The organism is Companilactobacillus zhachilii, assembly GCF_003606365.2.
Taxonomy (GTDB): Bacteria; Bacillota; Bacilli; order Lactobacillales; family Lactobacillaceae; genus Companilactobacillus; species Companilactobacillus zhachilii.
Genome location: NZ_CP031933.2, coordinates 2,478,449 through 2,536,119 on the forward strand (window position 1 = coordinate 2,478,449; position 57,671 = coordinate 2,536,119).

Sequence of the window (57,671 nt, forward strand, 5' to 3'; positions counted from 1 at the left end):
GTTAAGGGTGAAAAGGGTCGCAAGGTTAAGTCATGGTTGAATGGCTTTGAATCTGAAGTTCCTGAAAATGGCTACAAATGGCCTGCTGTTCCTAACGTAGACTACAAGAAATTCGGTTACTACGACGAAAGTGGTATTAACGGAAAGAACGTTGCTATGTCTGCTACTGAAAGTACATATGGTAACGAACGTGCTCTAGCTTTTGATCCACTTGAAAAAGATGGTATGGACGAAGATGTTATCGTTCGTATGGTTCTTCCTTACGTTGATTCAGCCAGAGGAGCTGTTGAACGTACTGGTGAATTGATCAAGAAATTTGGTTCACCTGCTGGTAACTCTGTCCTATTCAGTGACAAAGACGATGTTTGGTACATGGAAATCGTTACTGGTCACCACTGGGTAGCTCAAAGAATTCCTGACGACAGTTATGCCGTTTGTGCAAACCGTGTTTCAATCCAACAAGTTGACTTTAACAAGCCTGACGAATTCATGTGGTCAGACGGTATCCAAGAATTTGTTGAAAAGAACCACTTGAACACAGACAAGACTGGTTGGAACTTTAGACATATCTTCGGTACAGATAACTTGAAAGACCGTCACTACAACACACCACGTGTATGGTATGGTCAAAAATACTTCAACCCTGAAATCGAACAAGATCCAGAAGATGGTGAATTACCATTCATCATGAAGACAGACCACAAGATTTCTGTTGATGATATCGAATACGTTTTGGGTTCACACTACAACGAAACACCTTACGATCCATATAGCCCATATGCTTCAGATGAAGACAAACACCGTTATCGTCCAATCGGTTTGAACAGAACACAAAACTCACACGTTCTCCAAATCAGAAACGATGTTCCTGAAGAATACGCAGCTATCATGTGGTTATGTATCGGATTCCCAACATTTACACCATACATTCCTTTCTACACAAACATGAATGAAACTGACGCTTCATACAATGATGCATCATTAACATTCAACTTTAAGGATGCTTACTGGATGTATAACGCTTTGTCAGTGCTTGTTGAATCAAACTACACAGACTTTATTCAAGATGACATCGACTACTTAACAGAAGTTCGTCAAGACCTTCGTATGGCAGTTGCTGAAACTGATAAACTTGCAGCAAACTACTCTGGTGACGAATTAGTTGAATTCTTAACAGATAGAAACCAAAAAGTTGTTAAAGAAATGCAAGATAAGGCTCACAAACTATTTGGTGAACTTTATACAAAGGGTATCAACCTTTCAAAACTTACATTTAATATGGATGCAAATCTATAAAACATAACAAAGTGTATGGAACAAAACTGTTATTGTTTTTAAATATGCAACACAAACGCGGAACAAAACATAGCTTTTTCCGCTTAAAACAAATAGCGCCAGTAATCCAAAAATCGGATTACTGGCGCTATTTGCCTTAATGCTCGAAAGCTGAACATGTTTTGTTCCGCTCTCTTTTTTGCGTTAAATTAAAATTTGCGCTAAATTGAATTTATTAATTCAATGAAACCGAGGTCTTATCGCAATGGAACCTGTTTTTAATAAAATGACACCGGCTGGCTACAAAGCTATCGAACAAGAAATCGTCGAGTTGAAGAAACAACGTCCGCAAAAGATTAAAAATTTGGCTGCGGCGGCAGCTTTAGGCGATCGTTCGGAAAACGCTGAATACACAACATCAAAACAAGAACTGGGCCGTTTAAATAGTCGTCTACACTACTTATCAAAACAGTTACAGTATGCTGATGTCGTGGAGCCAGCAGATAATGACGTTTTGGATATAGGTAAATTTGTGACCATCGAATTCATGGATGATCACGATCAATTGACTTACCAAATGGTAGGCAAGCAAGAAGCTAACTTGGACCAAAAGAAAATATCATTTACATCGCCGATTGGCAAAGCATTAGACAAACATAAAGTTAATGATATCGTTACAGTTAATTCGCCGGCTGGGTCTTATCAAGTCAAAATCATTAAGATTTTTGTCTAATAATTCAATTATTAAAAAATAAATAGGCTCTATACCAAATGTAAGAAATCCGTTGTTTACATAGTGTTTTTCACATACCTTTCAAATTAAATGTCATGATATGAAAAAAATAATAGTCAAAACCAAATGACGACAGGTATAATAGTTCTATTAGTTTTTTAGGAGGATATTTTTAATGGAAGAAAGTAAGAAGTTAGCCAAAAAAACTCTTGACCGAGGCTTTTGGTTAGCATTTTGTGCTTCTGCTCTCTGGGGAATCTCTGGTACCGTTTTACAGGTTGTCGCAAAGAACCTCAATATTCCTGCCATGTGGTTTATTGCCACTAGAACAACTGTTGCAGGAATCATTTTATTAGCTGTTGGTCTAATTGTTTTACCAAAAAGTGAATTCTTCGCTGTCTTTAAAAATTGGAAAGATTTCTTAGTATTACTTAGTTTCGCAGTTTTCGGACTGCTAGCTAATATGTTCACCTTCTTTCACGCTATTAAAACAGGTAATTCATCGACTGCTACGATTTTGCAGTACCTTTCACCACTTTTCATCATGATTGGAGCAATCGTCTTTACTAAAAAGAAAACTTCACGTATCGATGTCATCTCCTTTGTACTTGCCTTAATTGGTGTTACATTGATGATCACTCGTGGAGACATCGGTCACTTATCAATTCCACTTATCTCAGTCATCTGGGGTATCGGTAGTGGTATCACAGCCGCCCTTTATGTAATTATTCCACAAACTTTGATTGCTAAATACCACGGTATTTTAATTACCGGTTGGGGTATGTTGATTGCGGGTATCATTTCCAATTTCTTCAGCCCAATTTGGGTCAATCCACCTAAGATGGATACAGCAAGTATTCTAGGTATTGGTACCGTGATTTTACTTGGTACCGTTGGGGCATTCTTACTAATGGTTTTGAGTACTAAATATACAACGGCAGCTATCATTAGTATCACTGACGCTGTTCAACCATTTACAACTTTAGTTCTAAGTATCATCTTCTTAAAATATGCTGTTAATATTCCAGAAGTTATCGGTGCTATCGTTGTTGTTCTAGCAATTTATGTTCTAAATCGCTACGACGCAAATTAACTTCTAAGACGAAATCGTAATTGGTTTCGTCTTTTTATTTGTTTTCATTCCGATAAAACCACCCCCCAAAGAGAAAAAGAGACTCCAAGCTGATTATTCAACTTGGAGTCTCTTGTCATATCCGTTAGTCCAATTATGAATTAGTTGGTAGGCGTATCACAAGGTCCAAGCCGTGTTGTAAAACAACGATCATCAAATACATAATTAGTAAAATAATAAACATTGTGACTGCCTCCCTTCAAAATTAAATTAAGATTAGATTTAAATTGTGCTAATCATATAATCATCTAGACATTTTGTCAATAAAAAACATTAATTGGTTAAAAAGTGCTATTCTGGCAACATTTTAATCAACTTTCAAATTCATTTATTTCAATGCTGCCACATCATTCTTGTCTAATTTAATTCTAATCTAAGCAAAATTGATACCTATAGTAATTGGCTGAGCTCAAAATAAATAACTTTAGACATCAGTGACATTATAATAATGCTGAAAATTGTTCAGGGATTTTATTGCTGTCTTGATAGGGTTCTGGAAAACTATGCTATTAAAATATTTATCCGTATCAGAGTAGATTCTTATCGGACTATTTTGAAGACAGACCCTAGCCGGAAAGAGCAAGAGATTTTGGAGGTGGCATATTTAACTAGTACCACTCGTATAATTTTATAAATTACTACTTTCTTTTCTACAAATTTGCGTTAAACTTAATATCAATTAATTATTAGAGAAAATTAATAATCTTATAGTTTTCTAATAATAAAGAAAGAGGGATTGTAATGAAAATTTTCCTATATGGAATTCGTGAAGACGAAAAAGGTTACTTAACAGAATGGACTGATGTTCACCCCGAGATACAAATAGCCTATACTGACAAGTTTTTGAATACTGAAACAGTTGATCTAGCTAAAGGGTATGACGGTGTCGTAACGCTCCAAATGCAAGCATATTCTCGTGACGCTTTACAGAAATTGCATGATTTCGGCATCAGTAAAATTTCTGTACGTAATGTAGGTTTGGACGGATTCGACTTCCAGGATCTTCGCGACCTAGACTTTTCATTAACTAACGTTCCCGTATACTCACCTAATGCCATTGCCGAGCACACAACCAGTTTGATTTTACGTTTACTTCGCCGAGTACCTGAATTTGATAAGAAATTTAATAATGCTGATTACAGCTGGTTCCCTACTATTGGCGAAGAAATCAATGGCAAAACTGTTGGTATCATCGGTACCGGCCATATCGGTTCCGTGGTAGCTCGTATTATGCAGGCTATGGGTGCTAAGGTTATTGCTTATGATATTAAGCGTAATCCATATTTAGAAAATCTCGGCATTTATGTTGATTCATTGGATGAGGTACTAAAACAAGCTGATATTTTGACACTTCACACTCCACTGGCTAAAAAGGACATTCATATGATTGATGCCGCTGCGATTGCTAAAATGAAAAATGGTGTCGTTATTATCAATGCTGCTCGTGGAGCTTTAATTGATACAGATGCCTTAATTGCAGGACTAGACAGTGGCAAGGTCGGTGGCGCTGGATTGGATGTTTTGGAGAGTGAAAATGACGTTTTCCAAAAGAAATTCAAGAGTATCGATGACGTTAAAGATCCACAATTCAAAGCATTAATTAATCGCGATAACGTAATTATCACACCACATACGGCTTTCTACACGACAACTGCCGTTCATAATATGGTTTTTGACTCTCTGACTGATAATCTAGCCATGTTAGAAGGAAAAGAACCTAAATATCCAGTTGATATATCTGAAGATTAATATCTTTAATAAAAACCCAAACAAGGACAGTAATTCAAAATAGGATTACTGTCCTTGTTTATTTTTCTCTAACATTGCCCTCCAAAATAAGAATCATGTTGTTTTAGTAGTTTACTTTTGAAGCGGTTTCTATTTTCTGCTTTAATAAAGTTATACAGGTTCTATTTAAGGAGGAACACAACTAATGAAAATATTTGCATACGGAATTCGTGAAGATGAACAACCCGCTCTAAAGAAATGGCAAGCAGCCCATCCAGATGTTGAAGTAGCCTTTACAGAATACACTTTAACTGCTGATTCAGCACATCTTGCTGAAGGTAGTAACGGCGTTGTAACGCTACAAACATCACCATATACACGTGAGGCTTTAGAAGTTCTTCACCAATTAGGTATTAAATATATTTCAATTCGTAATGTTGGCTTTGATAACTTTGAATTTAAAGATTTAAATGATTTAGATTTCACTCTAACAAACGTACCCGTTTATTCACCAAACGCAATCGCTGAACATGCTGTAATCTTGATGGGTCGCCTACTTCGTCGTGTTCCTGAATTTGATCAAAAGATGGACAACGGTGATTTCACATGGTCCCCAACAATCGGTAAAGAATATCGTGAACAAACAATTGGTGTCGTTGGTACTGGTCATATTGGGCGTGTTGTTATTCAAATACTTCAAGGCTTTGGAGCTAAAGTAGTTGCCTATGATGTTTACCATAATCCTGATATTGAAAAACAAGGATTGTATGTTGATAGTTTGGAAGAATTATACAAACAATCAGATATCATTACCCTACACGTACCATTATTCGACAGTAATAAGTATATGATCAACGATGAAGCCATTGCTCAAATGAAAGATGGCGTTTATATCATCAACTGTGCTCGTGGTGAATTAATTGATACTGATGCACTTATTAAAGGCCTAGATAGCGGCAAAATTGGCGGTGCTGGACTTGATGTTTTAGACGACGAAAATTCAGTCTTCGGTAAAGTTTGGAGTAGCGTAGACAATATTCCTAATGAAAAAATCCGTAATCTTGCTAAACGACTAAACGTTATCATCACACCACACAGTGCTTTCTATACCGAAACAGCCATTCACAACATGATCACAACTTCTTTTGATTCCAACTTGGCATTGATTGAAGGCAAGAAGCCACAAAACATTGTTGATACACACAAATAGTTTCCAGATAAATGAGTTCTGAAAAGAAAAAATATAATTTATTTTGTAAACGCATTTGACAAACCCAAAATCATGGTGTAAATTTATCACCAATCAAATAATTAAAACTTATTTAATCTAATTAGACGTTGAAGAGAAGAGTAAGTTGACGAGTAGTTTGAAGAGTGACCGTTAGATAGTGAAAAGGCGGAACGAAAGTTAACTGAAGATGAGCTTGGAGTCTTACCTCGGTGAAAGCCAAAGGTACGCAAGGATGCGATATCATCCCGGACATGTTAGTGTCGTTGAGGTATTTTGTGTGAGCAAAGTACAAATTAGGGTGGTACCACGGTAATCGTCCCTACATTGCAGAGAAATTCTGTACATGTAGGGGCGATTTTTTAGTTGCTCTTAGTGGCTGTGCCACCAAGAGCAACTAATGAGATTGAACGAAGTTCAAACTCTTTGCGACTGGTAAACAGCCACTTAGAGCAACTTATGGGAGCGACTAACTGTCGCTCGTATATTCCGCTTTCCTACGATTGCTCTACCTTCCTTGCCCTTCACACTCACACTAACTCTTCACTACCACCAACAAATCAAAAGATTAAATAAGCCCAAACCCTGAGGAGGATTTACACTATGACAACAACAAACACAACAACTAAAATCGGATTCCAACACGTCGGAAGTTTTCTACGACCTGAAGCACTTAAACAAGCTCGAGCAGATTTCGAAAATGGAAAAATAAATCACGAAGAACTACGAGAAGTTGAAAATAATGAAATCGAAAAACTAATTAACCAACAAAAAGACGCTGGACTTGATTACGCTACTGACGGAGAATTTCGTCGTTCATATTGGCACCTCGACTTCTTCTGGGGCTTTGAAGGTATTAAGCACACCCACATTGGCGAAGGCTATGACTTTTCCAACGGCCGTTCGCGTGATGATACCGCCGTTTTAACCGATAAGATCAGTTTCAACGCTGACACACATCCCTTCATTCAAGATTTCAAATTCACTAAATCTATTACTGACAAAATTGGTGGCATTCTTCCCAAACAAACCATCCCTGCTCCCGCTCAGCTTTACCGTGAATTGACTCGTGGCAAAAACCTCGACGCCTTAAACCGCATTTATCCAGACAAACAGGAATTCTACAATGATGTTGAAAAAGCTTATCACGATGCCATTTTGGCTTTTTACCACGAAGGTACTCGTGTCATTCAACTAGACGATTGCTCATGGGGACGATTATTAGACAAGAAATTTCTTGCATCTGATGAAGGCAAAAAGCTTGTGGCTGAAAACGTCCAAGATATTTATCTAGAGTTAAACAACGGTGCCATCGCTGACCTACCAGATGATCTAACCATTAATACACATATCTGCCGTGGTAACTTCCATTCATCATTCCTCTTCTCTGGTGGCTACGATAATGTTGCTGACAACCTCTTTGGACAAGAAAACGTTGATACATACTTCCTAGAATACGATTCTAAACGTGCTGGTAGTTTTGCACCATTAGCAAAAGTCTCCGGAGATAAAAAGGTCGTCTTAGGACTAATTACCTCTAAAGACGGAAAGCTAGAAGATCGTCAAGATATCATCGACCGCATTCACGAAGCCAGTCAATATCTACCATTAGACCGTCTCTGGTTATCAACCCAATGTGGATTTGCCTCTACTGAAGAAGGAAACATTATCACACCTGAACAACAGTGGGAAAAACTGGCATTAGTTAAATCCATCATTGACGAAGTTTTGGGATAGCCCAACATAATACATTAAAACTAGAGAGTGGGACAAAACATGCTCAGCTTTCGAGCATTAAAGCAAATAGCGCCAGTAATCCGATTTTGGATTGCTGGCGCTATTTGTTTTAAGCGGAAAAAGCTATGTTTTGTTCCACGTTTATGCTACATACTCAAAGACAATAATAGTTTTGTCCCAACCTCTTTTTGATGAATATATATGCTGAAACTAAATATACTTAGACACGCCTTGCACAATTAATTTTTTATTATCTGAGCCAATCACTAACTTGCTTATCAGCATGATCAACTTTATTTCCATCAATTACCAATGCCGGTGTAAAAGTATTATTAACCGCACCTTGTTGTCTTAGAACTTCTTTAACCACTTGAACACTATCGCCCTGTCCATAGCCACCTTCGCTCATAAAAGGCGCAATCTTCTTGCCTGACAATTGACGACCATAAGTGTTTAAAAACGAGTGCATTGGGTGTGATAATGTCATTGCCCAAATTGGATATCCTAAGTAAACCGTTTTGTATTGGTCAAGATTAGGTAATTCCATATCTAATTCTGGATAATCCATATTCTCACGTTCAAAATTTGCTCGTGCCAATGTCTTTGGATAATTACTTGGGTAAGGATTTTTTACAGTAATTTCCAAAATGTCAGCATTAATTTCCTTTTCAATCTTGCTTGCCAACAACTCAGTGCTGCCTGATCTTGAAAAGTAAATAATAATATTTTCGGCTGAATCAGTTAACTTTCTAGTCGGCCGATTACTTTTATTAGTGTCCATCCCATCAGAAGTTGTTCCTGCACCATTACGCCATTCAATGCTAGCTTTTCCTAATTGATAAGCAGTGATTTTTTGTCCATCAATTGTTGCATCTTGAAATTTATTATTCAATTTCGTATCCTCCAATTAATTAAATTATCCTTGGCCATTCATAAATGCTGGGTACAATGTCATACCGCCATCAATGAATAACGTGACACCTGTAACATAACTTGATTCATCAGATGCTAACCAAGCGGCTCCAGCAGCTACTTCTTCAGGTTTTCCAATTCTGTCCATTGGAACCATTGAAACTGTTTGGTCATATTGTTCTTTATCCGCAAACTTCTTTGCATTGATTGGCGTATTGATAGCCCCAGGTCCAATTGCATTAACACGTACGCCGTCTTTGGCATATTCCATGGCAATAGTCTTAGTGAACATCTTTACCCCACCTTTAGCAGCTGCATAGCTTGAGAATGTTGGCCATGGAATTTGTTCATGAACTGATGACATATTAATGATATTGCCCTTTTTGCCATGTTCTTTAAAGTAATTTAAAGCTGTCTTCGAACCTAAGAAAACACCCGTTTGATCAATTGAAATAACACGGTTCCAATCTTCCAATGATAATTCGTGGGTTGGTGATTTTATTTCCATGCCAGCATTGTTAACCCAGACATCCAAATCACCGAAGTTATCGACTGCTGCTTTTAGTAATGCGTTATTACCTTCTTCAGTAGCAACATTGGCTTGAACGATAACTGCCTTACCACCATTTTGTTCAACTTTATCAGCAGCCTCTTGTGCACCTTTAGCATCACTGTTGTAATTAATAACGACAGACATATGCTCTTTACCAAAACGTTCTGAAATTGCTGTTCCAATTCCTTTTGAACCACCTGTAATTACTGCCACTCTGTTTTTAAGATCTTCATACATAATAAATTCCTCCAAATTTGTTTTTTAAAAAATTGTTGTAATGATGGCTCCACTGACGATTAAAACTAAGCCAATGATAGTCAATGTTAATTCGTGACGACTCTTCTTTTCATGTAGAAAAATCATGCCACCGATTGTTGATAAAACAACTGATAACTGTGAAACGACGAAAGCTGAATTAACACCATTGTCTCTTACCGACAAAATATAAGTAATTGCTGCAATAGAAAAAATAAATCCAGCCATTAAACTTTGCCAACTTGTTTTATCTCTAAGAACTTGAGGTTGACGAGTAAAGATAATATATAAAAGAACCGCTACGACCATACCAACAGATTCTGGTAAGAATATTGCCAATCCTGACGATGTCATTGCTCTTGGAATTGAGTTATAAACCAAAAATCCAATCGTTGTCAGAACTAACATAATCAAGGTTCCGGTCTGTGTATTCTTTTGTTCACCTTTATCCTTCTTAGCAGTGAGAAAAACGCCAATTATCAAGAGTACAATACCGATAATTCCAAAGACTTTAGCATTGACTGAAGCCCATTCACCGAATATCAACACCCCGATAAAAGCAGTTCCAATCAGCTGTAAACCGGTTGAAATCGGCATAGTTTGTGAAACTCCGATCGAGCGATAAGCGTTGTATTGGCCTAACTGTCCGATTATCCAAAAGCCACCGGCCAAAGCTGCTAATACAAAACTAGCGATGGAAATTGTTGGTCTCATGACCATGAAAACTACGATACTAACAATCAAGGTTCCAACTGCCGTTCCAAAAATTTGATTAATTGGTTTCCCATTTACCCTAGCAACCGCTAATGGTAAGATTCCCCAAGCAATTGCAGGCAATAACATTAATACAATATTCATCATTTACACTTCCATGTTTTTTATATCTCTCTCAAGCGATGAACATAGTATAGAGCCGTTTCTTACATAAAAAAATTACTAGATACACATGGTAGTATACGTGAAATGTATAGCTTCAGATTCGAGAATATTTGCTCAAAATCAAGAATATAGAAAGTAAGACAAAACATGTTCTGCTTTCAAGTATTAAGTCAAACAGCCCCAGCAATCCTATTTTGGATTGCTGGGGCTGTTTGTTTTAAGCGGAAAAAGCTTTTTTGTTCCACATTTATGCTGCATATTTAAAGACAATATTAGTTTTGTACTAAAACTCGTTTTGCTTTATTTGATATATTTAATAACCTTCGCTGGTACACCGACTGCGACAGCATTATCCGGGATATCCTTTGTAACCACTGCACCGGTTCCAATTATCGAATTTTCACCAATGGTGACTCCAGGAGCAACATTTACGCGTGCACCCAACCAGGCATTCTTTTTAATGTGAATCTCTTTTGTACTAATTGTTCTAATATTTTTTGGCTCATGATTATCAGTAAATAATCCGACCCCTGGTCCCATCATTACTCCATCATCGATGGTAATTGTTCCAACGGACATCATGGTAAGATTGTGGTTTGCATATACATTTTTTCCAAGAAATACACGATTAGCACAATCAATATACATTGGTGGAGTAAAAAATGTTCCATCATTCATTTGATTATTCAGCAATTCATTTTCAAGTTTTAATATTTTTCTCTTATTACTAGGTTTTGTGGTATTAATATCGAAACAAATATCGTTACATCGATCAATTTCGCCATGTACCTCTTTTTGGTATTGCTTATCACGAATATCATATGATTGTCCATCACGTAATTTTTCAAATACACTCATAATTATTTTCCTCTTATTACTATAACAACGTAATTTTAATGTCTATTGTTTCAGGACCATTAATTAATACTTCAATCAGCGAGGAATCGACAATCCGTCCAATTTCAATAACTGAATACGGTGAAATATTTAAATCTGCAAAATTTAATGAAAAAGCGTTACTTCCCGCAAAGTAATAAATATATCCTGGTTGGACGTGACTAGTTCCATTCGCTGTAGCTTTGATACTTTTAGGCAAAGAATTATAATACTCATTTGAACCGCTTCGGTTTAACTTTAAATTTAAAGGTAACTGTTCTTGGATTTCATTTGAAACTTTTGACTCTTCTAATTCGGCTAAATATAATTTGCCTTGAACTTCAATACTTATTTTCTTCATAATATTTTATCCTCAAGATTTTTTATTATTACTAGTTCTCTCAAGCATTAAAAAATCTTAGCCACTTTAACCAAAAACAAATTACAGTTTCGTAACGTGGATTTTTCATTTTATTTCAACTCAAATTTATCATGCATAATTCTTTGATCTAATAAACTGGTCTGTTTTCACCTTGCGTGTCAGCATCAGCGATACCAACTGAATCATTCTTCAAATAATCTGGGTCAGCAACGATTTTCACGATTACATCTGCCATGCTTTGACGAGATCCAGAAACTCCAAGGTACTGTTCATTCTTATGTGTGATTGTATATTTAACTTCGTCACGATCATTCAACCATGGGAAACGCAAGGTTGTATATACTAAACCTGATTCTTCAAGTAACTTATCGGCATTAATTGCCGCATCCAAGCCCCATTTAACCTGGCTGTAATTCCAACGACCATATTCGCCAGGAACTTCGTTATATAGACCCAACAAACTTGATTCAATAACACGTTCAACATTATTTTCCTTCATAGCCTTAACAACGTTCTTAGTCATTACGTTGTTATCATCATGGTCAACAAATGAAATATAAACAATATCCTGACCTTTCATTGCATTATTAACTGCTTCAAAATTATTGACGTCACCATCAATCAAAGTAACGTTCTTGTTTGAGTCCAGTTCAGCTAAACGACTGCTATTACGTAAAAATAGTGTCAATTCAACATCTGGTTGTTCTTTTAAAATTCGATCTTCAACGATTCTTGCGATTTGTCCATTTGCACCTAGTACTAAAACTTTTTTCATTTTTATCTCTCCAATTATTTTTAATTTAAAATACAACTTCAACATTGCATACTTTTCTTCATTATTACTTTAATTGAGCCAAACTTGTTCCAAAAATTTGTTCGATTGTTACAGGATCACGATGATCAAAGAATTGACTCTCACCTTTATCAAGACTATTCATAACATTCATATCATCATCAGTTAACTTGAAATCAAAGACGTTAATATTTTCTTCCATACGATTCTTGTGAACTGACTTTGGAATTACGACAATTCCACGTTGGAGTAACCATCTTAAAATAACTTGACCATTAGATTTGTTATATTTGTCAGCAATTTCTTTAATGGTTTCGTTAGTGAAAATGTCATGTTTACCTTCAGCAAATGGTGCCCAAGCTTCGACCCGAACATCTTCACTCTGATTAAATTCAACTTCTGAATTTTGTTGATACCAAGGACTAACTTCAATTTGATTAATTACTGGCTTAATTTCATTTGATAATTCCAAATTCTTCAATTGGTCAGCATAAAAATTAGAAACGCCAATAGCACGAATCTTTCCAGCTTTGTAAGCTTCTTCTAAAGCACGCCATGCACCAGATACATCCCCATATGGTTGATGCAATAAGTATAGGTCTAGGTAGTCAACTCCAAGATTATTTAATGAAGTTTCGATACCTTTCTTTGCTCGCTCATAGTTAGCATCTGATACCCAAAGTTTTGATGTAATGAATAATTCCTTACGATCAATTCCACTACGTTTAATAGCACGGCCAACAGCGGATTCATTTTGATAAGCTGCAGCTGTATCAATCAATCGGTAACCTGAATCAATTGCATCAACAACTGCTTGTTCGCATTGTGCTAAATCGGTTACTTGGAAAACCCCAAATCCTAATTGTGGCATTTCAATTCCATTGTTTAATTTAACTGTATCCATATTTGTTTACCTCTACGTTTGATTTATGAGTTCATTATATGTGGATACTGGATACTTGAAAATTACCAGATAAACATGCTACTATACGCCTGACGTATAGCAGTATTATGAGGTGATTTTATGATTGAGAACTATTTACTTGAGGAATTAGTTACATTTAGCAAATATGGGACTCTAGCAGCTACGGCTGAGAAATTGATGGTGACACAACCAACCGTAACCCGTGGTATGCAAAAGCTTGAGGATGAATTGAATGTTAAAATATTTGATCGTCAACCAAACCACATTTACTTGACCAAAACGGGAATCTTAGCAGCTAAGGAGGCACAAAAGGTTCTGAACCAAAACCGCAGTTTTATTCAGACAATCCAGGCCTATGAAGCTAGTCACACTACTATAAAGGTTGGTTCTGTTGCTCCTGGTCCAATAATCATGCTACATTCAACAACTGACATTCCTGATAACGTTGTAGTTAACGATGGTTTACTACAACAAAGTGACATTATTGGAAACTTAGAGAACCGAAGCTTTTCTGCAATTTTGAGTGACAAAGAAATCATGACTGATTCAATTGAATCTCGTTTTATCGGTAGTGAGCAGTTGTCAGTTAACCTAGATAAATTCACTTACCTAGCCAACAAGAATTCCGTAAAATTTAAAGAATTAAAGGGAATGAGTTTTATTGTCATCAGCGATATCGGTATTTGGAAACAAATTATTCAAGATAATATTCCCGATGCTAAATTTTTATATCAGGAACAATATGATGCTTTTCAGGAAATTACACAATATTCTAACTTCCCTTATTTCAGTACCAACATTTCCAAAAGCAGTGATCATTTACCTGCCCAAGACGATGACCGTGTAAAAATACCAATCAGTGATGATGCTAGTAAAATGGACTTTTATGTTTCCTATTTAAAGAGCCAAAAATCTAAAGTTACTCCTTTGATAAAACTCATTTCAAAAACTTGGAAATAGGTTGTTATTTTCTTTAAGAATCTTGAGTATCCTGGGGGAGCTAAAAATCAAAAGACAAGCTTGGGACAAAACATAGCTTTTTCCGCTTAAAACAAATGGCGCCAGTAATCCAAAATCAGATTACTGGCGCCATTTGCCTTAATGCTCGAATGAACCTATTTTGTTCCACTCTCGTCGTTTTTTATCTTTCATCTGAATTACTGGATAACTTTTGTTATTGTTTCCAATATACTTAATCCTTATCTTCAGGAATAACTTCATTCAACAAATTCAATGCAGTTAACGTCCGTGGATATCCAATGAATGGTAATAAAACTGTAATCGTATCGATTAACTTTTGCTTGTCATTACCCACGTTTTTATTAGCAGCAATATGTCCTTTTACCTGTGGATCGGCCCCACCCATCGAAACTAACATTGCAAATGTTAATAACTCTCGAGTCTTATCGTCCAACCCGTTACGGGTATAAAAGTCACCAAAACAGTTATCAGCTAAGAAGGTTGCAAAATGCTTCTGATTTTCTGGTGCATTCGTCAGCATATTATCAACTGTCCCACCGACAATACGGCGAACTGTCTTTAAACCCTCGTCCATTCTTGAATCGGGCGTTGTAGTACTTTGGGGTTCGAGTGGCACTGAAATACCCTTTTCGGCAAACACTTCATTAGTACCATTTAAGAAATCAAAGACTTTCCCTAAGCCAACGTATGGAACGGCTTGATAAACAATCTCCTTAATTTCAACTGGTGTTACTCCAACATTAAGTGCTGCCGTCAACATTGCTTTGTATTCATTGAGACATTGCATCGCAATCAATGAGGCTAGAGTTACCTTCAAACGTAACTTTGTCTCAATTTGGATGTGTTGCAAAACCTCGTCAAACGCAAAATTGTCAAAAATATCAATAAACTCTGGATCAGTCTTCTTTAAAGTTGAGACATGATTAGGAAACATCACATCATGATTTTGTTGTGCATTTTTATTTGGCATATTAATAACTCCCTCATATTAATTGATAAATTTTATTTCAAGGTCGACATATCAATGACGTAACGATAGTGAACTTTACTATCAAGAATGTTTTGATAAGCTTCTGGTACATCAGCGATTCCAATCATTTCAATTTGAGGTTTCACATCATTTTCAGCTGCAAAGTTCAACATTTCTTGAGTCATAGCAATGCCGCCAACATTTGAAGCAGTCAAGTTAGCCTGATTACCAAAAATTGAGAATAAGTTAAAATGAATTTCATCACTAGGAATTCCCACATAACAAAATACCCCGTTGAATTTCAATAATGGCATATAATTATTCAAATCCAAATTAACCGCCACCGTATTCAAAATAAAATCAAATTGACCAACTAGAGGCTGGAAATCTTCAGGATCCTTTAGAATTTCATAACTACTTGCACCAAACTTTTCAGCTTCATCACGCTTGCTTTCTGAGTGACCAAAGACAGTGACATCAGCACCCATTTTGGCAGCAAATTGAACGGCGATGTGACCTAAACCACCTAATCCGATAACAGCAACTTTGCTACCTTTACCAATATTATATTGTTTCAAAGGGTTATATGTTGTAATACCAGCACATAATAGTGGCGCAGCATCAGCTAATGACAATTCATCAGGAATATGTAGTACAAAGTGGTCTTTAACAACGATAGCTTGTGAATATCCACCTTGTGTAATGGTTCCATCATAATCTTTTGAATCAAAGACAATCACAGTACCCTTTTCACAAAATTGTTCTTGTCCAGCCTTGCAAGCAGCACACTTACCACAAGAATTAACGAAACACCCCACACCGACACGGTCTCCAGGTTTGAAGTTTTTAACATTCTTACCAACCGCGGAGACGATTCCAGAAATTTCATGACCAGGTACCATTGGAAAATGTGCACCTTGCCACTGAACCATGCTGACATCACTATGACAAATACCACAATATTTAATATCGATGGCAACGTCATCAGGATGCAAATCACGGCGTTCAATCACAGTTTGATTAAAGGATGCAAAATCACCTTTAGTCTTTGCTTCTAATGCTTTTACTTCTTTTGACATTTAATTTTTTCCTCTTTTTAAAATCCTAATTATTTATAATACATCTGCGAATATAGTTAGAATGTATGTCCAAAAGCTATCAAATCAACCAATATATCAGATAACTGTCGAACTATATTATTGATATTGATTAGTTTTTAATCCTTACGCTCTATCTCACGTAATTCTTTTTCAGTATCCAAAACATGATCATAAAAATGGTTCAGTTTGTAATTTAGATGGTCAATCGCAGCCTGTAAATCATCACGCTTTTCTTCCATAACACTTAATTGTTCTTGTAAAAGTTCTTTTTGTTCCTTATTATTGTCTTCTTCAGCGTCAAATAATTCGATAAAATGACGCAAATTTTCAATACTCATTCCAGCCGCTCGCATTTGGGTTGCAAAACGAATTCGACGTAAGATTCGTTCATCAATATCGCGGTTACCAATTTCAGTCCGTTCAATCGGTGGAATCAAAGATTCCTTTTCATAATAACGAATGGTTGCCGCTGATACTCCTGCACGTTTACTAGCTTCTTTGATATTCATAGTTAATCCTCTTACTTTTCATCGACTGGAAAATCTGTTGAAGCAGCCAATTCAGTTTCGCTCTTATATTCAGCAACACGTGTTTCAAGACGTTCAATCGTGTTCTTCAAGGCTTCTGAACCTAAAACCATATGTAATGGGGCTGGGGTTTGGTCAGCACTTTCGATAATTCTGGAAGCCATTCTCTTAGGATCTCCAGGTGCTAATCCATTAGCTGGATCAAGCATCTTCATAAAGGCATGTGTGGGACCATCATAAGCAGGAATTGGATCAGCTACTTTGGCACTGCCATATCTAAATTCAGTTCTTGCTCCACCAGGTTCAACAATCGTCAAGCCAATATTAAATTGAGCCACCTCTTGAGCAACCGCCTCACAGAATCCTTCAATACCAAACTTTGCAGCATGATACATTGAATTACCTGGATAGGCGACTTGACCACCATATGAAGATATTTGAATAATTCGACCACTATTTTGTTGACGCATATAAGGTAATATTGAACGAATCATTTGAATCGAACCAGTTAAATCAGTTGCAATAATTTTATCTACTTGCTCATCACTTAATTCTTCAGCAGCTCCAAATAATCCATAGCCCGCATTATTAACTAGTACATCAATTTTATGCTCACTTGCCACTTTATTTACTAAAGTATGGATTGCCGGAACATCTGTTACATCCAACTTTTCACTAATGAAAGTATCCGGATATTGTTCAATCAAATCTTGAATCTTTGCAAAATTACGAACAGTTCCAATAACTGTGTCACCTTTTTCCAACAGTTGGGTCGTTAGCGCATGCCCAAATCCACTACTTACACCTGTAATTAACCATGTTTTTTTTGTCATTTTATATACTCCCATTTATTTACTTAAATCTCGATTGCAAAATCATTTTATGCCCTTGCAGTAACTTCAAGGCAAGAGTTTTTACTAACTTTTTTACACTTCATCAAGTGTCCGCCTATGGAATCTTTTGAATCCTACCAGAAGTAGGACAACCATGACAGCAATAATTAAGTAAGCGATGGTATTCATCCAGAAAATACTACGCAATTGTTTTATTTTAAATACTGACTGTAATAACAACGCTGTGTAAGGTGCCAAGGATCCAGCTAAATTGTATGACATCAAAATAAACGAAGTTGCCCAAGGGTTTCCTTTTCCACCCATATTAACGATATTCAAAGCCCAAGGAATATAGAGTCTGAAACCTAATCCAGTTAAAAAGCCACCTAGAATGGTCAATACCGTTGTATTTGACAAAGCAATCAGTGCCATTGCTATGGCCAAAGAACCGAACCCAAACACAATCACATAATTTTTTACCAAATCATATAATTTACCGAAAATTGCTCCACCAGTCATAGAACCCAAGCTCAAAGCCAAAATGACGTAACTGGCAGAAGTTGTCGTCCCATAGCCACTATTGACCATCAACGTTGGTACCTTGATACCCATAATCATGTAAAGTGACACAACTATAAATGTCAAAATCAATAGACTAATTAATCTTCCATTAAACAATGGTACTTTGGGCAAATCTTTCTCAGTTTCAACGTTATTTTTCACTGTTGGTATCTTAGGAACAAATAGCATAAAGAAAACTAGTGCGGGAATAGTAATCAAGTAAGCCCAAAACGATGCATGCCATCCTAGATTCATTAATTGACCGGCGATAAATGTTACCAAAACACCGCCCAAGCCTTCGAAAATACTTTGAAAACCAATTAATTTTGACCGCTCTTGCCCACCATAGAAGGAACTTATAATCGTTACTAATAACGAATTAAATAAACCAACACCCAAGCCAAATGCTGCTCGTGAAATCAATATTAAGCCAAAGCTATTAGTAAAAACTGGTGTCAATCCAGCAACTGCAGTAATTGTAACTCCCAACATAACGGTTTGCTTCAAACCAATTTTCTGAGCTACCCAACCACTGAACAATATAGATAGCATCAGAAAAAATGATGGAATCGTTGTTAATAACTCAACCTGTGACAATGGTATCGTAGGAAAAGCCCTAGCCAGTGCAGGAATATTGGCATTGATAGCTGGTGCCGACGCCGTAATCACCGAAACTAATAAAATAGAAAACTTTGTTAATCTGTTACTTACCTTTTGCATAATTAAATAACTCCTAGTCTAATGTACTGTAAAATTCTATTACCCATATAAATCTGAAAGAACATTTGTCCATCCCTTAATCTATGTAAAGAAGTATAGGTTCTAACTATAAAAAGAAAAATTACTACTTGAGCAAGGTAGTATACGTTGCAAGCAATGTACTTAATTACACATACTTTTACAGAAAAAATAAGGTTCACGAAGCCTATGCTTCTTGGCTTCGTGAACCTTATTTTCAAAAATGTGACAGATTTCCTAATCCATTTTTAAATTAGAGAAAGAACCGGTATTTTCTATAAAAAGTCTATCTTATGTTGTTTGAAAATTCATTTTTTCTCGATGAAATATAATTAATATTGATAAGATATACGCAGTCTTAATTGCTGACAACCTCTTTGAACAAGAAAAACGTTGATACATACTTCCTAGAATACGATTCCAAACGTACCGGTAGTTTTGCACCATTAGATCCAAAAAATCAACCATTCGGAAAATTTTCGAATGGTTGATTTTTTTATAACAATTTCTAATCGAGAAAGATTGAAATTTTATTCGAATAGTTTACAATCCGTACACTCTAACGTCTGGATTTCCATTCCATAGGGGTTTTAATCCGGGGAACACCTTAGTCGTAAACAATTCGCTATCCAAGTATGCTTTAGCATGTTCGACACTGTCAAAGCCGTGTAATACTTGAACATCTTCATCTCTAACTAATAAGTCCTTTGTTAATGCTCCGGGAATAGTATCTAAGAAAGGTTTGCGGTAGTCGTTGTACACCTTTGCGGCAGCAGAACGATTTTTATCGTCAACAACCATTGTGATTTGTAAATATGCTTGAACACTCATTAGTAACTCCTCCTTGTTTTCAAGTATAATTTTAAGAGATAGTATTTATAATATGAAGACCTTAGCAAATTTATTAGTTACTCATAAATTTATGAGTTATTGATGTATCAATACTTAAAGGAAGAGTTGAATATGTACGAACACAAAATGGAAAACGATTTTCGAAGTCCTTTAGAAAAAGGACTGGCAGCTTTTGATGGTAAATGGAAGACTAGAATCATTTGTTGTTTATCTAATAATGGTAGTTTGAGATACACTGCCTTAAAGAAAGAACTAGACGGAATAACTGATGCTGTCCTAGCTTTAACTCTAAAGGAATTAACTGATTACAAAATCATAAGTCGCACACAATTCAATGAAATACCAGTTAGAGTTGAATATGATTTAACTAGGAAGGGTATCGAAGCACTACCTATTCTAAAAAATATATGCCAATGGACACAAAAGTATAACCCTGAGTCTGAACAAGTTTGCTGTGGCTGCGGCCGCCCAAACTGTAAATTCGATTTGTAGAAAACATTAGAAAAAAGGTTCAATTATTGATAGCGCTTTCAATAAAGCTTATAATATAGATAGAAATAAAGTTCGCATTGTTGGAGGTGTTAGTCATGATGAAACTATTAGCACACTTATTCAACAGAATTGTAGACTATACACTTAACTTTGATTGGTGGTAAACAGCCGACTTACAAATCTGTAAGAATAATGTAAGTAGATCAAATGTATAAAAAACAACAAAACTCTTAATATACTTGTCAGGAGGTAATTCAAATGAGAAGTTTTTTAAGAGTTTTTTTGTTGGGTATCGCAGTTTTAGCAATCGGGTATTTTGCAGTCTGTTTCACAGTTAAGGACAGCACAAGCCAATCAGCACAGGCTTTCAACGCCTACAATGTTCTAGTAAAGCGTGAGGCAAAATACGTCAAAATTGATAATAAAGAGGCCAAAGACGAAGATGGTTATGGTAATTATACATATGATCTTAAAAGTTATGATGACAATGGTAATGAGCATCCTATAAAGTTCATGGGCATGGGTAAGTTGAAACAAGGTCACTACCTAAAACTTGATACTAAAGGCAGCTATGTTTATTCATACAAAGAAGTCTTTAAAAAAGATATGCCTAGCGATGTTTATACTAAATTAAATCTATAATCTGGGGCCGATAAGGCTCTTTTTTTATACAATTTGGAGAAAAATCATGAAAAAAATTATTAACGTTTTATTTATGGGACTAGTTGTCCTCGGATTGGGCTACTATATGGCTGGTTCCTACTTAAAAGATAAAAATACAGAATTTGCTCAATCTTTCAACCGATACAATTTGTTAGCCAAACGTGATCCTAAATTCATCCAAGTCGATTATGATGATGCGAACAAAGAAAACGACGGCAGCTACACTTTTTACGCTGATGCTTACGACCGTCAGGGTCACTGGCACGAGATTGATGTACACTCTAATGATGATTTAGACGACGGTCAATTGCTGAAACTTGATACTAAAGGTAGCTATGTCAAAGGATATCAAGTCATAAATCCGGACGACTTACCTTTCAAACTCTATCGTCTTTTCATGAATTAACCAAGGCGACGTGTTGACCATCCTAACTTTGATAACTAAACTTAATAAGTTACTACTTTTTAGTTAGGAGTACTCAGCATGTCGAAACAAATTAAAAAATCACTTTTTATTATGGTCTTTGGGACCTTTTTTGGTGTCTTATGTTCAACATTAATGAACACTGCCCTACCAACGTTTATGCGGGTTTTTAATGTCAGTTCTTCTGCCGTCCAATGGTTAACTAATGGTTATACCCTAGTCAACGCCATCATGATTCCAACTAGTGCCTATTTTATAAAGAAATTTTCTTTTAGACATTTGTTTATCATTTTCAGTTCTATTTTCTTAGTCGGGACCTTCTTAGGTGCTATAGCCAATACGTTCATCATGGTTATTATTGGTCGAATGATTCAAGCTATTGGTACCGGTATGATGATGCCATTAGTCAATGTTTTGGCAATGCAATATACCACAAAAAGCAAACAAGGGGCCGTTATGGGAATTATTGGCTTGGCCTTTAATTTCTCCCCTATTATTGGCCCAACGCTGTCAGGAGTCATCTTACAGTATTTTCCATGGCAATACTTATTCATTTTAATCTTGCCATTTATTATTGCCGTTGTTTTGCTAGCAATTTTTCAACTACCTCAAATCGCAACCCACGACAATCCTAAATTTGACGTTCCCAGCTTAATTACTATCAGTTTGGGACTATTGTTCCTACTAAGTGGTTTTTCAAATATTGGTCAAACAAACTTTTTCACATTTAAAGTTTTGGGATTCACCGTTATCGGATTAATTTTAATTGTCATTTTTTCAATTATGGAAAACAAATCGACCAAACCAATCATTAACTTTGAAATCTTTATGCACTCCCAGTTTACCTTTGCGACAACCATCAATATGTTGATTGTATTAACCATGTACGGCAATACAATTTTATTGCCACTAATGATTCAGATGATTCTTCACAAAAGTCCTTTGATCTCTGGTCTGGCGCTGCTACCTGGTGCTGTTTTAACTGGCTTTATGTCACCCGTCAGCGGTCGACTATTTGATAGATATCCTGTTAAACGAATTGTTCTAACTGGTGTTTTGATTGACTGTTTTGGTACTTTCATGCAAGCTGTGATTGATGTTAACGCCTCTGTATTGATGTTGACACTGGGACAAATGATTCGGCAATTAGGACTCGTCTTAATCCTGATTCCTATTCAAACGCATGCTTTAAGTGCCTTACCTAAAAAGTACCTTTCTGATGGAGTAGCAACGTTTAACACCCTCCGTCAAATAGCGGCATCATTTGGAACAGCCATCATCATTGCTGTTATTACAATGGCAGACAAAATTATTACCGGTAGCACCACTAATCAAGCCGTTGGTATTCAAGCAGGATTTCTAGCTTGTTTGGCATTTTTACTAATTGCTCTATCATTAACCTTCAAATTACATCGACCTGATATAGATTAACGAAAAGTCCCAGAAAAATGGGACTTTTTGTTTACTTCCCTATTAATTTTTTAATGTTTTACAATTATACTAGTCATAGGAAAAATAACTTAAACGATTGGGGGATAAGTTTGTTAACTAGTTATGTTATCGGCAAAGCTTCATTGATTACAAGTCTCTTTTTCATCATGGGTGTTTTCATTGTCTTTCAAGTAGCTTTTGCCGGTCTAAAAAAAGTATTAACAATCAAAGATGTAAATTTTGACGAATACACCCTCCGGGCTATTTTAGGAATTATTTATATTTTAGTAAATTTATTCATTTTACAAAGTTCTGTTCGTGGTCGAGCTCCGTCATGGACTTTTATTAACTTTCAGTTAGTGGCCGTTATTTTTTATACTGTTATTTTAAACGTTCCTTTTAAATTTCATTTGTTTGCACCAATCGTGCTATCTTTTATGATTTTCAATTCGGCTATTAAGAGCTGGGAATCATGGTGCTTGGGACTTATTTTGATTGGATTTTTCTACACACTTAATCGGATCAAAGTTAACACTGATAAAAAATTTCCATATTTACAGTACATCTTTGCAAGTTTGTTCTTCGGGGCAGCTTATTGGTTTTTTGCTAAAATAAAATTCAATCTTAGTTACCTCGTTTTTGGTAAAGAAATTTTATCCTTAGCTGTTCTGGAAATATTTACTTTCGGTTATATTGCAATGTTATTTACCGATATAGAATCAAGAACTGCACTCTTCCGGGATGCTACCCACGATAAATTAACCTCCGCATATAATTACGATGCTTTTGATATTGATTTACGCGACATTTTCAGACAAGTTAAAACTTCTGATATTCAATTTACTATGCTGATGTTTGATATCGACCATTTCAAAAGTATTAATGATACTTACGGACATTTAGCAGGTGATGCCGTACTCCAAAATGTCGTGAAAATTGTCCAAACTGTGATCGATAACAACGATCGTAAAATCAAACTCTACCGAACCGGTGGCGAAGAATTCAATATCATTTTTCCTAACTATGAGCTAGGTGCCACCCAAAACATTGTTGAAGAAATCTTTTCAGCCATTAATCATTCGCAGACAACATTCGATGGTAAGAAAATCAATTTAACAGTTTCAATGGGAGTTTCACAAATGAAGAAGGATGAAATTTCAATCAATGACTTCTATTCCCGCGTTGATGAGGCTCTGTATCATTCCAAACGTAACGGGAGAAAAGAAATCACCGTTAATTAGATTGTCTTTGACATAACTTTTTTTACCTTAAACATGCAGCATAAACGTACAACAAAACATAGTTTTTTTCGCTTAAGGCAAACAAGACCCGCAATCCAAAATCGGATTACGGGTCTTGTTTGCCTTAATGCTCGAATGAACCTCTTTCGTCACACTCTCAAAAAAGAGCTAACAGAAATTAATCTGCTAGCTCCTTTATTTAGTCTAAATTATTTAGATTCTTTAGCGTCGCGACTCTTTAAAAAGTCAAGAACAGCTTGTGTGTTAGCGCGTTTTTCTGCACCATTTTTTTGGTTTACAGGACGGCGGTGGCCAGTCATACCTTTATGTGTATTTTGTGACATCTAAAAAACCCTCCTTCCCGTTATACATTTAACATATTTTATTAACCCTATTATTATAAGAGAATTCACCTTACATTTCAACAGTAAATTCATATTCATGTTAGATAGATTAAAAATATCCGTCGCATATATAACAAACTTTGTCTATAACGTATATGTTATATGGCTGTGAACCCGTAATAGCTTACTACTATACATTATTTAATTTACTTTTTAAACCTATTAAAAAAACATCGAATCCTAAAAATAGTCGGAGGTCGTGCCGAACGAAGCCAGCCGTGAAGGTAGTTTAAGAACGGTGCTTTTCCGTTCTTAAACTACGGGACGACTTTTGAAATTCGTGCACCTTGCGAAGTTCAAAATCGAGGTCTCAGACCTTGGCTGAGACCGGTCCCCACAGCAGGCTTCGTTCGGCACGACCTCCGACGGCCCCAACCAATAAAAAAAGCCAATCAATTACCATCTTGATCAGCTCTTTTTTGTATCAATTGTTTTCTTTAACCGTCCAAACTCAGCGACTAGTTTAAATCGGCTACGGTACTTTCGTCTTTGTCAGACAAAGACTTAGATTCTTTGGAACTGACTGTCTCTACACTCTTGTTGTGCACGCGGAATGCCAAGATGAATCCAAAGACAGCTAATATTAATGTAAACATAAATCCGTAATGAGCGCCATTAGTAAATGCTAATTTTGATGAATTTCCACCGGCAGCAAAGTAATTTGCTTGACCAGTACTCAACAAGATTGTAGCAATACCAGTTGCGACAGCACCGATAACTTGTTGGAAAGTATTGATAATGGCTGATCCATCAGCGGATTGATAAGCGTCTAATGAGTTCAAGCCATAACTTTGTGCTGGTGACATAGCTAATGGAACACCAATCATCAAGACAATATGTGCGGCAATGATATAACCCAATGAACTGTGTGAGTTACTGAATAAGAACATTGCAGCACCAATAGCTGAAATCAAGAAACCTAAACGTGTCATCAATTTAGCACCAATTTTATCATAAGTACGACCGGCACCAAATGAGACAGCGGCATTGATTACACCACCTGGCAACATAACGATACCAGTTAATGCTACGGCAACACCTAAACCATTTTGTAAATACATTGGTAACAAGTACATAGCTGACAATGTAATACCAAAGTTAATCATAACTAGAACTGATCCAGTCACAAATTCGGGCTTCTTCAACACGGCAAAATCCAATGTTGGTGTTTCGGCATGTAATTGTTGTCTAATATAAACAACCAAGACGATCAAACCGGCTACCAAGGCAATCAATGCCAAAGTCATGCTCTTACTTAAATAACTAATTCCGAAGACAATTAGACCAAAACTAATTGTTGATAAAGCAATGGCTAACCAGTCAACTTTTGGCTTAGTTACTTCGAAGACGTTAGTCAAATTCTTTTCCATGATTGCTAATCCGATAGCTAGGAAAATAATGAATGACCAGAAAATAAATCTCCATGATAAAATACCCAAGATAATACCGGAAATTGTAGGTCCGATAGCTGGGGCAAACATAATAACAAGTGCAGCCATACCAAGAGCGGCACCTAGTTTATTAGGTGGGAAGATCCGCATCGCAATTGAGAACATCAATGGCAAAATAATACCAGTGGCGATACCTTGAATCATACGACCAACTAATAACATTGGGAAATTGATTGCTACAGCAGCAATCACTGAACCGACGATAAAGTCGATTAAACCAAATCTAACTAATCCCCTAGTTGAGAAATGTTTTGTCAATAAACTGGAAAGTGGCAACACAATCGCAATTACTAGCATATAACCAGTAACTAGCCATTGAGCTGTTCCTGTTTCAATATTAAAAGCTTTCATAATAGATGGAAGAGCAATATTCAATGATGTTTCACTGAACATGCCGACGAATCCACCAATCAGAACACCCATTAGTGACAATAATGGATGAAGAGGTTTTGTATTAATTTTTTGAGTTTTACTCATAGTTACCTCCAAATTGTTGCAACAGTGGATTAATATACCAGAAAAAAAGCTTCTTCGTAAGTTTTTTCTGAAATTATTTTTATATTTTCACAATTTGGACGATTTATTTTTTGACTTCCTATTTTATGTAAGGGTTCACTGCCGCCTCCAGGAGCAAGAAAAATTAGGTCGCTGTGGGGACCGATTCGAGCCAAAGTACGGTCTCGAATCTCGACTTTGAACCTCGCAAAAACCGCGAGTTTCAAAGCTCGTCCCGTGGTGTAATGGCTAAAGCCATAACGCCACCTTCACAGCGACCTAATTTTCTTGCTCCTTCCGGCTAGTTTATTCGTTTCTTTACAGACCAATATTTAGCTTGGAATATATGGTATCTTTATACTCTTAAAAACTAGAGCAATATTACTTAAAGCTTTTTTGAGACCATTCAAAAAGAATTTTATATCTTAGTGATGTCAATACATAAAAAAACACCAATATACTCTACAAAAGTTATCGGTGTCATACTAAAAATTTTATCGTTATAATAACCGTATCAAAACATTTGAATAAACCTTTAATACCAATAATCATTATCCATAACGCCTATCCGTAAATTAACGATTGATTGACCGTGCCATTCTAGCAATTGCGTGGCGTTCTCCGCGGATGGCTTTACTCAATGCATAGATGTTTTCGAATGGTGATTGAATGCCCCAAGCTGCATCCCCAATATGTTGAATGTCTACTCCAGCAACTTTATTGCGAATGGCAATATTTTGGATAAAACTACTACCTGACCCTTCTTGACTTGTTCCAATCGTACTCATAACTAAGGCGTTACGACTGTGGGCTAACTTAACGATTTCTTTTAATTCTGCATCATCAAATCCCGGAACCGTTCCTACTGCTGGCACTAGTATTACATCGGCGCCTGCATCTAAAAATGTCTCAACTGCTTTTGGACTGACCACTGGTTCGTCAACTCCGGCACCATGCATTTTCCCTGCAATTACTAAGCCAGAAAAGACATTTTTTGCTACTTTAATATTGGCCGCAATTTGTTTATTTGTTACACCTGTCCCAGGATTACCGGTTAAAACAACAAAATTAAAGCCTAATTTTTCAACTTCACGTAAAGTTTTCTCACTGGCCATTCGACCTTCAGGAATAACTAACCTATCTTCAGCCATTTTGGCATCTGGATCAACTGGTTCCAAATTAACTCCGACGGGTCTTCCAACTAATTTTTGGAGGTCATGAATCGTTTTGCCATCGTGATGTGCCTTAGCAGTAGCCATCGTTTCTTCACCGTTATACAGTCCTAAAATCAATGGATTCAACACATCCAAGGCATTTAACAAAATTAAATCTGCTCCAGTTGTGATTCCGTCCAAAGGTTCATGAACCACCACATTTTCGCTCAAAACGACCCGACCTTCACTCGCCTTGATACTCTGTTTTAATTCGGCACCATTCATTGCTAACATTTCACTTGTATTTGCACTAATTAAACGTTTAACCATTATGTTCTCCTTCTAATTGCAATCGATTACAAAAACACCATAGCATTTTTAGTAATTTTCGACCACAAAAAAAGAGTAGAACAAAACATGTTAAGTTTTCGAGCATTAAAGCAAATGATGCCAGTAATCCGATTTTGGATTGCTGGCGTCATTTGCTTTAAGCGGAATATTTTGTTCCACGTTTATGTTGCATGTTTAAAGACAATAGTAATTTTGTCCTAAATTCCTTTAATATCAATAAAAGAGCTAATCCCTAGCTGGAAGGAGCAAGAATTTAGGGCGCTGTGAAGGTGGCGTTAGCACTTTAGTGCTTACACCACGGAACGACTTCTGAAACTCGCGTATTTTGCGAGGTTCAAAAGCGAGATTTAAGACCGTTCTTTCGCTCGAATCGTTTCCCATAGTGGCCTAAACTTCTTGCTTCTGGAAGCGGCGTGTTTTAATACCAAGCTGGTTTGTCGCCATCAGTATTAGGCTTATTAACACCAATTGATTCACGTTTATACTTGTCAGGATCTTGTGAAATATCCACAACAACTTGCGCAATTGATCTTCTTGAAACTTCAGTACCCTTAAATGGTTCACCTTTTTGGGTTACTTCATAATCAACTTCTGGCTTGTCAGTTAACCAAGCTGGACGAATGATTGTGTAATCAAGGTCGGAATCTTCAATAACTTTGGCTGCAGCTGCATAGTTAGTAATATAGCTACCCAAAGTCTTGTTGTTCCATTCACCAAACTTACCAGGTACTTCATCATAAATACCCAAGGTTGAAATCCATACTAGACGAGTTTTCTTTTCAGCATGCATTGCTTCAACAACAGCCTTAGCTTCATCCTCAATATTGCCACCAGCTAAGTTAGCATAAACCATGTCGACATCTTTCATAGCTTCGATCAAAGTTTGAACGTTTGTGGCGTCACCTTCAACTGTTTCGACAAGTGTATGTGAATCAGCGAAGTCCTTTAAACGTCCTGAATTTCTCAAATATAATCTCAAATCTGTATCAGTTGTATCAATAAAAATATGTTCTGCCAATCGAGCAATCTTACCATTAGCACCCAAAATTAAAACTTTAGACATTTATCTTTCCCCCTGTATTTAGTTTCCATAGTCCAATATAGGTGAGTTTCAAAATTAATACAAAGAATGTTTCTCGAAGAACTTAACATGACTAGAAATTAACAAAAAACTAAATTTTATAAAAATAATATTATTTAGAAATGATAATTTACTAATTTTGTGAATCATATTACAAACCGATAAGGATAGAGTAAAACTAAGATGTTATAATTATTTCGTATGACAATGTGCTAAAAACATTCTCCAAAAATTAAAAAAGTGAGGTAAGGATTTAATGACAAAAGTAATTATGGATTGTGATCCTGGTATTGATGATGCGATTGCTTTAACAGTTTTACTTGCACATCCCGAAAAAGCTGATTTGATGGGTGTTACTACTGTTGGTGGTAACGTCAAACTTGAATATGTTACCAAAAACGCTAAGAAGCTTCTAACATTTTTAGGCTCAAAGGCAGAACTTGCATCTGGTCAAGCATCCCCACTAGTTAAAGAAATTGAAACAGCTGGTGAAATCCACGGTAAAACTGGTATGGACGGTTACGACTTCCCTGAGAACAGTCTTGACTATCCATTAACAAGCGACAACGCCGTAACTTACATGTACGACCGCATTTCTAACAGTGACGAAAAAGTTAACTTGGTCGCTACTGCCCCATTAACAAACGTTGCTCTACTGTTGAAGACTTTCCCAGAAGTTAAGAAAAATATTGAACACATCTACATTATGGGTGGTTCAACGCTACAAGGAAATATCACTTTAGCTTCCGAATTTAACGCTTATGTTGATCCAGAAGCCATGGAAATCGTCTTCAATTCAGGATTGCCAATTACTTTATCCGGATTAAACTTGACTGAAAATAAAGCTTATCTAACAATGGATGAAATCAACAAAATCAAAGATTTAGGACATGTCGGTGTAATGGCTAGTTCAATCTTAGACTTCTATGCCTCAGCTGAATTAGCTAAAGGTATGACCAAGATTCCAATCCATGACGCTTGTGCCGTAATTAGCTTGATTGCTCCAGAATTGTTCACAAAGAGCACTAACTATTCAATGGACGTCTGCCTAACAAACGACCAATATCGTGGTATGACATACCCAGACCGCCGTACAGACGCTCCACAAAAGAACAACATCAAAGTTCTTGAAGATGTTAACCGTGAAGCATTTGTTCAATTCATTTTTGATTCAATTGCTAGTTACGATAAAAAATAATATCTTTTTCAGATTTGCGCCAAAAAGAGATTAAAATCCGTTGATGGAATTTAATCTCTTTTTTTATCCGTAAATCACCAATAAAAAAATACATCCCATTTCGAGATGTATTTCTAAATATTTTACTTACTAATGTTAGTAGCAAAATCAGGTTCAGAGTAAGCATATGTTGGTAAATTAAGACCACTGTTCAATCTTACAGTTGAGATCCAAACCCATTGATTTGTGGCAATTTGACCCCAATATGAACCATACTTGTTAACAACTAATTTGTTAATTTTCCAAGAAGTGTTAGCTGGCAAATATTGATCATACGTATTTGTAGCTGTGTTATATGTCTTTTGGTTAACAGTTGTTGTACCAATCAAGCCATTGCCTGGTGTAGGAATACTTGAGTTGGTATTAGTTGTTGTTGTGCCATCTGCAACGTCCATATAAGCAACAGAAACAAATTCATCAGTCGCTATTTGATAATAAGTTTGCTTGTCATAGTGTAAAATATCTCCACCAACAGCCCATTTACTACCAACAGGCAAAACTTGACCAGTCGCATCGCCGTGACCATTAACGACATCGGTAGCGACTGTAATTGTCCCTACTTTACCAGCAGCAGTTGAACCGGATGTAATATAACTGCCATTACCTGAATAGTCAGTATTATCGTCGGTTGTTGTATTAGCTACAGATATATCAGCGAATGAAATCCATTCGTTAGTGGCAACTTGATAGAATGTTTGTTTGTCACGGTGCATAGCCTTGCCAAGTTTCCATTGACTATTAACTGGCAAAACAACACCTGTATTATTTCCTTGATCATTAACGACAGCAGCGACTTGCGTTACAGTACCAGTTTTTCCAAAATTGCCGTCTGTTTCAGTGTAATTATCTGCGGCATTATTAGAATCATTAGCGTCAGCTTGTTCCCAATCACCTGTAACATCTAACGTGTTGATATATTGATTATTACCAACTTGGTAATAAACCATACGATTGGCATGCATAACTTCACCAATAACCCAACGACTACCAGTTGGCAAAACGGTCCCAGTTTCATTACCGAATCTGTCAACAACATTTAAAGCTTGATTAGCAGTAACTGTTTTTCCAGCCTGATCGTTAGCTGTGTATGTAATAGCTGGACCAAAGTCGGGATCAACTGAGTTAGTAGCTCCCGTAACATTTGTGACAACAGAAGCAGGTACATATTCATTATTACCAACTAAATAATGAGCCACACCATTGATAGTTGCTTGTTGTCCTAATTGCCATTTACTACCACTTGGCAATGTTTGACCAGTTTGTTTACCGCTGGCATTATAGACTGGCGTTGCGGTTGAAATTGTACCAACAGCACTGGCATCAACAGTTTGTTGTGGCAAAGCACTTAAAGCAGCAGGAGCCAACATTATGGCAACGGCAGAAGCTACTAAAATATTATTTCTTTTTTTCATTATATCCACCTCTGATAATATATTCACACTATATTCAACAACTAGTCTATTATCCTTATAATATATATACAACGGTTTATCTAAAACATTACGAAAGCTTTACAATTATCAATCGTCATCCGTGTGCACCTAATTACGGTCAACCTTTAGAATCAAAAAACTAGATATTTTTATTCGGGTATTAAATCCAGAAAAAATATCTAGTTTTTTGATTCTATTCAATTTTAAATAATATTGCACTTACTTATGATAAGTCCGGTGATTAATAATCATAAAGGAACGATAAATTTGTTCAGTTAAAACTAAGCGCATCAACTGATGTGGCAAAGTAAATTTACCAAAACAAATGCTGTAATCGGCACGTTTAGTAACTTCAGGACTGACACCTAGTGATCCTCCAATAACAAATGTGATATCAGATGTTCCATATGTGGATAAGTCATCGATTTTCTTAGCTAGTTCCTCAGATGTGAGTTCTTTTCCACGTAAATCGAGTAAAATCACATATTCCTTATCCTTAATTTTACTTAATATTCGTTCTCCTTCGATTTGCTTTACTTTCGCATCTTGGGCATCACTCAAGCTTTCAGGAGCTTTTTCATCCGGACACTCAACAATTTGAAATTTACAAAAAGCCCCCAAACGCTTGGCATATTCAGCAATACCAGCTTTGAAATACTTTTCTTTTAACTTTCCAACCGTAACAACTTTTATATTCATAATCTAAAATCTCCTCATTATTTATGATACGAAACTATCGTTTGATTGCCAAATTAATTTTCCAAATACGAATTATCATGAGATTTCATTTGTACACAGAAAAATAAAAGTTTGTTTGTTTTTGTGTAACACTTATCATCCCTATTTTAATAGCAATCTTACTTACACTTATTTTTTCGTTTATCAAAATATCCACAGCTGTGGGTAATTTTGTGGATAACTTTTCTACAACGTCTTTTCTCCTTTTTTTGCACTTATACACAAGTTATGCACATCTGTGGATAACTCCTGTTTATTTGTTTTCTGAAAAGTCGAAATAAATATCCAGTTTGTTTACAATTGTTCAAAAAAAAGCGTGAAACCCGCATTACTAGGTTTCACGCTTAAATTCAGCTTTATTCGGCTGTTTTCTTAGTTAGATGAACTTTTGCCGTACTCAACTTACCATTTCTATAATATTGAATACTTACAGTATCACCAATTGAATGTGAGTATAAGGCTGTGTGTAAGTCCGCAACTGAATTTACACTCTTATTACCTAATTTAACAATCACATCATATTTCTTCATACCAGCGGCTTTAGCAACTGAGCCAGATGTTGTGCTGTAAACAACAACACCTTTCGTTACACTACTTGGTAGTTTCAAACTTGATTGTGAATCGTCAGTAATTTGGTCAAGATCTAAGACTCTGATACCAAGTGATGGACGCTCAACTTTACCATTAGCAACTAATTGGTTGATAATCTTAACAACTTCGTTACTTGGAATAGCAAAGCCCATACCTTCAACCGAAGTTCCATCAGTGTTAGAAGCCAACTTCATCGAATTGATACCAACAATTTGTCCTGCAGCATTAACTAAAGGACCACCTGAATTACCAGGGTTGATGGCGGCATCAGTTTGAAGAACTGTTGCTTCACCAGTTGCTTGACCTGTATTTTGATCTTGTGTTGTCACAGTTCTGTTTGTGGCCGAAATAATACCTTGGGTAACGGTTGTTGCATACTCGCTACCTAATGGCGAACCAATGGCAATTACTGGATCACCAGGTGAAACGTTGTCAGAGTTACCAAATGAAGCTGTGGCAGGCACTTTATTACCTGGAATCTCAAGTACAGCTAGGTCAGTAGTAGTATCAGTACCAACTAATTTAGCAGCGACTTTCGTTCCATCTTCCAAAATGATTTCCAAAGAATCTGATCCTGAAACAACGTGGTTATTCGTTACGATATAACCTTTACCATTTTGTTTAGCATAAATAACACCAGAACCTTCGCTGTATTCCTGCAAATTACTATTATTGGAAGAACCAGAATTAGAATTTCCGTTAGAGTTCGAGTTACTGTTATCACCATTTTCATCGGCTTGGCCTTGTGCTTGAGAACTATCCGATGAAGAACCACTGTCGCCAAACAAATCACCAAAAATCGATGATAAACTGCCATCGCCTGCGCTTTGTTCTTTTTGTTTTTGTAAGTTGATAACCGAAACAACGGCACCGTTAACCTTCTTATAAGCCCCAGACATCGAGCTAGAAGTGTTTACTTTCGTATTGCTAACTTGAGTAGCACCTGATGTATTACCAACACTCGCTGTATCAGAAGCATTACTGCCGAAATATGTGAATCCTGCAAAAGCAATTACCACACCTAAGGCAGCCGAGATAAAAGCAACGATTCCAATCTTAAGCAAAGAATTATTACCGGAACCCTTATTGGAGCCACGTTTCTTTTCTTCTACTCTTGATTCAGAGTTGTCGTTATTGTCATTATTCATACATTTTCACTTCCCCACACATTTACTAATTATAATATAACGTTGAATTATGAAAAAATTATGAAAGTCCTATGATTTATTTGTTGCCGTCTCCGGTTTGGAGGGATTCCGCCTGCTGTGTGGACCGATTCGAGCCAAGGTCTCGAATCTCGCTTTGAAGCCTTACAAAACCGTGTAAGTCTCCAAAGTCGTCCGTGGAGTAAGGGCTAAAGCCCTAACTCCACCTTCACAGCAGGAAGAATCCCTCCAAACCTCCGACTAATTTAACTTTGAACTAATTATTCCTTATCTAAATTTGATAACCAAAAGAGTACTCAGCTTATTAACCAATAATCCAAATATCTAATGAATAAAGAAAAAAATAATTCTAAAACTTAAAAATGAAGTCATTGATTATCAATAATAATTAAATCTATTTACACTTCAAAACAACGAATCCACTAGCCGGAAGGAGCAAGAAATTTGGGTCGCTGTGCAGGTGGTGTAAGAGCTTCAGCTCTTACACCACGGGACGAGTTTTGAAACTCGAGGCTTTTGCGAGGTTCAAAATCGAGATTCGAGACCGCACTTTGGCTCGAATCGGTCCCCATAGCGACCCAAATTTCTTGCTCCTGGAGGCGGAACTACAAATCAATCAATGGATCTGCAATTGCTGGGTCGGTATCGTTAATTTTGAAATCAGAACCAACCCCGAAATCATGGTCTTCCAAAACTTGTGTAACTTCTTCACGCGCTGCTGTTTTGGTGTTGTTTTCATGGCTTAAGTGTCCCAAGAAAATTTGCTTAGTCTTGTTGCCAATAACATCCATTAATGTATGAGCGCCATCTTCATTTGATAAATGGCCTTTTTCACTAAGGATTCGTTGTTTCAATGGCCAAGGATAGAAACCTTCGCGCAGCATTTCGACATCATGATTACATTCCATTAAATAACCATCAGCATTTTCAATCGTTTTTTGAACTCGATCTGAAACATAACCTGTATCGGTCAAAATTACGAATTCTTTACCATTATGATAAAACTTATAGAATTGTGGATCGATGGCATCATGTGACACGGCGAAACTTTCCACATCTAAATCATCTAATGACATAACTTTATTGTGATTGAAAACGTTGATTTGGTCTTCAGAAATTTTACCGATTTTTGGTAACATCGCCTCCCAAGTTTTCTGGTTGGCATACACGCTGAGGCCATAGCGTCTAGCTAAAACTCCAACACCTTGTATATGGTCAGTATGTTCATGCGTTACAAATAATGAATCAACTTTAGTAATATCTTTACCAATGCTATCCATTGCTCGCTTGATTTTGATACCAGATAAACCGGCATCGACTAACACACGATGTTTAGGGGTTTCAATATAAGTAGCGTTACCTGAACTGCTGCTGGCTAAAACACTAATTTTTAAACTATCATCATTGGGCACTGTAATTATCTCCGTTTGTTGAACTCTTTATAATATTACCAGTAAAGGCATTAACTTTCTTAGTTGTAGCAACTTTACTATCTTTATTGCGAATCGTCACGAACCAAACCGGAATGTAAATCGTACTATCCTTAGCTTCCAACAATTTCGTATAAGCTAAATTAGCATATGAGATCTTGGAATTATTGGGGATTTCTGAATTAGCATAGAGGTTCGTCACGACATCTTTTTCACTCTTAATAGCTTGTCGTTCATGCAAAATAATCATCGACCGCACATAAGTCTGAGTATAACCTATCACTTCTCCATCGGAAACGGAAAAGACCAGTTGAGCCGTCTTATCATAAACTTCACCTAAAGAATCTGTATAGACGTAAACTATTTGCGAATTACTAGAAAGTTGTGGTGAATACTTATATTTGTTACCGAATAAAATATTGCTTTCTTTCTTAACAAATTTATTCATTATTTGTTTACGATTATTGGCTGTCACTGTCACTGGGCTATTCAAAGTACTTACTAGTGTATGATTAACATCCTCGTATTCAACTTTTTGGTTACGTAATTTTTGAATATTTTGGGCCAAACTATTGTCAGGTCGTGAACCTAAATAATAGGCATATCCATTTTTTGTATCTAAATTACCAAAACTTATATTACGTTTACGCATCTCAGTAACCGTTGATGTATTGGTACTACTGCTACTGACCAATTGTTGACTATTGCGAAATGACAAGAATAAAAAGATATCTAGTGAGAAAAATACTATTAAGAATATAACTTCGATTCTTCTAAAATCCATTTACTCTTCCTCCGCACTTTCATTTGTCCATTCATCATAAGCTTTCCAATGACCATCGATCTTCACATAATAAGTTGGTTTCAAATCAACAACCTTCTCATTATCAGCTTCCGCTTCCCATTGGTAGCCAATCTCGATATTTTGGACATCATTTGGTGAATATCCTGCCCGCTGCAATCCTTTGAAAATTGCATTAGTTGATTTAAGCGTAGTTGCTGCTGAATTGGATGGCACTGGAACTTCTAGAACCTTGTTTAAGAAATGTTCACTACTTCCTTTACGACTAAATTTAATCCGAATGGAACCAAACTGACTCTTCTTAAAAATTGGAAAGCCTTCAACGTATTCTCTAAAGACTAAATCTTTATCATCCCAATTAGCACTATAAAGTCGCAAGTTGGAAATAGAATTTTGCAAGTTAGTAACTTTTTGATAACCACGTTGTAAGAACGCCAATTGATTCTTTGGAACTGAGGTATCGGTATAATCCTCAAATGTCAGTTCATCAGTATTATGATCTGAAATCAAACGCTTCGACTCACCGGAATTATAAGTATAAACGCCATTATCTTCAGATGTGACTAAGCCATTTGTATTGGAGTCAAACAAAGCTGTCGTATATTCGCCATCCTTTTTCCCACTAATAACATATGAATAACTCTTGAGCTTGATGGGATCAACGTACGATGTAAAGACACCATGCTTCATAATATCTAAGCGAACCTTCAGATTAATGTTAGCTTTTTTAACTAATTTCATAATTGGTACAGACGAGGCATTTTTTAACTTAGCTTTATAAACGGTATAGTTATTGTCGTTTGCCAAGTAAATATGGGGATCTTTCTTATCTTTGAGGTTAACCAAAATACGGTTAAATTGATTATTCTTATCATTCTTCAGACTATCATTATTCAATAAATAGCCAAAAGTATTAATCGTAATCCCAGTTGGATAAATCATCTGCAAAGTATTTTTTTCTTGAATGATTTTTTGATAGTAAGCCCCATTCTTTTTGGAAATTTGCTTGGGTTCACTAATTTTCCAATCTTGCATCACTTTTTGAATACTCAAAGAAATGTTTTCATTACTGTTATAAATTAAATGTTGATCTGTTTCATCATGCCAAATAACTGAGGTTGGACTAATGACTTGATTCATTGGTATCTCATTTTTATTCGATTCCGCTGATGTAACATCAATATTGCGGCCTCGCTGATATCGCGCCGTATTTGTCCAAATAAAGAAGGATAGGACAATACTGGTGATTACAGCTACGACCAAAAATAACTGGACGATCAATCGACTAAACTTCATCCCATTCTCCTCCTGTTTCGTTAGGATCAAATGGTAAGGAAATGTAGAATGTTGATCCCTTACCTTCAGCACTGTTGACCCAGATTCTACCTTTATGTTGTTCCACAATTTCCTTGGAAATAGATAGACCTAGTCCAGTACCACCTTGTTTTCTTGAACGTGCCTTATCTACACGATAGAAACGTTCAAAGACCTTCTTGATATCCTTACGAGGAATACCAAGACCTTCATCAGAGATGCTGACAATGATGTGCTTGTTAGTCTCCAACAAACGACAAGTAATAACACCACCATCTGGTGAATACTTGATAGCATTGTTCATAATATTATCGATCACTTGAGTCATCTTATCAGTATCAATTTCGACCCAAAGATCTTTGCTGGTGAAAATCCGCTTGATACGATAATTTTTGACAACTTTCGTATCGTCTTCTTTTGCATCAGCTTTTTCTTTTTTCAACATCATATCAAAACGATCCAAAATATAGGAGAAGAATTCATTAAAGTTAACTAATTCCTTGTCCAACTTCGAACGTCCTTGATCCATTCGTGACAAACTCAATAAATCTTGAATCATTCGAATCATCCGGTCAGTTTCCTCTGCAGTTACACCTAAGAACTGTGGTGCCAGTTTTTGATCCTTCCAAGCACCATTGTTCAAAGCATCAATATAGCTACTTATACTTGTCAAAGGCGTTCTCAACTCGTGTGAAACATTGGAAACAAATTGACGACGTTCACTATCGATTTTTTGTTGTTCAGTGACATCATGTAGAACACAAACCATACCACTAATGAAGCCACTATTTCTTTGAATCAACGAGAAATCAGCATTTAAAATCAACGAATTATCGTCAACTTCATCGTAATCATCGCTATTATCACTAGTTTCAATCACCATTGGATCAGGACTTTCCAACAAATCATCAAAACTAGTCCGGTCCTTAATGCCCAAAACATCCACTAATGGTTGTCCAATCGCTTCATCTTCATCTTTTTCCAAAAACTCTTGGGCCATTTCATTAATAACTGTAATATTACCCAAACGATTTGTCGCAATAACACCATCAGACATTTGTGTCAAAACACTATCCAACCGTCGTCGTTCAGACTCCGAGTTTTCCGTCGCTTCTTCAACTTTGACTGACAAATCATTAACTGCCATTGCCAATTGTCCTAATTCATCCGGAGAATAGACACGAACTTGTCCAGAGTAATCTCCTTCAGCCATTCTGACAGCTTGCTGTTTCATTTCATCAATTGGACGAGTGATTGCTCGGGAAATGAAAATAGCAATAATACCACCCAAGAGTCCGGCAACTAGTGAAGCTGTTAGGAAAATCAAAATAATATTATTGATTCCCGTATAAACTGATTCCATACTTGCACGGACATAAATAGCACCCACGACGGTACTATTATCAGGCGACATAACTGGCAAAATCGACTCATACGAACTACCCTTATCTTTTTCATAGTAGATTTGGGTAATTTTTTTATCATTACGAATACTTTGTTTGATATTATCTTTCAAAGTCTGTGTACCGACAATATTTGTCCCATCAGAATCCTTGGCCCCGACAATGATTCCACTTCGATCTACTACTTGTACGTCAGTAATATCGGTGCTGACACGAGAGTAATCCTGAATCGCATTTCCGATATTTTCACGGGTATGTTGATCGTTATCCGTTAAATTTTCTGAAATTTGATTGAGAGTATACGCAGGCACCTGCACAGAAGTTTCAAAACTTGCTACATTTTGATCCTCTAACTGACGCACAAAATAGGCCCCAATGATTTCAATTGTGACGATTAAAATTAAAATAAATGATAATCCGATTTTGAAGTTAATCGAATGTAAAAAAACAAACCTATTTTTCAAAATATTTCCACCTAAATTGTACAGACTTAGTTTTATTATACAGCTATGGAGAAAACAAAAAAACTTACAAGCATGTGTAAATATGCCGTCTCCGGAGCTGGGAAAGATTAACTGGCTGTGCGGACCGGCCTGAGCCAAGGTTTCAGGCCTCGGTTTTAAGCCTTGCAAGCAAGTCTTAAAACACGCCCGGTGGTGTAAGGCCGAGAAAAACACTCGACCTAACGCCACTTTTGCCTGTTAATCTTTCCCAGCTCTTCCGACTAGTAATTTTCTTTTTATTAATAAAGCAACAATACAAATTAATTAAATCCCTAAAATAGAATCATTCATGTTATATACATTTAAGACTACACAAGTAATTAAAGGTTGAAAGATTCAAATTATAAATTTATAACCAATTCTTTAGACAACACTAAAGCAAAAAGTAACAAAATTTACATTATAATGCTCCAGTTGCATAACTAGTTATCCCTAAACAAAGAATACACTAGTCGGAAGGAACAAGAATTTAGGTCGCTGTGAAGGTGGCGTTGGTGCTTTAGCACCTACACCACGGGACGAGCTTTGAAACTCGCGGTTTTTGCGAGGTTCAAAGTCGAGATTCGAGACCGCTTTTTGGCTCGAATCGGTCCCCATAGCTACCTAAATTCTTGTTTCTGGAGACGGCACATTATCTTTCATTCTTCAGAGAAAAAGAGCTCTCAGCGGTGGCTGAGAGCTCTTTTTAATTTATCTTCAATGATGAATAACTCTAAACTACTCGCCGTCTGGATCTCTTAGATAATAGCCAACACCACGTCGTGTCATTAGCCATTCTGGTTGACTAGGATTATTTTCGATTTTTTCACGTAATCGTCTGACTGTAACGTCAACTGTTCTTACGTCACCAAAATAATCGTAGCCCCAAACTGTTTGAAGCAAGTGTTCACGTTTCATTACTTGTCCGATGTGTTGTGCCAAATAGTGCAACAATTCGAACTCACGATGAGTTAATTCAATTTCCTTACCATTCTTTGTAACTGTATATGCATCGGGGAGAATGGTTAAATCACCAATTTTAATTTCACTAGTTTTAGTGTCCTCACTATGTGCATGTGTTTGCGTTCTTAAACGAGCTTTAACACGAGCCACTAATTCTCGGTTTGAGAATGGCTTAGTGACATAATCATCTGCCCCAAGTTCTAGGCCAATAACCTTATCAATTTCGGTATCTTTAGCCGTTAACATAATAATTGGAGTATCTTTAGTTTTTCTGATAGTTCTCGCTACTTCAAGACCGTCAATAACCGGAAGCATTAAATCAAGTAAAATTAAGTCTGGATCATCCTCATCCACTTTATCTAAAGCTTCTTGTCCATCAAAAGCAGTTATGACTTCGTAGCCTTCATTTTCCAAATTATATTTAACAATATCGGAAATTGGTTTTTCATCATCTACTACTAGAATTTTTTTAGCCATATAATTTATCTCCTTGACGTGAATATTATACAAGTTATTAGTTATTAAAACAAAACCACCATAAATTGAGCTTAACTTTTTTTTATTTTTTTTAAAAAAAAGCTTGTCATAAATTTGGAGCTTATGGTATGATATATCTCGTTGGTTGAGAGAGATAAGCAATCAACGCAAGACACATGGGTGGTTAGCTCAGCTGGCAGAGCAACGGACTCTTAATCCGTGGGTCCGGGGTTCGATCCCCCGACCACCCATAAATGCGATTCTCGCTTAAGCCGATTATGATGAAAATCATGATCGGTTTTTTAGTGTTTTTATTTAATCTAATTTAACAACTAGCTTATCACAAATATATTTTACTGCTAGGGGTGGCAAAGACTATCAGTCATAAGATTGGTAGTCTTCTTTATTTGCAGACAACTATACTAACATCATTGGATTGTTAAAGACAACTATTTGAATCTTCAAAACTTTAGTTATCAAGCTCGAAAATAGCGACGGTATTAACTTATGAGTTCTTTCTCAATTTTGGTTATAAAATCGAATATAAAAGGCTAGATATGTTTTTTGTACAATCCAGAAAAAGTATCTAGCCTTTTACTCATATTCAATTTCAAATAATGTGTAACCTTTTATCGAATCAATTAGTTATACCGTATAAAAAACAACGAATATATTAGTCTCTGGGTGCAAGAAATGTTGGCAGCAGTGGAGGTGGCGTTAGCACTTTAGTGCTTACACCACGGGACGAGTTTTGAAATTCGCGTACTTTGCGAAGTTCAAAATCGAGACGAAAGACCTTGGCTTTCGTCGGTCCCCACAGCGCCAACATTTCTTGCACCCAGAGACGGCAACTAACCAAATTTAAGAAAGAACCAACTTTTTTTTATGTACTTATCAGAACATAAAAAAAGTAGACCGTTGATTACTTTGACAAGTTAATCGATCTACTAACATTTAAATTTATTTAATCTATCGTTTTAAATAGGCTATCTGGGAGATGTTTTGCATCCCTCTTTTTGTTGTCCAAGAGTAACTAAAGTGCCTTAAAAATAGCTCTCTAATCCACTAAAATCAAACGTTGAATCTTAATATCATGTTCTTTAATTTCCCAATCAGCACTTTCAAAATGCATTGTTGATGGGACTAATGCAACTGTTTTGCCAGAATATTTAGCTAAAAAGCGGTCATAATAACCACCACCAAAACCTACGCGGTAATTAGAATCTTCAGCAAATGCTAATCCCGGAACAATCACTAAATCAGGTTCCTGATTAACTAAATTTTCATCATAAACGGGTTCGGGAATTCCAAAATCACTGCGTACCAAATCTTCACTACTAGTAAATGGTAGAAAAGCCATTTGGCGATGTGGCATTGTCTTTGGCAAATAAACTTGTTTTCCCTCTGCTTGAGCAGCCTCAATAATTGGAGTTGTTGGAACTTCGAATGGTGCGCTAACTGTAGTAGCAATAGTCTTAGCATTTTTCCATTCTGGAGTTTCTTGCAACTTTTTGAGTAATTCTACCCCTTCAGTACGTGTCTTTAATTGATTCTTTTGTAATTGTTTAATTTGTTGTTTACGTAAATCTTTTTTATCGATAAGCTCACCCTCCAAGCCATTATTTAACATTAATAGTTTACAGTTAATCATCAGCAACTTAAAACTGATATGCTTAATTAAAATATTTTTTGCGAGGTCAAAAATGAAAACTTACAAGTTTACAGCCCAAATTAAAGCCTCTGAAGTTGGCAAAGGCGGTGCTTTCGTTGAATTTCCTTATGATATTAAACAAGAATTCGGCAAGGGACGAGTCAAAGTTCACGCTACTTTTGACGGCATTCCTTATGACGGTTCAATCGTTAACATGGGTGTAAAACATACTGATGGCAGCATTTGTTATATTTTAGGAATTCTCAAATCAATTCGCCAAGAGTTAAAGAAAAATATCGGTGACACTGTTGAAGTTACTATTACTGAACGTTAAAGAGGTATTTTTACTTTTCAAAGTTGTTTAAAGTCGCTGCTAAATGTTTCAAGTTAACGAGTAATGATTGTTTTTCAGCGTCAGTCCAGCTAGTCAGGGCCATACTGATATTGTTGACTCTCGTTGCATCTAAAATTTGTTTTAATTGTTCACCCGATTTCGACAATTGAATCGAACGAATTCGAGCATCTACTTCAGCATCTTTAGTTGTAACTAACCCTTTTTGTTCCAACTTATCAATTTGACGACTAACGCTGGAATGGCTTTTACCTAAGATATTGGCTAGGTCGCTAACATTGGTTGGTTGCATTCGACCAATGGTTACAAATAATTGAAAAGAAGTTGTTTCCAAATTCACTCCAGCGTCTTTAATGAAGGCTTTGTCTCGATCAGTCCGATTAAAGAACGAAACAATCGTTACTAAAGCTTGGATTAACTCGTTCTCCATTATTTCACCGTTACGACCGCACGTGGTGATAGCGGTGCCTTCCATGCTTTTTCAATTTCTGATAGCGAAAAGTTATTCGTTTTCATTTGGATATTTTTCTTGGCTGCCCATTGAAAGACACCATCGATAGCTGACATTAAATCAGACATCGTTGCACTTTTGACACCACTACCCAAAATTTCAATAGCTGAAGAACGCAAGACCGCAGATGGTAAAGCAATATCAGCTTGACCTGCCGAAGCCCCGATACTAACAAAGCGTGTTACATTATGGCCACCAAAATTTGCAACTGCTGTCATGATTGCCAACGCACTATCGCCCCACAAATAATCGAGGACCACATCAACTCCAGCTTCAAATGTATCAGCTAGATTGGAAGTAAATTGATTAGCCCCATCGGTCGCTGTCATATCAAAAGCAATAGCTTTATCAGCGCCCAATTTACTCAACTTTTCAGCATTACGACCAGTCACAATAACCTTCTTAGCACCTAAGTGATAGGCAATTTTAACTGCCAAACTACCCGCGGTTCCTGTCGCCCCATTAATCAAAACCGTTTGTCCAGCTTCAAAATGAGCCCGACTAACTAGAGCAGCCCATGATGACATCCCCGGATTAGCAATAGCTGCCGCCGTGACATCATCAATCCCATCAGGCAAAGGTATGATTAACTTTTGATTAACCAAAGTCTTTTCCGCCAACGTTCCATAAGGAGCATTAGTTGCTAAAAAATAAACTCGCTTTCCATTAACAGTTCCAACACCATCAGTCCCAGCAACATTTGGAAAAATTTGACTAGCCGAATAATGCCGCCCCATAGCACGCATCTTAGTCAGATTACTTAAAGCCGATGCGGTGACATCAACAATAACATTCCCTTCACTTTCCTTAGGAGCTTCAAAATCACCATAAACTGGTTCAATTCCTCGTTGTTCTACAATCGCTGCTTTCATATAATAATTACCTCTTTTTTAAAATTCATTTTTTTAATTTGTTATGTGCATTTTGCACCTTTCCAAATTAGCACCATTATGTGCATAATGCAACTAATTTTTCATAGGAATTTAAAAAGTACACAGGGCGTGGCAAAATACCCTCATTTTTCGAACATTAAAGCAAATGACTCCAGTAATCCGATTTTGGATTGCTGGAGTCATTTATTTTAAGGGAATAAATCATATTTCATATCCGATACCCCTAGCTATCAATGACATAGTAATACTTAAAATTATTCACTATTAACCCAAAAACAAAAAATAAACTAGCCGGAAAGAGCAAGAAATTTTGGTCGCTGTGAAGGTGGCGTTATGGCTTTAGCCATTACACCACGGGACGACTTTTGAAACTCACGGTCTATGTGAGGTTCAAAATCGAGGTTGGAGACCTTGGCTCCAACCGGTCCCCATAGCGACCAAAATTTCTTGCTCTTGTAGGCGGCAATATCAAACAACATCAACCATTGAAACATACTCATCCGTAGCAACACGGAAATAGCCTGAACCACCAATTAGGCAATACTCATCTGTATACCATTTCGTATTAGGCCCCAAAGCACGATCAGTTATTGGTTGATTATTATCATTGTAAAGTTGTGCCGGTTGACCAGCTCTAGTTGTAATAACTCGACTGATCGGGAACACAACAGTATTTTCATATACTCGAACATCAATCGCACTCACATACTCATCGCTACCGACACGATAATAGGTTCCATTGGCAATATTATTTATTTGATCGATTTTCCATAAAGAACCATCAGGTAAAGTTCTGCCAATCGGTTGACCAGCGGCATCATAAACTGCAGCGCCATCCAAAGTAGTAACAGCAACACCATCATAATTTCCGGCTGACTCTGTACCATAATTATTCTTCAAACCACTGTCAACGGTATACTCAACATCAGACGATTTAACAAACTCATTGACACCAATACAATAGTAAGAACCGTCACTCAAAGTATTTTCAAGATTAGTTTTCCATTCCGAACCCATAGGCAAAAAGCGACCGGTGGATTGTCCATAAGCATTGTAAATTCTAGCGCCGGTATCTCGAACCTTTACAACTGAATTGCCGACTTCGGTATATCCATAATAATTATTATAATCAGCCTTCGCAGTTAAAGGATTAGCAACTAAAGCACCATCAGCACCTATTGCTAATAATGAAGAAAACAATAAACCTTTTACTAATTTCTTCATAATCTCATCTTCTTAAATTTTCAAATCTAATAACGCTTCCCGTTATCGACTCATATTTTAGCAAGTAAAAAAAAGACCAGCGTTAATCAGCGCTAGTCAATTAGTACAGCTATTCAACTTCATCCTTCGCTAGTGAAACTGTTGGTCCAATAACTAATGATTCTGCCATCAAAACTTCATTGTAAAGTTCAAAAATATAATCTTGATACTCAACTTCACTTTGCGAAATCATATCTAAATATTGTCGCTCTTGTCCTAAAGCATTCATAAAGGCACGCATTTCTAATTCCTTTTCGTCACCCGTAAACTCTGAATGTTTTACAACTTTGACCCATTCTTTGACGAAATCACGCGTTCTAGTTCGTTGCTTTTGAGCCATCAGATCAAAGATAACTGAGTTCTTAACATTATCTGGCAAATACATCTTATTGACTGTATCTAATGCCTGGTGAACCATATTAACACGTATCTCAGTCATCTTTTTAATAATCTCATCATCCGTTGCTTCATGCGGCAAAATAAAGCGGAAAACAATCGTTGGAACAATTAAACTTAAAATAATCAAAACACTTTCTGACATTAAAACTAAATTGAAATCACTACTTTTTACATGATATTCAGCCAAAGTATATGCCAAAGCTAACGTAACCGCACCATGGACTCCCCCGAGTGAGAAAATCCAACCAGACAAATTATTAAATTTTAATCGTATCCGACCGTAAACGTATCTCGTTAAAACATTAATAACGTATAAGAGAACCCCGATACCAAGCCAAGTTAACGAATTAACCGAGATATTTTCATCAACAATAATTTTCGTAAACATGAATCCTAAAATAACGAAAACAACCCCGTTAAAAATTTCTGTGATCATACTTTGAATATCGTCACCTAAATGCACTTGCAAAGAATTGGTTAGACGACTTCGTTGTGCTTCAGCGTTAGAAACTAATCCCGCACAGACGACGGCAATGATACCTGAAATATGAATTTCTTCCGCTAAGTAATATAAAATAAACGGCTCAATTACATACAATAAAATCTGTGAATTTAATGAATTAAACGATGTCCGAACTAACGTCTGCCGGAACAAAACCATCACCCAAGCAAAGGCAAAACCAACTAATACACCGCCGACTGCTGAAATAAAGAAATCAACGATGGTTTCTTGATAATTAATATAGCCATTGAGATACCACAAGGTTCCCATATTCAACAAAATGATTCCAGAAGCATCATTAAATAAGGACTCCATTTTCAAAAAAGTTCCTTCAGTTTTAGGCATTTGCAGTCCATTCGTAACCGACTCCATTGCCGTAGCATCAGTTGGTGTACTAATCGCTGCCAAAATAAAAGCCAAAGGTAAACTGACTCCAGCCGCAATATGAACACCAAAGCCAACAAAAACTAAACATAAAATAACTAGTGAAACAGCAGTCTGGACGATATGTTTTATCTCCTTACCCACTGAATTAAGACGTGTCGCTTGTCCTTCAAAAAATAACAATGGCGCAACAATCATGCCGATAAAGATATCTGAATCAAAATTTTCAACGTGACTACCCAAGCTAGGAATGAGAAACAATCCTGCCCCAATAATCATACTGATATAGTTCACTGAGACTTTGGAAAAAACCTGTGATACAAAAATACTCACCACAGCAGCCAAAATCAAAATAAAGGTCGAAACCATTAGGCTCATAGTATTGGCCCCCTCATGTTTAATCACAATAAATATAGCACATTATTGTACTAGATACTGTTTCCTAGCCATTTGGCATCTGTTGCTAATTAAGTATGCCGTCTCTCTGAACCCAAAGTTCTCAAATCACAATTTTAGACCAAAAAAAGCACGAGATTCAAAATTCATCTCGTGGTATAAGCGCTGAAACGCCAATATTTCTCATCTATCGAGACAGTAGCTAAACTAACTCGAAAAAAGCTTCAAAAAATCTGGAACATAGTTCTTTTGGCATCAATTTGTTTCACATGGAACATATGGTATTTATCTCTCGTCAAAACACTATATATGGTATTGGAATATTTAATTAATAAAATCACTTATTTCTTTTATATCTTTTGGTGTGGTTCGACAACAACCACCAACTAATTGAGCTCCTTCTGCCAGCCAAGTTGGCACTAAATCCTTGAACGTATCTGCCTGTGAATTAGCGTGCCAAGTTTTAGTCTCCGGATCATAAATATCGCCATTATTAGGATAAACAATGATTGGTTTGTCAGTGACTTGCTTAACATTGCGGATAATTTCTTGAATATTTTCCAAAGTCGTACAGTTAACCCCAATTGCTGAAACCTGTTCAGCACCATTGAAATATTTAATTGCTTCCGCCAATGAAGTTCCGTCACACAATGTATCTTCATCTTTGACGCTAAAGGATAACCAAGCATGTTGTTGCGGAAATTTCTCCATTAATAAATCTACTAGAGCATTGGCTTCGTCAAAATTCGGTTGTGTTTCAAAAGCAAACAAATCAACTCCAGCTTGATCTAATAACTTCATCCGAGCGTAGTGAAAATCTTGATATTCAGTTTCCGTTAAATCATAATCACCACGATATTCACTGCCATCAGCCAAGTATGCTCCATAAGGACCAACGCTTCCGGCAATTAGAGGTCGTGGCACACGATGCTTTCTTTGTTCATCAGTCAGGCTATCGAAATATTCATCTCGAGCTATTTGGGCCAAATGAACAGCCTTCACAATCAAGGACTCACTTTCAGCCCTAGTCCGTCCCAATTCCATGAATTTAGAAACATTAGCTTGATAAGTATTCGTTGTAGCAACATCAGCTCCGTTTTCAAAATAATGCTTATGAACGTCCACAATTGCTTGCGGATGATCAATTAAAGCCGCAGCTGACCAAAGATCACTCCCAGTATCAACGCCGCGTTTTTCTAATTCCGTTGCCATAGCTCCATCAATAACTAAGCCCTTACGATTCTTCAAATCTGCCGCAATTAAATCACCCATCTGCCAACCCCCAAAACTTGATATCTATTATGATGTAGTCTATCACACAAATTATTTTTTTAAACTTATTTCCATGGAAGTACTAGATTCTATTCATCCATATGAAGCTAGTCAATTTTTTTATTGGCTACCTTCTCAACTTTGGTTATAAAATCGACCATTGAACTAGCCGGAAAGGGCAAGAAATTAGGTCGCTGTGCAGGTGGCGTTAGCACTTTAGTGCTTACACCACGGGACGACTTTTGAAACTCGCGTCTTTTGCGAGGTTCAAAATCGAGACAAAAGACCTTGGCTTTTGTCGGTCCCCATAGCGACCTAATTTCTTGCCCTTGGAGGTGGCATATTTAGCTACAAATCATTTAAACTTTAACTACTCCACATTAAAAGTCACTAATACACTAGCCTCTGGGTGCAAGAAATGTTGGCAGCAGTGAAGGTGGTGTTAGTGCTTTAGCACTTACACCACGGGACGAATTTTGAAATTCGCGTACTTTGCGAAGTTCAAAATCGAGGTGCGAGACCGTATTTTGGCTCGAACCGGTCCCCACAGCGCCAATATTTCTTGCACCCAGAGGCGGAAGGCAGCTTAAATCACATGATTTGTTCTTCACTCAACAAAAAGGTTTAATATATAGAGTATAGGCACCAAAATTGGGAGAGATTATTATGAACAAAAAAACAGATCTTAACGAAGAAAGTCCATTAACAAAAGTCATTGATGATGTTTCAGAGGGTATTAATGATGCTGGAACTGTTTTTAATTCTGAAGAAACGCCAGTAATCAAAGACAGCACCGGTAAAGAAGCTGTTCGCTATTTACTTTGGGGATTACTTTCAGTCATCGTAAATTTTGGGACATTCTTCCTGCTGTACCACACATTGCATTTAAATTATCAATTCGCTAATATCGTCGCTTGGTTCCTCGGTGTACAAGTCGGCTTCTGGGTTGATCGAATCATTGTTTTCCGTCACAAATCCAATACCGCCTTTAAAGAAATGTTGGCTTTCTATGGTACAAGAATTTTAACTTTCTTAATTGAAACAGCGACACTTTGGGTTGGAATTTCCTTACTTAGCGCCAACGGAACTGGCTCGAAAATTGTCGGACAAATTTTAGCTATTATTGGTAACTATGTTTTATCAAAATTCTTTATTTTCAAAAATAAACACTAAGGAAAAAAACATTCAATTTGTGAGTATTGACTAAATAGAACCGCAATCCAACATCGGATTGCGGTTCTATTTTTAATCGGAATACTAATTTCCATATTTATGCTGTTTTGACATCTCCAGAAATCTTAGCTTTGTTCAACAATACTGAACTTGTCACAACTGACAATGAACTAAACGCCATCGCTAGGCCTGCTAATTCTGGACTGAGTGTAAATCCAATGGCAAAGAATAAACCAGCAGCTACTGGAATACCTAACACATTGTAAACGAAAGCCCAGAACAAGTTGAGCTTGATACGATTAAACGTCTTTCTACTCAATTCCAAAGCTTTGGCAACATCACGAAGGTCATTCTTCATCAAGACAATCCCACCGGATTCGATTGCAATATCAGTTCCTGAACCCATGGCAATCCCGACGTCAGCCATTGTTAACGCTGGAGCATCATTGATACCATCACCAACAAAGGCCACTTTACCTTGCTTTTGTAGTGTTTCCACGTGATCTGCTTTATCACCTGGCAAAACATTAGCGATAACTTCATCAATCCCAACATCTTGGGCAATGGCATTAGCAACACGCTCATTATCACCAGTTAACATAACAGTTCTCAAACCACGTGATTTCAATGTGGCAATGGCCTCTTTGGAAGTTTCCTTTGGAGCATCTTGAATGGCAATCAAACCGATAATCTCACGATTCAAGCCGACAAAGACAACCGTTTTAGCTTCATCTTGTAGACGAATCATTTGATCTCTCAATTCGGAAGCAATTTTAATATCATTCAATAACTTATCATTTCCAACGAAGGCTTGTTGATTATTGATTGTGGCAGAAACACCTTTACCTTCAATCGCTTGGAAATTTGAAACTGTGGCAGCGGGAATCTCATCAGTTTTGGCCCTATCTAAAATAGCTGTAGCCAAAGGATGCTCTGATGACTCTTCCAAAGCAGCCGCAATTGCCAAAACTTGCTTGTCATCACCGACGATATCAGTTACTTCTGGCTTACCTTTAGTGATAGTACCAGTTTTATCAAAGACAACTGTTTTAACATCGTTAACTTCTTCCAAAACTTCACCATTCTTGATCAAGATACCCATTTTAGCACCTCGACCAGTTCCTACCATCAAGGCAGTTGGAGTAGCCAAGCCTAACGCACATGGACAGGCAATAACTACTACTGATACCGCGTAAATCAAAGCACTAGCTAAGGTAGCGCCAAGGAAAACATACCAAACTAAGAATGTTAAAATCGACAAACTTAAAACAACTGGTACAAAAATCTCCGATACTTTATCGGTTAAATTTTGAATTGGCGCATGACTATTTTGTGCTTTCTTAACTAATTCCACAATTTGCGAAAGCATAGTATCAGAACCGACCTTCTCAGCTTTAAACATAAAAGTTCCGTTACTATTCATCGTCGAACCGATAACTTTGTCACCGATATTTTTAGCAACCGGCATACTTTCACCAGTCACCATTGATTCATCAACCGTCGAGCTACCTTCAGTAATCACACCATCCACAGCAATCTTTTGACCCGGTTTAACTCGAATAATATCTCCAGCCACGATTTCTGACAATGGCACTTGAACCAACTTACCATCACGCATAACCTCGGCATCTTTGGCCTGCAGATCAACCAACTTCTCAATTGCGTTGGAAGCATTGTTACGCATTCTTTCTTCAAAAACTTGTCCTAACAAAACAAACGTGATAACAAAAGCAGCACTTTCGAAAAAGACCGCTTGGTGCGTGAACATTGCATAAATACTATAAATATAAGCCGTAGCAGTCCCAATCGCTACCAAAGTATCCATATTTGAGTGATGCTTCTTAAATGACGCCCAAGCACTCTGAACAAACGGACGAGCCGCCACACCCATCACAACAGTTGTTAAAACAAACTGAATCCACTCACTACCTGGAACCATAATTCCAAAAGGCATCAAGATCATTCCAATCAACATTGGAATAGAAAAAATCAATGAAATCCAAAAACGTTTTGTGATAGTCATACCAAAATTCCCCCTCAACTGCTTAATTTAATGATGCCGCCTCCAGGATCAAGAAATTTTGGTCCTTCCGGCTAGTGTATTCGTTGTTTTTTATAGATAGTATGTTGGAAACTTGATGCAGTGATTACCATTCTTAATATTCTAAATAGCAATCATACCAGCACTTAAAGCCTACTTTGGAACTCTTAATTTTAATCAAAAGTATTTAAATAGAACCTATCTATAATGAAAAAATTCCCTATCCAACCAATTAGTCGGAGGAGCTGAGAAAATAGTCAATGGCTGTGAAAGTGGCGTTAGTGCTTTAGCACTTACACCACCGGGCGTGTTTTAAGACTTGCCGAACTTGCAAGTCTTAAAACCGAGGTTCGAGACCTTGGCTCGAGCCGGTCCGCACAGCCATTGACTATTTTCTCAGCTCCGGAGACGGCAACCTATTTAACGATTACTTTTCCATGAAACATATCCATTCCACAAGCCCATTGATACTCGCCAGCTTTACTTGTATCAATTTCAATTGCTTGTTTTTCATTTTGTGGTAGTTCCTTATTAATACCAAAATCTGAAAAGACTACTCGGTCCAAACAACTAGAAGCATCTTTTCTTGTAAAATTCAATGTGGCTGGTACACCTTTCTTTAAAGTAACTACTTCTGGTGAATAGCCACCGTTAACTTCAACGTCAACACTTTGATTATTACCTGACACATCAGCCGTGGCACTGGCAACTTCATGTTTACCGAAGAACCACCAAAAAATAAAACCAATAACGGCTAATCCTGCAATTAAAACAATAATTCTTGTCATATTGTTATCCTCATTTCTTGTTTACATTTGTAATCTACGTTCACTATACTATCGTTTAAGTTTACATTTGTCAACCGGAAGAGAATAAAAAAAGATATCTTATCAAGAAGATACCTTGATACCAAGAAAATATCGTGCCAAAAAGCTTGCTTGCTCAGAATTCACTTTCAAACCCTTAATTCCTAACTCTTCAATATCTATTGTTTCAAAACGACAAGTGCTAAAATCAATCCCCTTTAATTTAGTATTCAAAATCGACATCTTATTCAACTCACAATCGTCAAACAAGACTTGCTTCAATTTATTATCACTAAAACTAACATCTTTTAAACTACTAGATTGAAAATTAGATTCTTTAAAATTTGCTTGATTGATATTCGCCAAATCTAGCAGACAATTATCAAAAACCACATTATTAAAGTACGACTTATCAAAATTAACCCCAATCATCTTGCAGTTATGAAACTCTACACGATACAAACTAGCTTCAGTTAATAAACAATTAGATAAATCACAACCCTTAAAAATAACATCCGTTAACTCCAATTTATCAAAATCACACTGACTGAACGTCACATGTTCAAAAATCGTCTGTTCAATAATGGGATGACGAATAATCTGTTCTTCAACAAACTCACCTTCAATACTTCTACCCGTCAAAAAGTAATCTTCCTCATTAAAAATGTCGAAAAATGATGCTGACTCTAAATAATCTTCATTGATTTTAGGATGATACATATTTTCACTCCTTAATTGCTTATCTGTAAAGCATCATAACAGATATTTCATTTCAATAAATTGGAAGAAATATTTTCACCACATAAATGTTTTAATATCCAAAATTACTAAAAAGCTGAAACGGTTTGTTAAATACAATCATTAGCATCGTTCGATGAGATATTCAAATTAAAAATTCTATCCGAAACAACGAATAAACTAGCCGGAAGGAGTAAGAAAGTTAGGTCCCCATAGCGACCTAACTTTCTTACTCCTGGAGGCGGCCATGACAAATGTCATATTAACTTATGACATCTCCCACTACCTATTAATAACCAAAAAAATTAAACTTACGTTGTTTCTTAAATAAAGGAGGCCAAAAATCATGACTTCATTAATTAGTGTTAATCATTTAAACAAAAGCTATGGCAAAAAAGAAATCTTACACGATATTAGTTTCGACATCCCCAACCATCAAATCGTCGCCTTAATTGGTGAAAATGGTGCCGGAAAATCAACTTTGATCAACATCTTGCTTAACTTGGTTTCTGCGAATTCTGGTACTGTCAGTATTTTAGATTCTCAAAAGAACTTCCATGAACATATCGGTGTCATGATGCAACAAAATATTTCCATCACTCGAATCACCGTGAAAGAAATCTTAAAACTAACGCAAAGTTATTACCAACATCCACTACCTTACGAAACTTTAATTAAACTGGCTGACTTAAAGGATTTAGAGAATTCCGAGATGCCCAAATTATCTGGTGGGCAAAAGCGACGATTATCATTTGCCCTAGCAATTGCCGGCAATCCCGATTTATTATTTCTCGATGAACCAACCGCGGGGATGGATAGTCAAAGCCGGACTAAATTTTGGCAAGATATCATGACTATGAAAGACCAACATAAAACAATCTTCGTAACAAGTCACTATTTAGAAGAACTAGAGACCGTTGCTGACCGAATTATGATTTTACAAAATAAATCTATTAGTTTTGACGGTACCCTTGCTGATTTACGTAATTTAGAAGGAGAAAAACTAATTGAATTTGATAGTCAATTGACACCTGAACTTTTCCAAAAATTGCCAGAAGTTATTGTTCTTGAACATATCGGACAACATTATCAACTCACAACGAAGGATGCTGAATCATTGATCCACGAAATAACCCCTTATTTAACTGCCATTACAAACTTGCAGGTGAAACAAAATTCACTCGATTCACTATTTATCAATTTTAATAAAGAAGGTGTTCCACATGAGTAGCTTTATTTATCAAGTTCAAATAAACTTTAAACGTATTATTCTCCGCAACAAGCGTTTCTTTTTCTTTGATGTTGTTCTGCCAATTTTCTTCTATGTTTTATACTCTAAAATATTTGTCGGCAACGCTAACCAAGCTGAGTTGAAAATCTGGCAATTAAACTATCTTATCAGCATGATTATTTACGGTTGCCTATTAGGTTCCACAATCACCGTTGCTAATACCTTACTAGAAGATCAGACCAGTCATTTTGATACACTCTCACGCTTAACGCCTTTACCTAGATGGAAATATTATTTGTCACGTGTGATAATTTTTCTACTATTAAATTTAATTGCCGCTGTCGGTATTTGTATCACTGGAATCTTCATTAACCATTTATCATTGCCAATCAAAACTTGGTCTTTCATCATCCTAGCAACACTTATTGGCACTATTCCGCTTATTCTTATCGGGATTCTTATTTCTCTATCAGGCAATCCCGCAACCGTGAACTTACTAAATAATCTGGTCACCTTTCCTTTGGCAATCCTCAGTGGGCTCTGGATGCCTATGAGTGCCATGCCTACCTGGGTTCAAAGTATTGGTAAATTAACCCCCACTTTCCAATTATCAAAAATTGATAAAGCACTCCTCAATAGTAAAGCAATAGACAATTCGTCAATTATAGGCATTACAATTTGGTTCCTCGTTCTTAGTGTGGGAACCTTACTAGTGATGAAGTATCAGAAAAATCGGGAGTTGACCTTCGCATGAAATTTTTGGAAAAACATATTTTATTTCCTAAAAGATTCGGTATTATCCCCTACTTTTGGGTATTCTCTTTGATAGTATTATCCAGTGAAACTTTAATTAAATATAAGTTTCACTGGATTTTATTTTCGTTATTATTGATTTTTTTGAAATTATACCGTGATGGCTATGTAATAAATCGCTGGCTACCAATTCAAATAACCGGTCAATTACTTATAACGACCTATCTAGTCTACCAATATGGCTTGGGAACCCTCTTTATTTATACGGCTTGGGAGATTGGTTCATTGCCATTCAAAAAGAGTCAATTTTACAAATATACGGCCCTCTATCTAGTTTTCAGTGTCTTTTGTATCATCGGCGATTCAATCTACAATTTTGAGCAATATCAACTCTTCGGAATTATTATCACGATGTTTTTCGCTATTGGATCTCCCTTTGCGGCTCGCTCACTAGGCAACAGCTATCGGCGTTTATATAGTTTAAAGCAAAACAATAAGCGTTTGGAAACTATTATTAAACAACAAGAACGTGAACGAATTGCCAAAGATCTACATGATAATCTTGGTCAATCTTTCTCACTGATTACTCTGAAAGCTGAATTGGCCAATAAATTAATTGATAAAAATCCTAATCAAGCACGACAAGAAATTAAAGATATCGCCGCCGCATCAAGAGAAAACCTCGCCATGGTTCGAAAAATCGTCAGTGATTTGAATCAGAAATCAATTGCTGAAGCCATGATAGAAGAAGAACGCAATTTACATTTGGTTAATATCATGCAAAGTTCGCATAACGAAAAAATTTCAGTTAACTGGCCAATCCCCATTCAAACTGCTTTAGCCGCCATTATTAAAGAGGCCTCGACTAATATTATTCGGTACAGCCAAGCACATATTGCCACTTTTGACTTTGATGAGGATGATGAAAATTACTACCTATCTATTAAAGATGATGGTGTTGGATATCAACAAGGTCAAAAAGACTCCTTTGGTATAACCGGCATGGCCCAACGACTAGCTAGCATTAATGGCACTATTGCCATCGAATCTAATCAAGGTATCGTTTTAAAAACTAAGATTCAAAAGGACAAGTAAAATGACAACAATATTTCTGGCAGAAGATCAAAAACTTTTGAACACAGCCTTAGCAACTTTACTCGGTTTGGAAGATGACCTCGAGGTTATCGGCACCGCTACCAATGGTGAAACTGCTTTAGCATCTATTATCACCAAAAATCCCGACGTGGCTATTCTCGACATCGAAATGCCTGATCTATCCGGATTGGACGTAGCCCAACAAATTCATTTATTGAAACTACCTATTAAAGTCATTATTTTAACAACCTTTGCCAATGCAGAATATTTTGCCCAAGCAGTGGCAGCGAAGGTTAATGGATATCTGTTGAAAGATAATCCAACTGATCAATTGGTCAAAGCAATCCATGAAGTCTTAGATGGGAAAACTATCTTCTCGCCAGAATTAGTTTCAACCATTATCTCGGCTGAACAAAATCCCTTAACAAAGCGCGAGTTAGATGTTCTAAGAGAAATTAAAACCGGAAAAAGTAGTAAGGAGATTGCTAAAGCAGTCTTTTTGTCAGAAGGAACCGTTAGAAATTATATTTCTTCTATTCTTAGTAAGACCGGAACTTCTTCACGAATTGAAGCTTTGAATGTTGCTGAGAAGAATAAATGGATATAACGAGTGGAACAAAACATGTTCAGCTTTCGAGCAGTAATGCGAAAGGCGCCAGTAATCCGATTTTGGATTGCTGGCGCTTTTGGTTTTAAGTGGAAAAATTTATGTTTTGTTTCGCGTTTATGCTGCATGTTTAAAGATAATAATAGTTTTGTCCCAAAATCATTTTTACTTTATTAATCTAATCTTTATTGCCAAAGCTCCATATTGTCGTTCCATTTTTCGAGAATAAATCTCTTGGTTTTCCTTATCAAGTTCATCAATAGACTCATTCTCAGGACTACCAATCACCGTACCAGCATATTTGGTAAATAGTTTTTTAAACGTTGGAAATTGCTCAAGCCCTAATATTTCAGTAATTAAACTTTCTCCAGTTGCCAAGTCGGTAAACTGAATTTTGTCACCAACCTTTAA

At 36.6% G+C, this 57,671-nt stretch carries 54 protein-coding genes and 1 tRNA gene (2 of these 55 running past the window's edge); 20 read left to right on the forward strand and 35 right to left on the reverse strand.

Annotation, left to right across the window (positions count from 1 at the left end; all coding sequences use genetic code 11):
• The 6 genes from D1B17_RS11400 to D1B17_RS11425 form a co-directional block, all read left to right on the forward strand.
• Positions 1–1,296, forward strand: the 3' portion of a protein-coding gene (locus D1B17_RS11400; RefSeq protein WP_120141608.1) for a C69 family dipeptidase. 141 nt of this gene lie to the left of the window's left edge; 1,296 of the gene's 1,437 nt are visible here — the last part of the coding sequence; its start codon lies beyond the left edge, outside the window; the stop codon is at positions 1,294–1,296.
• A 244-nt stretch (positions 1,297–1,540) separates the two neighbouring features.
• Positions 1,541–2,008 (forward strand): transcription elongation factor GreA, encoded by a 468-nt coding sequence (gene greA, locus D1B17_RS11405; protein WP_120141607.1) that lies wholly within the window; start codon positions 1,541–1,543, stop codon positions 2,006–2,008.
• Between the two features lie 175 nt (positions 2,009–2,183).
• Entirely contained in the window at positions 2,184–3,101 is a 918-nt protein-coding gene (locus D1B17_RS11410; protein WP_120141606.1) for a DMT family transporter, read from the forward strand.
• Positions 3,102–3,881: 780 nt separating this feature from the next.
• Positions 3,882–4,889 (forward strand): D-2-hydroxyacid dehydrogenase, encoded by a 1,008-nt coding sequence (locus D1B17_RS11415; RefSeq protein ID WP_120141605.1) that lies wholly within the window; start codon positions 3,882–3,884, stop codon positions 4,887–4,889.
• A 184-nt stretch (positions 4,890–5,073) separates the two neighbouring features.
• On the forward strand, positions 5,074–6,078 hold the full coding sequence (locus D1B17_RS11420) for a D-2-hydroxyacid dehydrogenase (protein WP_120141604.1): 1,005 nt from the start codon (positions 5,074–5,076) through the stop codon (positions 6,076–6,078).
• Positions 6,079–6,699: 621 nt separating this feature from the next.
• Entirely contained in the window at positions 6,700–7,833 is a 1,134-nt protein-coding gene (locus tag D1B17_RS11425) for a 5-methyltetrahydropteroyltriglutamate--homocysteine S-methyltransferase (protein WP_120141603.1), read from the forward strand.
• Between the two features lie 250 nt (positions 7,834–8,083).
• Here D1B17_RS11425 and D1B17_RS11430 read toward each other — a convergent pair whose 3' ends face one another.
• The 7 genes from D1B17_RS11430 to D1B17_RS11460 form a co-directional block, all read right to left on the reverse strand.
• Positions 8,084–8,725 carry a flavodoxin family protein gene (locus tag D1B17_RS11430; RefSeq protein WP_240704411.1) on the reverse strand — a complete coding sequence of 214 codons (642 nt, stop codon included), beginning with the start codon at positions 8,723–8,725 and terminating at the stop codon, positions 8,084–8,086.
• Between the two features lie 24 nt (positions 8,726–8,749).
• A complete protein-coding gene (locus D1B17_RS11435) occupies positions 8,750–9,535 on the reverse strand; it encodes a glucose-1-dehydrogenase (RefSeq protein ID WP_120141602.1) in 786 nt (261 codons plus the stop codon).
• Positions 9,536–9,559: 24 nt separating this feature from the next.
• Positions 9,560–10,411, reverse strand: coding sequence for a GRP family sugar transporter (locus D1B17_RS11440; RefSeq protein ID WP_120141601.1), 852 nt, complete (start codon positions 10,409–10,411; stop codon positions 9,560–9,562).
• Between the two features lie 321 nt (positions 10,412–10,732).
• Entirely contained in the window at positions 10,733–11,290 is a 558-nt protein-coding gene (locus tag D1B17_RS11445; protein ID WP_120141600.1) for a DapH/DapD/GlmU-related protein, read from the reverse strand.
• 19 nt (positions 11,291–11,309) lie between these two features.
• Positions 11,310–11,669 carry a cyclophilin-like fold protein gene (locus tag D1B17_RS11450; protein ID WP_120141599.1) on the reverse strand — a complete coding sequence of 120 codons (360 nt, stop codon included), beginning with the start codon at positions 11,667–11,669 and terminating at the stop codon, positions 11,310–11,312.
• A gap of 148 nt (positions 11,670–11,817) precedes the next feature.
• Positions 11,818–12,465 carry an NAD(P)H-binding protein gene (locus D1B17_RS11455; protein WP_120141598.1) on the reverse strand — a complete coding sequence of 216 codons (648 nt, stop codon included), beginning with the start codon at positions 12,463–12,465 and terminating at the stop codon, positions 11,818–11,820.
• 64 nt (positions 12,466–12,529) lie between these two features.
• A complete protein-coding gene (locus tag D1B17_RS11460; RefSeq protein ID WP_120141597.1) occupies positions 12,530–13,387 on the reverse strand; it encodes an aldo/keto reductase in 858 nt (285 codons plus the stop codon).
• A 120-nt stretch (positions 13,388–13,507) separates the two neighbouring features.
• On the opposite strand from D1B17_RS11460, the gene D1B17_RS11465 reads away from it, so the two are divergent.
• Positions 13,508–14,368: a LysR family transcriptional regulator gene (locus D1B17_RS11465; protein WP_120141596.1), complete on the forward strand. Its 861-nt coding sequence runs from the start codon at positions 13,508–13,510 to the stop codon at positions 14,366–14,368.
• A gap of 232 nt (positions 14,369–14,600) precedes the next feature.
• Here D1B17_RS11465 and D1B17_RS11470 read toward each other — a convergent pair whose 3' ends face one another.
• From D1B17_RS11470 to D1B17_RS11495, 6 genes are all read right to left on the reverse strand, one after another.
• A complete protein-coding gene (locus D1B17_RS11470; protein WP_120141595.1) occupies positions 14,601–15,359 on the reverse strand; it encodes a carboxymuconolactone decarboxylase family protein in 759 nt (252 codons plus the stop codon).
• A 32-nt stretch (positions 15,360–15,391) separates the two neighbouring features.
• The gene (locus D1B17_RS11475) at positions 15,392–16,438 is read right to left on the reverse strand and encodes an NAD(P)-dependent alcohol dehydrogenase (protein WP_120141594.1); all 1,047 of its coding nucleotides are present in this window, start codon (positions 16,436–16,438) and stop codon (positions 15,392–15,394) included.
• A 137-nt stretch (positions 16,439–16,575) separates the two neighbouring features.
• Positions 16,576–16,968 (reverse strand): MerR family transcriptional regulator, encoded by a 393-nt coding sequence (locus tag D1B17_RS11480; protein ID WP_120141593.1) that lies wholly within the window; start codon positions 16,966–16,968, stop codon positions 16,576–16,578.
• 11 nt (positions 16,969–16,979) lie between these two features.
• Entirely contained in the window at positions 16,980–17,819 is an 840-nt protein-coding gene (locus tag D1B17_RS11485; RefSeq protein WP_120141592.1) for an SDR family oxidoreductase, read from the reverse strand.
• A gap of 93 nt (positions 17,820–17,912) precedes the next feature.
• On the reverse strand, positions 17,913–19,100 hold the full coding sequence (locus tag D1B17_RS11490) for an MFS transporter (protein ID WP_120141591.1): 1,188 nt from the start codon (positions 19,098–19,100) through the stop codon (positions 17,913–17,915).
• 561 nt (positions 19,101–19,661) lie between these two features.
• Complete coding sequence (locus D1B17_RS11495) at positions 19,662–19,949, reverse strand: hypothetical protein (RefSeq protein ID WP_120141590.1); 288 nt, start codon at positions 19,947–19,949, stop codon at positions 19,662–19,664.
• A gap of 132 nt (positions 19,950–20,081) precedes the next feature.
• Here D1B17_RS11495 and D1B17_RS11500 point away from each other — a divergent pair, with 132 nt between their 5' ends.
• The 5 genes from D1B17_RS11500 to D1B17_RS11520 all read left to right on the forward strand — a co-directional run bounded on the left by D1B17_RS11500 (position 20,082) and on the right by D1B17_RS11520 (position 24,221).
• Entirely contained in the window at positions 20,082–20,462 is a 381-nt protein-coding gene (locus D1B17_RS11500) for a winged helix-turn-helix transcriptional regulator (protein WP_120141589.1), read from the forward strand.
• Positions 20,463–20,720: 258 nt separating this feature from the next.
• Positions 20,721–21,104: a YxeA family protein gene (locus D1B17_RS11505; RefSeq protein ID WP_120141588.1), complete on the forward strand. Its 384-nt coding sequence runs from the start codon at positions 20,721–20,723 to the stop codon at positions 21,102–21,104.
• Between the two features lie 46 nt (positions 21,105–21,150).
• On the forward strand, positions 21,151–21,531 hold the full coding sequence (locus tag D1B17_RS11510) for a DUF1093 domain-containing protein (RefSeq protein WP_120141587.1): 381 nt from the start codon (positions 21,151–21,153) through the stop codon (positions 21,529–21,531).
• A gap of 78 nt (positions 21,532–21,609) precedes the next feature.
• The gene (locus D1B17_RS11515) at positions 21,610–22,980 is read left to right on the forward strand and encodes a DHA2 family efflux MFS transporter permease subunit (RefSeq protein WP_120141586.1); all 1,371 of its coding nucleotides are present in this window, start codon (positions 21,610–21,612) and stop codon (positions 22,978–22,980) included.
• 110 nt (positions 22,981–23,090) lie between these two features.
• A complete protein-coding gene (locus tag D1B17_RS11520; RefSeq protein WP_240704412.1) occupies positions 23,091–24,221 on the forward strand; it encodes a GGDEF domain-containing protein in 1,131 nt (376 codons plus the stop codon).
• Positions 24,222–24,430: 209 nt separating this feature from the next.
• Here the strand turns inward: D1B17_RS11520 and D1B17_RS12930 are convergent, their stop codons facing one another.
• From D1B17_RS12930 to D1B17_RS11535, 4 genes are all read right to left on the reverse strand, one after another.
• Positions 24,431–24,565 (reverse strand): hypothetical protein, encoded by a 135-nt coding sequence (locus D1B17_RS12930; RefSeq protein WP_271793349.1) that lies wholly within the window; start codon positions 24,563–24,565, stop codon positions 24,431–24,433.
• A 518-nt stretch (positions 24,566–25,083) separates the two neighbouring features.
• Positions 25,084–26,553 (reverse strand): MFS transporter, encoded by a 1,470-nt coding sequence (locus D1B17_RS11525; RefSeq protein ID WP_120141584.1) that lies wholly within the window; start codon positions 26,551–26,553, stop codon positions 25,084–25,086.
• A 593-nt stretch (positions 26,554–27,146) separates the two neighbouring features.
• Positions 27,147–28,055 (reverse strand): DUF7916 family protein, encoded by a 909-nt coding sequence (locus D1B17_RS11530; protein ID WP_120141582.1) that lies wholly within the window; start codon positions 28,053–28,055, stop codon positions 27,147–27,149.
• Positions 28,056–28,494: 439 nt separating this feature from the next.
• Positions 28,495–29,139, reverse strand: a complete 645-nt coding sequence (locus D1B17_RS11535) for an SDR family oxidoreductase (protein ID WP_120141581.1) — start codon at positions 29,137–29,139, stop codon at positions 28,495–28,497.
• Positions 29,140–29,413: 274 nt separating this feature from the next.
• Here D1B17_RS11535 and D1B17_RS11540 point away from each other — a divergent pair, with 274 nt between their 5' ends.
• Entirely contained in the window at positions 29,414–30,355 is a 942-nt protein-coding gene (locus tag D1B17_RS11540) for a nucleoside hydrolase (RefSeq protein WP_120141580.1), read from the forward strand.
• A gap of 122 nt (positions 30,356–30,477) precedes the next feature.
• Here the strand turns inward: D1B17_RS11540 and D1B17_RS11545 are convergent, their stop codons facing one another.
• The 8 genes from D1B17_RS11545 to yycF form a co-directional block, all read right to left on the reverse strand.
• On the reverse strand, positions 30,478–31,806 hold the full coding sequence (locus D1B17_RS11545) for an SLAP domain-containing protein (protein ID WP_120141579.1): 1,329 nt from the start codon (positions 31,804–31,806) through the stop codon (positions 30,478–30,480).
• Between the two features lie 240 nt (positions 31,807–32,046).
• Entirely contained in the window at positions 32,047–32,526 is a 480-nt protein-coding gene (gene rlmH / locus D1B17_RS11550; protein WP_120141578.1) for a 23S rRNA (pseudouridine(1915)-N(3))-methyltransferase RlmH, read from the reverse strand.
• A gap of 395 nt (positions 32,527–32,921) precedes the next feature.
• Positions 32,922–34,304, reverse strand: a complete 1,383-nt coding sequence (locus D1B17_RS11555) for a S1C family serine protease (RefSeq protein ID WP_120141577.1) — start codon at positions 34,302–34,304, stop codon at positions 32,922–32,924.
• A gap of 623 nt (positions 34,305–34,927) precedes the next feature.
• A complete protein-coding gene (locus D1B17_RS11560) occupies positions 34,928–35,734 on the reverse strand; it encodes an MBL fold metallo-hydrolase (protein WP_120141576.1) in 807 nt (268 codons plus the stop codon).
• Entirely contained in the window at positions 35,724–36,536 is an 813-nt protein-coding gene (locus D1B17_RS11565; protein WP_120141575.1) for a two-component system regulatory protein YycI, read from the reverse strand. Before D1B17_RS11565 ends, D1B17_RS11560 begins: the two co-directional genes overlap by 11 nt.
• Entirely contained in the window at positions 36,537–37,850 is a 1,314-nt protein-coding gene (locus tag D1B17_RS11570) for a YycH family regulatory protein (RefSeq protein ID WP_120141574.1), read from the reverse strand.
• Entirely contained in the window at positions 37,840–39,735 is a 1,896-nt protein-coding gene (gene walK, locus D1B17_RS11575; protein ID WP_120141573.1) for a cell wall metabolism sensor histidine kinase WalK, read from the reverse strand. Before walK ends, D1B17_RS11570 begins: the two co-directional genes overlap by 11 nt.
• Before the next feature lie 756 nt (positions 39,736–40,491).
• Positions 40,492–41,193 carry a response regulator YycF gene (gene yycF, locus D1B17_RS11580; RefSeq protein WP_120141572.1) on the reverse strand — a complete coding sequence of 234 codons (702 nt, stop codon included), beginning with the start codon at positions 41,191–41,193 and terminating at the stop codon, positions 40,492–40,494.
• 178 nt (positions 41,194–41,371) lie between these two features.
• Here yycF and D1B17_RS11585 point away from each other — a divergent pair.
• Positions 41,372–41,444: transfer RNA gene (locus D1B17_RS11585), tRNA-Lys, on the forward strand.
• A gap of 806 nt (positions 41,445–42,250) precedes the next feature.
• Here the strand turns inward: D1B17_RS11585 and D1B17_RS11590 are convergent.
• Complete coding sequence (locus D1B17_RS11590) at positions 42,251–42,823, reverse strand: 5-formyltetrahydrofolate cyclo-ligase (protein ID WP_120144155.1); 573 nt, start codon at positions 42,821–42,823, stop codon at positions 42,251–42,253.
• Between the two features lie 73 nt (positions 42,824–42,896).
• Between D1B17_RS11590 and D1B17_RS11595 the strand changes: the two genes are divergently transcribed.
• Positions 42,897–43,178 (forward strand): DUF1905 domain-containing protein, encoded by a 282-nt coding sequence (locus tag D1B17_RS11595; RefSeq protein WP_120141571.1) that lies wholly within the window; start codon positions 42,897–42,899, stop codon positions 43,176–43,178.
• Positions 43,179–43,188: 10 nt separating this feature from the next.
• On the opposite strand, the gene D1B17_RS11600 is transcribed toward D1B17_RS11595, so the two are convergent.
• The 5 genes from D1B17_RS11600 to mmuM form a co-directional block, all read right to left on the reverse strand.
• Complete coding sequence (locus D1B17_RS11600) at positions 43,189–43,626, reverse strand: MarR family winged helix-turn-helix transcriptional regulator (RefSeq protein WP_120141570.1); 438 nt, start codon at positions 43,624–43,626, stop codon at positions 43,189–43,191.
• The gene (locus tag D1B17_RS11605; RefSeq protein WP_120141569.1) at positions 43,626–44,579 is read right to left on the reverse strand and encodes a quinone oxidoreductase family protein; all 954 of its coding nucleotides are present in this window, start codon (positions 44,577–44,579) and stop codon (positions 43,626–43,628) included. Before D1B17_RS11605 ends, D1B17_RS11600 begins: the two co-directional genes overlap by 1 nt.
• Before the next feature lie 489 nt (positions 44,580–45,068).
• The gene (locus D1B17_RS11610) at positions 45,069–45,824 is read right to left on the reverse strand and encodes an SLAP domain-containing protein (RefSeq protein WP_120141567.1); all 756 of its coding nucleotides are present in this window, start codon (positions 45,822–45,824) and stop codon (positions 45,069–45,071) included.
• A gap of 109 nt (positions 45,825–45,933) precedes the next feature.
• Positions 45,934–47,526, reverse strand: coding sequence for a cation:proton antiporter (locus tag D1B17_RS11615; RefSeq protein WP_120141566.1), 1,593 nt, complete (start codon positions 47,524–47,526; stop codon positions 45,934–45,936).
• 342 nt (positions 47,527–47,868) lie between these two features.
• Positions 47,869–48,816: a homocysteine S-methyltransferase gene (gene mmuM / locus D1B17_RS11620; protein ID WP_120141565.1), complete on the reverse strand. Its 948-nt coding sequence runs from the start codon at positions 48,814–48,816 to the stop codon at positions 47,869–47,871.
• 666 nt (positions 48,817–49,482) lie between these two features.
• Here mmuM and D1B17_RS11625 point away from each other — a divergent pair.
• Positions 49,483–49,989 (forward strand): GtrA family protein, encoded by a 507-nt coding sequence (locus D1B17_RS11625; RefSeq protein WP_120141564.1) that lies wholly within the window; start codon positions 49,483–49,485, stop codon positions 49,987–49,989.
• Between the two features lie 97 nt (positions 49,990–50,086).
• On the opposite strand, the gene D1B17_RS11630 is transcribed toward D1B17_RS11625, so the two are convergent.
• The 3 genes from D1B17_RS11630 to D1B17_RS11640 form a co-directional block, all read right to left on the reverse strand.
• Complete coding sequence (locus D1B17_RS11630) at positions 50,087–52,012, reverse strand: copper-translocating P-type ATPase (RefSeq protein ID WP_120141563.1); 1,926 nt, start codon at positions 52,010–52,012, stop codon at positions 50,087–50,089.
• Positions 52,013–52,446: 434 nt separating this feature from the next.
• Positions 52,447–52,818: a cupredoxin domain-containing protein gene (locus D1B17_RS11635; RefSeq protein ID WP_120141560.1), complete on the reverse strand. Its 372-nt coding sequence runs from the start codon at positions 52,816–52,818 to the stop codon at positions 52,447–52,449.
• Positions 52,819–52,920: 102 nt separating this feature from the next.
• Positions 52,921–53,556, reverse strand: a complete 636-nt coding sequence (locus D1B17_RS11640) for a pentapeptide repeat-containing protein (protein WP_120141558.1) — start codon at positions 53,554–53,556, stop codon at positions 52,921–52,923.
• A gap of 364 nt (positions 53,557–53,920) precedes the next feature.
• Between D1B17_RS11640 and D1B17_RS11645 the strand changes: the two genes are divergently transcribed.
• The 4 genes from D1B17_RS11645 (at position 53,921) to D1B17_RS11660 (ending at position 57,260) form a co-directional block, all read left to right on the forward strand.
• A complete protein-coding gene (locus D1B17_RS11645) occupies positions 53,921–54,805 on the forward strand; it encodes an ABC transporter ATP-binding protein (protein ID WP_120141555.1) in 885 nt (294 codons plus the stop codon).
• Positions 54,798–55,559, forward strand: coding sequence for an ABC transporter permease (locus tag D1B17_RS11650; protein WP_120141553.1), 762 nt, complete (start codon positions 54,798–54,800; stop codon positions 55,557–55,559). Before D1B17_RS11645 ends, D1B17_RS11650 begins: the two co-directional genes overlap by 8 nt.
• 143 nt (positions 55,560–55,702) lie before the next feature.
• On the forward strand, positions 55,703–56,653 hold the full coding sequence (locus D1B17_RS11655; RefSeq protein WP_166806683.1) for a sensor histidine kinase: 951 nt from the start codon (positions 55,703–55,705) through the stop codon (positions 56,651–56,653).
• 1 nt (position 56,654) lies between these two features.
• Positions 56,655–57,260 carry a response regulator transcription factor gene (locus D1B17_RS11660; RefSeq protein WP_120141547.1) on the forward strand — a complete coding sequence of 202 codons (606 nt, stop codon included), beginning with the start codon at positions 56,655–56,657 and terminating at the stop codon, positions 57,258–57,260.
• A gap of 165 nt (positions 57,261–57,425) precedes the next feature.
• On the opposite strand, the gene D1B17_RS11665 is transcribed toward D1B17_RS11660, so the two are convergent.
• Positions 57,426–57,671: the 3' portion of an ASCH domain-containing protein gene (locus D1B17_RS11665; RefSeq protein WP_137432131.1), read on the reverse strand. It continues 105 nt past the right edge of the window; the window shows 246 of its 351 coding nt (coding positions 106–351); its start codon lies off the right edge, out of view; the stop codon is at positions 57,426–57,428.

What these genes read in the sequence shown, in the direction of transcription:
- D1B17_RS11495 (WP_120141590.1), bottom strand. Translation starts at nt 19,949, where the DNA reads ATGAGTGTTCAAGCATATTTACAAATCACAATGGTTGTTGACGATAAA.
- D1B17_RS11470 (WP_120141595.1), bottom strand. Translation starts at nt 15,359, where the DNA reads ATGCCAAATAAAAATGCACAACAAAATCATGATGTGATGTTTCCTAAT.
- D1B17_RS11545 (WP_120141579.1), bottom strand. Translation starts at nt 31,806, where the DNA reads ATGAAAAAAAGAAATAATATTTTAGTAGCTTCTGCCGTTGCCATAATG.
- D1B17_RS11660 (WP_120141547.1), top strand. Translation starts at nt 56,655, where the DNA reads ATGACAACAATATTTCTGGCAGAAGATCAAAAACTTTTGAACACAGCC.
- D1B17_RS11440 (WP_120141601.1), bottom strand. Translation starts at nt 10,411, where the DNA reads ATGAATATTGTATTAATGTTATTGCCTGCAATTGCTTGGGGAATCTTA.
- D1B17_RS11525 (WP_120141584.1), bottom strand. Translation starts at nt 26,553, where the DNA reads ATGAGTAAAACTCAAAAAATTAATACAAAACCTCTTCATCCATTATTG.
- D1B17_RS11630 (WP_120141563.1), bottom strand. Translation starts at nt 52,012, where the DNA reads ATGACTATCACAAAACGTTTTTGGATTTCATTGATTTTTTCTATTCCA.
- D1B17_RS11445 (WP_120141600.1), bottom strand. Translation starts at nt 11,290, where the DNA reads ATGAGTGTATTTGAAAAATTACGTGATGGACAATCATATGATATTCGT.
- D1B17_RS11595 (WP_120141571.1), top strand. Translation starts at nt 42,897, where the DNA reads ATGAAAACTTACAAGTTTACAGCCCAAATTAAAGCCTCTGAAGTTGGC.
- D1B17_RS11645 (WP_120141555.1), top strand. Translation starts at nt 53,921, where the DNA reads ATGACTTCATTAATTAGTGTTAATCATTTAAACAAAAGCTATGGCAAA.
- D1B17_RS11460 (WP_120141597.1), bottom strand. Translation starts at nt 13,387, where the DNA reads ATGGATACAGTTAAATTAAACAATGGAATTGAAATGCCACAATTAGGA.
- D1B17_RS11500 (WP_120141589.1), top strand. Translation starts at nt 20,082, where the DNA reads ATGTACGAACACAAAATGGAAAACGATTTTCGAAGTCCTTTAGAAAAA.
- D1B17_RS11455 (WP_120141598.1), bottom strand. Translation starts at nt 12,465, where the DNA reads ATGAAAAAAGTTTTAGTACTAGGTGCAAATGGACAAATCGCAAGAATC.
- D1B17_RS11425 (WP_120141603.1), top strand. Translation starts at nt 6,700, where the DNA reads ATGACAACAACAAACACAACAACTAAAATCGGATTCCAACACGTCGGA.
- D1B17_RS11435 (WP_120141602.1), bottom strand. Translation starts at nt 9,535, where the DNA reads ATGTATGAAGATCTTAAAAACAGAGTGGCAGTAATTACAGGTGGTTCA.
- D1B17_RS11515 (WP_120141586.1), top strand. Translation starts at nt 21,610, where the DNA reads ATGTCGAAACAAATTAAAAAATCACTTTTTATTATGGTCTTTGGGACC.
- D1B17_RS11600 (WP_120141570.1), bottom strand. Translation starts at nt 43,626, where the DNA reads ATGGAGAACGAGTTAATCCAAGCTTTAGTAACGATTGTTTCGTTCTTT.
- D1B17_RS11420 (WP_120141604.1), top strand. Translation starts at nt 5,074, where the DNA reads ATGAAAATATTTGCATACGGAATTCGTGAAGATGAACAACCCGCTCTA.
- D1B17_RS11640 (WP_120141558.1), bottom strand. Translation starts at nt 53,556, where the DNA reads ATGTATCATCCTAAAATCAATGAAGATTATTTAGAGTCAGCATCATTT.
- D1B17_RS11475 (WP_120141594.1), bottom strand. Translation starts at nt 16,438, where the DNA reads ATGTCAAAAGAAGTAAAAGCATTAGAAGCAAAGACTAAAGGTGATTTT.
- yycF (WP_120141572.1), bottom strand. Translation starts at nt 41,193, where the DNA reads ATGGCTAAAAAAATTCTAGTAGTAGATGATGAAAAACCAATTTCCGAT.
- D1B17_RS11555 (WP_120141577.1), bottom strand. Translation starts at nt 34,304, where the DNA reads ATGAATAATGACAATAACGACAACTCTGAATCAAGAGTAGAAGAAAAG.
- D1B17_RS11535 (WP_120141581.1), bottom strand. Translation starts at nt 29,139, where the DNA reads ATGTCTAAAGTTTTAATTTTGGGTGCTAATGGTAAGATTGCTCGATTG.
- greA (WP_120141607.1), top strand. Translation starts at nt 1,541, where the DNA reads ATGGAACCTGTTTTTAATAAAATGACACCGGCTGGCTACAAAGCTATC.
- D1B17_RS11565 (WP_120141575.1), bottom strand. Translation starts at nt 36,536, where the DNA reads ATGGATTTTAGAAGAATCGAAGTTATATTCTTAATAGTATTTTTCTCA.
- D1B17_RS11570 (WP_120141574.1), bottom strand. Translation starts at nt 37,850, where the DNA reads ATGAAGTTTAGTCGATTGATCGTCCAGTTATTTTTGGTCGTAGCTGTA.
- D1B17_RS11480 (WP_120141593.1), bottom strand. Translation starts at nt 16,968, where the DNA reads ATGAATATCAAAGAAGCTAGTAAACGTGCAGGAGTATCAGCGGCAACC.
- D1B17_RS11590 (WP_120144155.1), bottom strand. Translation starts at nt 42,823, where the DNA reads ATGTTAAATAATGGCTTGGAGGGTGAGCTTATCGATAAAAAAGATTTA.
- D1B17_RS11530 (WP_120141582.1), bottom strand. Translation starts at nt 28,055, where the DNA reads ATGGTTAAACGTTTAATTAGTGCAAATACAAGTGAAATGTTAGCAATG.
- D1B17_RS11415 (WP_120141605.1), top strand. Translation starts at nt 3,882, where the DNA reads ATGAAAATTTTCCTATATGGAATTCGTGAAGACGAAAAAGGTTACTTA.
- D1B17_RS11490 (WP_120141591.1), bottom strand. Translation starts at nt 19,100, where the DNA reads ATGCAAAAGGTAAGTAACAGATTAACAAAGTTTTCTATTTTATTAGTT.
- D1B17_RS11650 (WP_120141553.1), top strand. Translation starts at nt 54,798, where the DNA reads ATGAGTAGCTTTATTTATCAAGTTCAAATAAACTTTAAACGTATTATT.
- D1B17_RS11450 (WP_120141599.1), bottom strand. Translation starts at nt 11,669, where the DNA reads ATGAAGAAAATAAGTATTGAAGTTCAAGGCAAATTATATTTAGCCGAA.
- D1B17_RS11625 (WP_120141564.1), top strand. Translation starts at nt 49,483, where the DNA reads ATGAACAAAAAAACAGATCTTAACGAAGAAAGTCCATTAACAAAAGTC.
- mmuM (WP_120141565.1), bottom strand. Translation starts at nt 48,816, where the DNA reads ATGGGTGATTTAATTGCGGCAGATTTGAAGAATCGTAAGGGCTTAGTT.
- rlmH (WP_120141578.1), bottom strand. Translation starts at nt 32,526, where the DNA reads ATGAATATAAAAGTTGTTACGGTTGGAAAGTTAAAAGAAAAGTATTTC.
- D1B17_RS11540 (WP_120141580.1), top strand. Translation starts at nt 29,414, where the DNA reads ATGACAAAAGTAATTATGGATTGTGATCCTGGTATTGATGATGCGATT.
- D1B17_RS11610 (WP_120141567.1), bottom strand. Translation starts at nt 45,824, where the DNA reads ATGAAGAAATTAGTAAAAGGTTTATTGTTTTCTTCATTATTAGCAATA.
- D1B17_RS11510 (WP_120141587.1), top strand. Translation starts at nt 21,151, where the DNA reads ATGAAAAAAATTATTAACGTTTTATTTATGGGACTAGTTGTCCTCGGA.
- D1B17_RS11465 (WP_120141596.1), top strand. Translation starts at nt 13,508, where the DNA reads ATGATTGAGAACTATTTACTTGAGGAATTAGTTACATTTAGCAAATAT.
- D1B17_RS11615 (WP_120141566.1), bottom strand. Translation starts at nt 47,526, where the DNA reads ATGAGCCTAATGGTTTCGACCTTTATTTTGATTTTGGCTGCTGTGGTG.
- D1B17_RS11410 (WP_120141606.1), top strand. Translation starts at nt 2,184, where the DNA reads ATGGAAGAAAGTAAGAAGTTAGCCAAAAAAACTCTTGACCGAGGCTTT.
- D1B17_RS12930 (WP_271793349.1), bottom strand. Translation starts at nt 24,565, where the DNA reads ATGTCACAAAATACACATAAAGGTATGACTGGCCACCGCCGTCCTGTA.
- D1B17_RS11635 (WP_120141560.1), bottom strand. Translation starts at nt 52,818, where the DNA reads ATGACAAGAATTATTGTTTTAATTGCAGGATTAGCCGTTATTGGTTTT.
- D1B17_RS11505 (WP_120141588.1), top strand. Translation starts at nt 20,721, where the DNA reads ATGAGAAGTTTTTTAAGAGTTTTTTTGTTGGGTATCGCAGTTTTAGCA.
- D1B17_RS11485 (WP_120141592.1), bottom strand. Translation starts at nt 17,819, where the DNA reads ATGACAAAAAAAACATGGTTAATTACAGGTGTAAGTAGTGGATTTGGG.
- D1B17_RS11605 (WP_120141569.1), bottom strand. Translation starts at nt 44,579, where the DNA reads ATGAAAGCAGCGATTGTAGAACAACGAGGAATTGAACCAGTTTATGGT.